60 protein-coding genes, 1 tRNA gene and 1 other annotated feature (2 of these 62 only partly in view) are annotated in these 56,480 nt (G+C 58.8%); of the genes, 11 read left to right on the forward strand and 50 right to left on the reverse strand.

The features are described from left to right. The 9 genes from ETHHA_RS10155 to ETHHA_RS10195 all read right to left on the reverse strand — a co-directional run. Positions 1–21 carry the beginning of a thioredoxin family protein gene (locus ETHHA_RS10155; RefSeq protein WP_013485890.1) on the reverse strand. 327 nt of this gene lie to the left of the window's left edge, so 21 of the gene's 348 nt are visible here — the first part of the coding sequence; it begins with the start codon at positions 19–21; its stop codon lies beyond the left edge, outside the window. Between the two features lie 105 nt (positions 22–126). Beyond that, positions 127–1,140 (reverse strand): permease, encoded by a 1,014-nt coding sequence (locus ETHHA_RS10160; protein ID WP_013485891.1) that lies wholly within the window; start codon positions 1,138–1,140, stop codon positions 127–129. Between the two features lie 79 nt (positions 1,141–1,219). Then, positions 1,220–1,546 (reverse strand): ArsR/SmtB family transcription factor, encoded by a 327-nt coding sequence (locus ETHHA_RS10165; protein WP_013485892.1) that lies wholly within the window; start codon positions 1,544–1,546, stop codon positions 1,220–1,222. 173 nt (positions 1,547–1,719) lie between these two features. Continuing rightward, positions 1,720–1,795: transfer RNA gene (locus ETHHA_RS10170), tRNA-Ala, on the reverse strand. Positions 1,796–1,881: 86 nt separating this feature from the next. Next, on the reverse strand, positions 1,882–2,085 hold the full coding sequence (locus tag ETHHA_RS10175) for a YwbE family protein (protein WP_013485893.1): 204 nt from the start codon (positions 2,083–2,085) through the stop codon (positions 1,882–1,884). A 39-nt stretch (positions 2,086–2,124) separates the two neighbouring features. Next, positions 2,125–2,658 (reverse strand): RNA 2',3'-cyclic phosphodiesterase, encoded by a 534-nt coding sequence (gene thpR / locus ETHHA_RS10180; RefSeq protein ID WP_013485894.1) that lies wholly within the window; start codon positions 2,656–2,658, stop codon positions 2,125–2,127. A gap of 6 nt (positions 2,659–2,664) precedes the next feature. Further along, on the reverse strand, positions 2,665–2,946 hold the full coding sequence (locus tag ETHHA_RS10185) for a DUF503 domain-containing protein (protein WP_013485895.1): 282 nt from the start codon (positions 2,944–2,946) through the stop codon (positions 2,665–2,667). Between the two features lie 170 nt (positions 2,947–3,116). Next, entirely contained in the window at positions 3,117–4,895 is a 1,779-nt protein-coding gene (locus ETHHA_RS10190; protein WP_013485896.1) for a GGDEF domain-containing protein, read from the reverse strand. 172 nt (positions 4,896–5,067) lie between these two features. Then, positions 5,068–6,417, reverse strand: coding sequence for a phospholipid carrier-dependent glycosyltransferase (locus tag ETHHA_RS10195; RefSeq protein WP_159033368.1), 1,350 nt, complete (start codon positions 6,415–6,417; stop codon positions 5,068–5,070). 259 nt (positions 6,418–6,676) lie between these two features. Here ETHHA_RS10195 and ETHHA_RS10200 point away from each other — a divergent pair, with 259 nt between their 5' ends. Continuing rightward, positions 6,677–7,555 (forward strand): polyphosphate kinase 2 family protein, encoded by an 879-nt coding sequence (locus ETHHA_RS10200; RefSeq protein ID WP_013485898.1) that lies wholly within the window; start codon positions 6,677–6,679, stop codon positions 7,553–7,555. A gap of 97 nt (positions 7,556–7,652) precedes the next feature. Then, entirely contained in the window at positions 7,653–8,297 is a 645-nt protein-coding gene (locus tag ETHHA_RS10205) for a class I SAM-dependent methyltransferase (protein WP_013485899.1), read from the forward strand. Positions 8,298–8,472: 175 nt separating this feature from the next. Here the strand turns inward: ETHHA_RS10205 and ETHHA_RS10210 are convergent, their stop codons facing one another. Next, positions 8,473–8,808, reverse strand: coding sequence for a hypothetical protein (locus tag ETHHA_RS10210; RefSeq protein WP_137143886.1), 336 nt, complete (start codon positions 8,806–8,808; stop codon positions 8,473–8,475). A gap of 223 nt (positions 8,809–9,031) precedes the next feature. Beyond that, complete coding sequence (locus ETHHA_RS14670; RefSeq protein WP_013485901.1) at positions 9,032–9,997, reverse strand: phosphotransferase enzyme family protein; 966 nt, start codon at positions 9,995–9,997, stop codon at positions 9,032–9,034. 531 nt (positions 9,998–10,528) lie between these two features. On the opposite strand from ETHHA_RS14670, the gene ETHHA_RS10220 reads away from it, so the two are divergent. After that, the gene (locus ETHHA_RS10220) at positions 10,529–11,020 is read left to right on the forward strand and encodes a QueT transporter family protein (RefSeq protein ID WP_013485902.1); all 492 of its coding nucleotides are present in this window, start codon (positions 10,529–10,531) and stop codon (positions 11,018–11,020) included. 96 nt (positions 11,021–11,116) lie between these two features. Here the strand turns inward: ETHHA_RS10220 and ETHHA_RS10225 are convergent, their stop codons facing one another. From ETHHA_RS10225 to ylxM, 34 genes are all read right to left on the reverse strand, one after another. Then, positions 11,117–11,356: a sulfurtransferase TusA family protein gene (locus tag ETHHA_RS10225; RefSeq protein WP_013485903.1), complete on the reverse strand. Its 240-nt coding sequence runs from the start codon at positions 11,354–11,356 to the stop codon at positions 11,117–11,119. A gap of 17 nt (positions 11,357–11,373) precedes the next feature. Next, entirely contained in the window at positions 11,374–11,808 is a 435-nt protein-coding gene (locus ETHHA_RS10230) for a M67 family metallopeptidase (protein WP_013485904.1), read from the reverse strand. Continuing rightward, positions 11,802–12,638 carry a HesA/MoeB/ThiF family protein gene (locus ETHHA_RS10235; RefSeq protein ID WP_041687512.1) on the reverse strand — a complete coding sequence of 279 codons (837 nt, stop codon included), beginning with the start codon at positions 12,636–12,638 and terminating at the stop codon, positions 11,802–11,804. Before ETHHA_RS10235 ends, ETHHA_RS10230 begins: the two co-directional genes overlap by 7 nt. Before the next feature lie 114 nt (positions 12,639–12,752). Next, a complete protein-coding gene (locus ETHHA_RS10240; protein ID WP_013485906.1) occupies positions 12,753–13,976 on the reverse strand; it encodes an ROK family protein in 1,224 nt (407 codons plus the stop codon). A 287-nt stretch (positions 13,977–14,263) separates the two neighbouring features. After that, positions 14,264–14,506 (reverse strand): hypothetical protein, encoded by a 243-nt coding sequence (locus ETHHA_RS10245; RefSeq protein WP_013485907.1) that lies wholly within the window; start codon positions 14,504–14,506, stop codon positions 14,264–14,266. 376 nt (positions 14,507–14,882) lie between these two features. Continuing rightward, a complete protein-coding gene (locus ETHHA_RS10250; protein ID WP_013485908.1) occupies positions 14,883–15,353 on the reverse strand; it encodes a hypothetical protein in 471 nt (156 codons plus the stop codon). Between the two features lie 268 nt (positions 15,354–15,621). Beyond that, positions 15,622–16,479: a nitroreductase family protein gene (locus ETHHA_RS10255; protein WP_013485909.1), complete on the reverse strand. Its 858-nt coding sequence runs from the start codon at positions 16,477–16,479 to the stop codon at positions 15,622–15,624. Between the two features lie 100 nt (positions 16,480–16,579). Then, positions 16,580–18,565, reverse strand: coding sequence for an HAD family hydrolase (locus ETHHA_RS10260; protein WP_013485910.1), 1,986 nt, complete (start codon positions 18,563–18,565; stop codon positions 16,580–16,582). Further along, positions 18,562–19,338: a 23S rRNA (guanosine(2251)-2'-O)-methyltransferase RlmB gene (gene rlmB / locus ETHHA_RS10265; protein ID WP_013485911.1), complete on the reverse strand. Its 777-nt coding sequence runs from the start codon at positions 19,336–19,338 to the stop codon at positions 18,562–18,564. The genes ETHHA_RS10260 and rlmB overlap by 4 nt, the downstream gene beginning before the upstream one ends. Before the next feature lie 144 nt (positions 19,339–19,482). Further along, the gene (udp, locus tag ETHHA_RS10270) at positions 19,483–20,244 is read right to left on the reverse strand and encodes a uridine phosphorylase (protein WP_041686817.1); all 762 of its coding nucleotides are present in this window, start codon (positions 20,242–20,244) and stop codon (positions 19,483–19,485) included. A gap of 141 nt (positions 20,245–20,385) precedes the next feature. Next, positions 20,386–21,315 (reverse strand): CorA family divalent cation transporter, encoded by a 930-nt coding sequence (locus tag ETHHA_RS10275; RefSeq protein ID WP_013485913.1) that lies wholly within the window; start codon positions 21,313–21,315, stop codon positions 20,386–20,388. Between the two features lie 472 nt (positions 21,316–21,787). After that, on the reverse strand, positions 21,788–22,942 hold the full coding sequence (ftsZ, locus tag ETHHA_RS10280) for a cell division protein FtsZ (protein ID WP_013485914.1): 1,155 nt from the start codon (positions 22,940–22,942) through the stop codon (positions 21,788–21,790). Positions 22,943–23,122: 180 nt separating this feature from the next. Next, positions 23,123–23,830 (reverse strand): cell division protein FtsQ/DivIB, encoded by a 708-nt coding sequence (locus ETHHA_RS10285; RefSeq protein ID WP_159033369.1) that lies wholly within the window; start codon positions 23,828–23,830, stop codon positions 23,123–23,125. A gap of 174 nt (positions 23,831–24,004) precedes the next feature. Beyond that, positions 24,005–25,270 (reverse strand): UDP-N-acetylglucosamine 1-carboxyvinyltransferase, encoded by a 1,266-nt coding sequence (gene murA, locus ETHHA_RS10290; protein WP_013485916.1) that lies wholly within the window; start codon positions 25,268–25,270, stop codon positions 24,005–24,007. Positions 25,271–25,369: 99 nt separating this feature from the next. Next, the gene (ftsW, locus tag ETHHA_RS10295) at positions 25,370–26,533 is read right to left on the reverse strand and encodes a putative lipid II flippase FtsW (protein ID WP_013485917.1); all 1,164 of its coding nucleotides are present in this window, start codon (positions 26,531–26,533) and stop codon (positions 25,370–25,372) included. 32 nt (positions 26,534–26,565) lie between these two features. Continuing rightward, positions 26,566–27,588 (reverse strand): phospho-N-acetylmuramoyl-pentapeptide-transferase, encoded by a 1,023-nt coding sequence (gene mraY, locus ETHHA_RS10300; protein WP_013485918.1) that lies wholly within the window; start codon positions 27,586–27,588, stop codon positions 26,566–26,568. Beyond that, positions 27,585–28,955 (reverse strand): UDP-N-acetylmuramoyl-tripeptide--D-alanyl-D-alanine ligase, encoded by a 1,371-nt coding sequence (locus ETHHA_RS10305; RefSeq protein ID WP_013485919.1) that lies wholly within the window; start codon positions 28,953–28,955, stop codon positions 27,585–27,587. The genes mraY and ETHHA_RS10305 overlap by 4 nt, the downstream gene beginning before the upstream one ends. Positions 28,956–28,964: 9 nt before the next feature. Then, entirely contained in the window at positions 28,965–30,419 is a 1,455-nt protein-coding gene (locus tag ETHHA_RS10310) for a UDP-N-acetylmuramoyl-L-alanyl-D-glutamate--2,6-diaminopimelate ligase (protein ID WP_013485920.1), read from the reverse strand. A 97-nt stretch (positions 30,420–30,516) separates the two neighbouring features. Then, positions 30,517–32,742 (reverse strand): penicillin-binding transpeptidase domain-containing protein, encoded by a 2,226-nt coding sequence (locus ETHHA_RS10315; protein ID WP_041686818.1) that lies wholly within the window; start codon positions 32,740–32,742, stop codon positions 30,517–30,519. Between the two features lie 65 nt (positions 32,743–32,807). Beyond that, positions 32,808–33,299 (reverse strand): hypothetical protein, encoded by a 492-nt coding sequence (locus ETHHA_RS10320; protein ID WP_013485922.1) that lies wholly within the window; start codon positions 33,297–33,299, stop codon positions 32,808–32,810. A 111-nt stretch (positions 33,300–33,410) separates the two neighbouring features. Then, entirely contained in the window at positions 33,411–34,349 is a 939-nt protein-coding gene (gene rsmH / locus ETHHA_RS10325; protein ID WP_013485923.1) for a 16S rRNA (cytosine(1402)-N(4))-methyltransferase RsmH, read from the reverse strand. Between the two features lies 1 nt (position 34,350). Continuing rightward, entirely contained in the window at positions 34,351–34,770 is a 420-nt protein-coding gene (gene mraZ, locus ETHHA_RS10330; protein ID WP_013485924.1) for a division/cell wall cluster transcriptional repressor MraZ, read from the reverse strand. Between the two features lie 366 nt (positions 34,771–35,136). Continuing rightward, the gene (locus tag ETHHA_RS10335) at positions 35,137–35,595 is read right to left on the reverse strand and encodes an ATPase (protein ID WP_013485925.1); all 459 of its coding nucleotides are present in this window, start codon (positions 35,593–35,595) and stop codon (positions 35,137–35,139) included. Continuing rightward, positions 35,582–36,085 carry a pantetheine-phosphate adenylyltransferase gene (gene coaD, locus ETHHA_RS10340; protein WP_013485926.1) on the reverse strand — a complete coding sequence of 168 codons (504 nt, stop codon included), beginning with the start codon at positions 36,083–36,085 and terminating at the stop codon, positions 35,582–35,584. The genes ETHHA_RS10335 and coaD overlap by 14 nt, the downstream gene beginning before the upstream one ends. Next, positions 36,076–36,633 carry a 16S rRNA (guanine(966)-N(2))-methyltransferase RsmD gene (rsmD, locus tag ETHHA_RS10345; RefSeq protein ID WP_013485927.1) on the reverse strand — a complete coding sequence of 186 codons (558 nt, stop codon included), beginning with the start codon at positions 36,631–36,633 and terminating at the stop codon, positions 36,076–36,078. The genes coaD and rsmD overlap by 10 nt, the downstream gene beginning before the upstream one ends. Before the next feature lie 707 nt (positions 36,634–37,340). Further along, positions 37,341–39,197, reverse strand: a complete 1,857-nt coding sequence (gene uvrC, locus ETHHA_RS10350) for an excinuclease ABC subunit UvrC (RefSeq protein ID WP_013485928.1) — start codon at positions 39,195–39,197, stop codon at positions 37,341–37,343. A gap of 81 nt (positions 39,198–39,278) precedes the next feature. Further along, entirely contained in the window at positions 39,279–39,542 is a 264-nt protein-coding gene (locus ETHHA_RS10355; RefSeq protein WP_013485929.1) for an HPr family phosphocarrier protein, read from the reverse strand. A gap of 301 nt (positions 39,543–39,843) precedes the next feature. Beyond that, positions 39,844–40,596: a tRNA (guanosine(37)-N1)-methyltransferase TrmD gene (gene trmD, locus ETHHA_RS10360; protein WP_013485930.1), complete on the reverse strand. Its 753-nt coding sequence runs from the start codon at positions 40,594–40,596 to the stop codon at positions 39,844–39,846. Then, positions 40,586–41,107 (reverse strand): ribosome maturation factor RimM, encoded by a 522-nt coding sequence (gene rimM / locus ETHHA_RS10365; protein ID WP_013485931.1) that lies wholly within the window; start codon positions 41,105–41,107, stop codon positions 40,586–40,588. Before rimM ends, trmD begins: the two co-directional genes overlap by 11 nt. A gap of 24 nt (positions 41,108–41,131) precedes the next feature. Continuing rightward, on the reverse strand, positions 41,132–41,710 hold the full coding sequence (locus ETHHA_RS10370; RefSeq protein ID WP_013485932.1) for a hypothetical protein: 579 nt from the start codon (positions 41,708–41,710) through the stop codon (positions 41,132–41,134). Positions 41,711–41,716: 6 nt separating this feature from the next. Continuing rightward, positions 41,717–41,950, reverse strand: a complete 234-nt coding sequence (locus tag ETHHA_RS10375) for a KH domain-containing protein (RefSeq protein ID WP_013485933.1) — start codon at positions 41,948–41,950, stop codon at positions 41,717–41,719. A 40-nt stretch (positions 41,951–41,990) separates the two neighbouring features. After that, complete coding sequence (rpsP, locus tag ETHHA_RS10380; protein WP_013485934.1) at positions 41,991–42,233, reverse strand: 30S ribosomal protein S16; 243 nt, start codon at positions 42,231–42,233, stop codon at positions 41,991–41,993. Positions 42,234–42,307: 74 nt separating this feature from the next. Then, positions 42,308–43,639, reverse strand: coding sequence for a signal recognition particle protein (gene ffh, locus ETHHA_RS10385; RefSeq protein ID WP_013485935.1), 1,332 nt, complete (start codon positions 43,637–43,639; stop codon positions 42,308–42,310). 33 nt (positions 43,640–43,672) lie between these two features. Beyond that, positions 43,673–44,041, reverse strand: coding sequence for a YlxM family DNA-binding protein (gene ylxM / locus ETHHA_RS10390; protein ID WP_013485936.1), 369 nt, complete (start codon positions 44,039–44,041; stop codon positions 43,673–43,675). A gap of 253 nt (positions 44,042–44,294) precedes the next feature. On the opposite strand from ylxM, the gene rpmG reads away from it, so the two are divergent. The 7 genes from rpmG to rplL all read left to right on the forward strand — a co-directional run bounded on the left by rpmG (position 44,295) and on the right by rplL (position 47,854). Beyond that, positions 44,295–44,444 carry a 50S ribosomal protein L33 gene (gene rpmG / locus ETHHA_RS10395; RefSeq protein WP_013485937.1) on the forward strand — a complete coding sequence of 50 codons (150 nt, stop codon included), beginning with the start codon at positions 44,295–44,297 and terminating at the stop codon, positions 44,442–44,444. A 19-nt stretch (positions 44,445–44,463) separates the two neighbouring features. Beyond that, positions 44,464–44,739 carry a preprotein translocase subunit SecE gene (gene secE, locus ETHHA_RS14675; protein WP_013485938.1) on the forward strand — a complete coding sequence of 92 codons (276 nt, stop codon included), beginning with the start codon at positions 44,464–44,466 and terminating at the stop codon, positions 44,737–44,739. Between the two features lie 29 nt (positions 44,740–44,768). Further along, entirely contained in the window at positions 44,769–45,290 is a 522-nt protein-coding gene (gene nusG / locus ETHHA_RS10405) for a transcription termination/antitermination protein NusG (protein ID WP_013485939.1), read from the forward strand. A gap of 135 nt (positions 45,291–45,425) precedes the next feature. After that, a complete protein-coding gene (gene rplK / locus ETHHA_RS10410) occupies positions 45,426–45,851 on the forward strand; it encodes a 50S ribosomal protein L11 (RefSeq protein ID WP_013485940.1) in 426 nt (141 codons plus the stop codon). A gap of 60 nt (positions 45,852–45,911) precedes the next feature. Beyond that, on the forward strand, positions 45,912–46,622 hold the full coding sequence (gene rplA, locus ETHHA_RS10415; protein WP_013485941.1) for a 50S ribosomal protein L1: 711 nt from the start codon (positions 45,912–45,914) through the stop codon (positions 46,620–46,622). 70 nt (positions 46,623–46,692) lie between these two features. After that, positions 46,693–46,848, forward strand: a sequence feature (ribosomal protein L10 leader region). Positions 46,849–46,874: 26 nt separating this feature from the next. Continuing rightward, positions 46,875–47,405 carry a 50S ribosomal protein L10 gene (gene rplJ, locus ETHHA_RS10420; RefSeq protein WP_013485942.1) on the forward strand — a complete coding sequence of 177 codons (531 nt, stop codon included), beginning with the start codon at positions 46,875–46,877 and terminating at the stop codon, positions 47,403–47,405. A 68-nt stretch (positions 47,406–47,473) separates the two neighbouring features. Beyond that, on the forward strand, positions 47,474–47,854 hold the full coding sequence (rplL, locus tag ETHHA_RS10425; protein ID WP_013485943.1) for a 50S ribosomal protein L7/L12: 381 nt from the start codon (positions 47,474–47,476) through the stop codon (positions 47,852–47,854). 238 nt (positions 47,855–48,092) lie between these two features. Here the strand turns inward: rplL and ETHHA_RS10430 are convergent, their stop codons facing one another. From ETHHA_RS10430 to glmU, 5 genes are all read right to left on the reverse strand, one after another. Further along, positions 48,093–49,199, reverse strand: coding sequence for an O-antigen ligase family protein (locus ETHHA_RS10430; RefSeq protein ID WP_083803702.1), 1,107 nt, complete (start codon positions 49,197–49,199; stop codon positions 48,093–48,095). After that, positions 49,196–52,735 (reverse strand): transcription-repair coupling factor, encoded by a 3,540-nt coding sequence (gene mfd / locus ETHHA_RS10435; protein WP_013485945.1) that lies wholly within the window; start codon positions 52,733–52,735, stop codon positions 49,196–49,198. The genes ETHHA_RS10430 and mfd overlap by 4 nt, the downstream gene beginning before the upstream one ends. A 54-nt stretch (positions 52,736–52,789) precedes the next feature. Beyond that, positions 52,790–53,416: an aminoacyl-tRNA hydrolase gene (pth, locus tag ETHHA_RS10440; RefSeq protein WP_013485946.1), complete on the reverse strand. Its 627-nt coding sequence runs from the start codon at positions 53,414–53,416 to the stop codon at positions 52,790–52,792. 51 nt (positions 53,417–53,467) lie between these two features. Continuing rightward, a complete protein-coding gene (locus ETHHA_RS10445; RefSeq protein ID WP_013485947.1) occupies positions 53,468–54,427 on the reverse strand; it encodes a ribose-phosphate diphosphokinase in 960 nt (319 codons plus the stop codon). 92 nt (positions 54,428–54,519) lie between these two features. Further along, positions 54,520–55,911, reverse strand: a complete 1,392-nt coding sequence (glmU, locus tag ETHHA_RS10450) for a bifunctional UDP-N-acetylglucosamine diphosphorylase/glucosamine-1-phosphate N-acetyltransferase GlmU (protein WP_013485948.1) — start codon at positions 55,909–55,911, stop codon at positions 54,520–54,522. Positions 55,912–56,136: 225 nt separating this feature from the next. Between glmU and ETHHA_RS10455 the strand changes: the two genes are divergently transcribed. Beyond that, a protein-coding gene (locus ETHHA_RS10455; RefSeq protein WP_013485949.1) for a chemotaxis protein CheC crosses the window boundary here: on the forward strand, positions 56,137–56,480 show its 5' portion. It continues 280 nt past the right edge of the window; 344 of the gene's 624 nt are visible here — the first part of the coding sequence; it begins with the start codon at positions 56,137–56,139; the stop codon falls past the right edge of the window.

Consider the following 56,480-nt stretch of genomic DNA (forward strand, 5'->3'; position numbering starts at 1 on the left):
TCCATGGTTAAACAGTGACATATTCATACTCTCCTTTACAGTCAGCCGACGGTCTTTAGCAGCCGACGGAACCGTTGCCTGGCGTTCCAAACGCAGTTTTCAAAGCGGTTTTGACAAGTATTCCACCTATATGATAAACGTTTGAAGCGCATTAAAAACGTAACCTACTATAATAATTCCAACTGTACAGATAACAACAAACAGCGCCAGCAGCTTCGGTTTTACAGCTTTGCGAAGCATGATGATGGATGGCAGAGACAGCGTTGTGACAGCCATCATGAAAGACAGAATGGAGCCAAGCTGCGCCCCCTTATAGAACAGAGCCTCCGCAATAGGAATGGTGCCGAAAATATCGGCATATATCGGAACACCCACCAGCGTTGCCAGCAGGACGCCGAAAGGATTTTTGCTGCCAAGCACCGCTGCCACCCATTCCTCCGGAATCCAGTTGTGAATAACAGCGCCGATTCCCACACCGATCAGGATATAAGGAAACACCTTTTTGAAGGTGGTGAGCATTTGCTCTTTTGCATAAAGAATCCGATCTTTTTTCTTCAGGTCGGGCAGTTCAATATCCACACTTCCAGCCGTCAGGATAAAACTCTCCACGTACTTTTCCATATGCAGCTTCTCAATCAGCGTGCCCCCGATTACCGCAACAATCAGACCGACAACCACATAAAGGATTGCAACCTTCGCACCAAAAATACTCACCAGCAGAAGCAGAGAGCCAAGGTCCACCATCGGGGAGGAAATCAGGAACGAAAACGTCACGCCGACCGGAAGTCCTGCAGACGTGAAACCGATGAATAGTGGAATGGACGAACAGGAACAAAACGGTGTCACCGTACCCAGGAGCGCCGAAATGCAGTTCGCCCAGATACCATGAAAGCGCCCGAGTATTCTTTTGCTTCGTTCCGGCGGAAAGTAGCTTTGCAGATAGCTGATAACAAAGATCAGGAAGCACAGAAGCACGGTGATCTTTATGACATCATACAGAAAAAACTGGAGGCTCCCGATCCACCGGCTGTTCGTATCAAGCCCCAACGCGGAAAGACCTGTTTGGATCAGTCCGTCCAGCCATTTCATGCCCAAAATCTGATACTGGAAAAAATTCCAGATTGCCGTCCATATTTGCATTGCCGAAACATCCTCACTCTCAACAAAGGATCATTCACATCAAATATTTTTGATGTATCTTGCTCTTTAAAAGCCATCGTCACAATGGTTTTTCACTTATGCAGCAGTTGGTTGCTTCTATAACCGTATTCGGTGTTGTCAGCTCTTTCAGCAGAACAGCGGCATGAGCGCTGCCCGTTTTACTTATTTTGTAATGTGTCCATTTGCCCTCCTGCCGACTCTCCACCACACCTGACTCAACCAGGATCTTCATGTGGTAGGAAAGCCCCGACTGCCCCAAGTCCAACTGCTCCAACAAAACGCAGGCGCATTTTTCACCGCAGCGCAGCAATTCAAGTATCCTCAAACGTTTTTCGTCGCAAAATGCCTTGAAGACTTTTGCGTGTTCTTCATACGCCGTTGCCAACCCATCACCTCATATCAAAATTATTTGATCTGTTATCAGTATAGACGTCAAATCAAATTTTGTCAATATGAATTGCAAAATATCTGCACAACCCTCGGGCCATGCAACATCCCAGCGAATTTTTGTACATAAAAATAAAAAAACAGCTCAAAACCTTCGTTTTAAGCCGTTTCTGGTGGAGATAAGCGGGATCGAACCGCTGACCTCCTGCATGCCATGCAGGCGCTCTCCCAGCTGAGCTATACCCCCAAAAGCAGTGCCACTCGCAAGCGGCTTAATTAGTATAGCACTCTCTAAAATGAAAAGCAAGCACTTTTTGCGCTTTTTTCATCTTTTTAGACATCTTCTAAAATTTCCTGCACGCGGCCGACCTGATTGCCTTCTTCCAGCATCACCTTGATGCCATGGGGATGTGTCGGGCTGTTTGTCAGGATACGCCGCACATGCCCGCGGGTGCGTTTCCCTGTGGGCTGGTCTTTTTTCAGCACAATATCCACCAACGCACCAATATGGATATTGCTGCGGATCTTTCCATCCATTCGGGCTTTTCCTCCTTGAACAATACAGAAACAGGCGCGTCAGCCCTGCCCTGTCAGCTTAACGGCCGCCTGCGGCAGATAACGCAGGCGACCCTCCAGCCTTGTGGATTCCATCAGACAAATTGTGTCCACCTGCTGCGAAAGGGCCGGCACTTCCAGCATATCCGGATCGTACGCATGCGGGAGCACCACGCGCCTGCCAAGCGTGATATGCGGCGTATAAGGGCGGTTTTCCAGCATAAAGCCGGCGGCCCGCAGCCGGCCGCAAATCCTTGCCTGCAAGCCTGTCAGCGCCTCGTTTGCCTGCACGCCCATCCAGACCACATCGCCGCCCCGCCCGGGAAAGCGTCCCCATCCGCCAAGTACGAGTGTGAACGATCCGCCCGCTTCCTCACGCATAGCCTGTTCCACCAGGTCCGGGCGGGCGGTCTCGCCCAGGAACGCCAACGTCAGATGCAGGTTTTCCCGAGCCGTAAAATGCCCGCGCAGCGCGGCGGATTCCAGACGCCCCACGGCATCCATGATCTGCTTTGCAACATCCGGCTCAAACAAAACGGCAATGAACGTTCGCATGATCTCTCACCTAATTTCCCTCTGCACACCCACAACAGTTGCTTCGGTATTTTGGTCGACAAAATCCAGCACATGGTCCAGAATGCTGTCGGCCTGCACGGCGGAATCGGTCACGCAGGCAATACCCAGCACGGCCAACTGGTGGATATCCTGCTCCGCCACCTCGGCGACGGACACATTGAACACATGCCGCAGCTTGGCAAGAAGGCTTTTGACAACCATGCGCTTTTCCTTGAGCGAATGTGCCCAAGGGATATGCAGCCGTATTTCCAGCACGCCGATTTGCATCCTCACAACCTCGATTGATCTAATTTGACCCGCCGCGCGACAGCTTGCGCCCGCAGCCCATTTGGGTTGAACCCATTGTACTACATCCGGCGTGCTTCGTCAAAACCGCCCACAACACCCCCGCATACGCCGCCGGACAGCGGGCATACGGGGGTGTTGTGGGCGGTCACTCAATCAATAAAATAGCAGCTTGTCCACTGCTGTTTGCATTTCTTCTTCAAAACCACCGCATACTCGGCTAGCTGGTATACATCCTGGAAACAGCGGGAGCTATTGGTCACCCCTGCGATTGAGATGCTCATGATGGGGTACTGCTCCACCTCATTCCTGCGGTTTTTGGCAATGATAAATCCCTTTTGCAGATCTTCTTGTACGTAGAATTCCCGCACCTTTTTGTCAAACTCCGCAATGATCTTCTGGCAATAGATGTCCACGTCATATGTCCGGAAAATGGCGATGAAGTCATCTCCGCCCACATGCCCGACAAACGTGTCCCGCGGCACACAATGCTCCAGGCTGCGCGCCAACATCCCGATAATGCCGTCGCCCTTTTCAAACCCATAGACATCATTGTAGGCTTTGAAATTGTCGATATCGATGTAGAGGACCGCATATCGCTGCGCATTCTTGATACAGTCGCCAAGGTTTTGCTCGATCAGCATATTGCCCGGCAGGCCCGTCAGCGGATTTTGGTGCCTGGCATTGGATACCTCGATCTCCGTCGTCTTTTCCAGCAGTGTTTTGATGGTAACGATGCCCGCATACCGGCCGCCGTTGGTCACCACGATGCAGTCATACAGCTTACCGGTGGGGCGGGACATCGCCATCTTGGACACCACATCGATCGGCATCTGATGGTCTACGATCAGCGGATGCTTGTCCATAATCAGAGAAATCGGCCGACGGGCATGCAGACTGAAACCGAACGGGCCGCTCATCATGTGGTCGATGTGCGTTTTGGTCACCAAGCCCTCCACCACGCCGTGGTTCACCACCGTGATGCCCAGCAACGCGCTGTCTTTTAAGAAGATCTGGTAAACGTCTTCAGACAGCGTATCCGACGAGACCGTGTGGCTGTTGTAGCAGAGATTCCCAATGTAGATATTGGAGAGGTAATGGTAATACGTGTGGTTCTTGTGCTCGTTGCGGATACGGATTGCTTCGAGCACCTCCGGCACGACCTCGCAGACGCGCGGCTGCGGCCGCTGGATGAAATAGCCCTGCCCGTAATGTACGCCGATATCGATAAGGGTGTCCAGCTCTTCTTCCCGCTCAATTCCTTCGGCAATGAGGGATATCTCCGTCAGGCGGCTGAATTCGTACAGGCTTTTGACCATCGCCCTCTTATATCCATCCTGATCGATATCGCGGATCAGCTGGATGTCCAGTTTGATATAATGAGGGCGAACATCGGTAATGAGGTTCAGGCCCGAATACCCGGCACCCGCGTCGTCGATCGCGATTTTATAATCCTGCCGCTTATAATACTCTATGGTATTTTTGAACCCGTCAAAATCTTTGATGATGCTGCGCTCGGTAATTTCAAAATGCAGATTTCCCGGAGAAAGTCCGAACGGCTTGAGGTAATCCGCCGTAAAGCCTTGTTGGAATTTGGTATCGTGGATGGTGGCCGGATTGACATTCAAAAACAGCTTGATCCCCGCCTGCAGGCACATCACCGTTTCCAGCGCTCTGGTGCGGCATAAATTTTCCAGTTCCCAAAGCCGCCCGTATGTTTCTGCAGCCGCAAAAAGCGCCGTCGGCATACGCAACACCGAGTTTACGGGGCCGCGGGACAAAGCCTCATACCCCAGCACCGACCCGTCCCGCAGGGATATAATGGGCTGAAAATAGGTCTGAATGTCCCGCTCTGCCAGTATCTTGTTCAGCTCATCCTGGACCGAACGTTTCTGTTCCATTTTATCAACGCTGCCATACGTCTGCAACAAGAAACAACATCCTTTTCCGTCCATCTGCATGATACGAGCTTAATCGTATTATACACCCCCCTCCTTACAATAGAAAGCAAATATTTCCAACATAAATGTAATATTTGTGTAAAGCCCGGCAGACGAGGCGGCCGGTTCTGCCGACGGCGCGCCCCCGCGCAGAGCAGCCTGCTCAGGAAATATAAAACGATGCGGAAACGACCGCAAAAGCAAACACCAGCCACCCGGCTGCCGGAACGGCCCACCGCGCGGCCGCCGGACACCGGCGGCGCAGGCGGACAACTGCCAGCCCCAGAAACCCCGCGCCGGAAAACAGCGTCGGTACGATATAACGGAAGTCCATGGTGCAACCGAACGGATATTTGAGATTGAACACCAAAAACGAACCCATCTGCAGAATCCACAGGCCGCCAAGCAGAAAACGGGGCAGACGCGGCATCTCTTCGGCGCGCAGCACCCAGACCGTCGCGATGAGCGACAATACAATCAGCACCAGGTTCAGCATGAGAAGGGGCGCGGCATATACCAGCCCGCTCGTAAAGGTAAATTCCCCGAACATGGAGTTCTTCACCAGATAGAGCCACAGGTTGTAATCTCCGTAAGGATTGCAGAAAAAGCTGGTGAACAACTGCCACACAGGGAACGACAAAAACCGGGAGGCAAAACTGTGCCAGCCGATATAAAGCGGCCCGTTGGTGCTCATCGGTAACACATAACCGAACGGCTGGCCGAAAAGCAGCCAGTTGCGCACCGCATACCAAAGCCCCAGCGGCAGGCAAACCAGCGCAAACAGACCGAACTGCGCGATCCGTTTCCTGCGGTCGGCCGCCGACCGCTGCTGCCACAGCGCCGCCAGAAAAACGCCCGCCGTCAGCGGCGCGACCATCACGCCCGAAACCTTGGTGGTAACCGCCAGTGCGATCACCACCGCCAGCGCCAAAATATTGCGCACTGTTTGGTTTTTGTACCACTTTACGGTGTATAATAGGGATACGGCCATCCAGAAAACCATCAGCATATCATTGTTGATGCTGGCCGAAAGGATAAAAAACGTGGGGTGGAACGCAAGCACCGCCATTGCAATCAGTGTGGCCCTGCGCGGGAAATCCAGCTCCCGGAAAAAGCGCCGGCACACCACCAGCAGCGCGCAGGATGCAAAAGCCGGAACCAGTTTGGCCGCCTCAAACAGCGCCGTGATGCTTTTCCCAGGCGCCAGCAGCGCATACCCTTTCATCACCATCGCGTCCAGAAAAAACGCTACCGGCGGATGATAAAACAGGCCGGCATTGGTCGAAGGCAGACGGCCATAGAGAAAGATCGTGGCGACATAGCCCGCGTTCTGAGAACCGAAAACGGTACCGATATCATGCCCGCGCAGATCATAAGGCGTATACAACATGTATCCGATGCGCAGTACCAGCCCCGCCGCAACGATCGCCGCGAGCAAGCGGGACGTGCTGAGCCGCCTGTGGATGAACCAATAGCCCGTCAGCAGCCCAAGTGCCCCCAAAACAGCCAGCATTCCCGTTTTGATCCACGTTGTGGGCAGACCATTCAAACAAACAAACGAAATCGCCAATCCGCACACGATGCCCACATATGGCCACGGGCCCGCCGCCGGATTCGGGAGCCTGTGTTTCGCTATCCTGCGCTGCATGGTGTCACCCTTTCTCGTTCAACAATGTTCCCCGCCGGCCCAAGCGCCGGTCATCTCGTTCCTCCACACTGCGCGCATGCGTGAGCGCACGGCGCATATCCGTTCCATATAAAGGAGTGGTCACATGAAAACACCGGAAATTTTTCGCTTTGACGGCACACGTCCCTGCCGTCTGGATGAAATCGACCCTGCGGGCACCGGCCCGTTCCAAAACCGGGAGGAGATTCTGAAAACTTTTGAAGAAAACAAAGCCATCCTGGCCAAAGAACAGGAAAAACTCTACGCCCAGAAAGATTATACGCTCCTCGTCATCCTGCAGGGGCTGGACGCCGCCGGCAAGGACGGTGTGATTCGCCATGTGTTCAGCGGGCTCAACCCCGAAGGTGTGAAGGTCTGGAGCTTCAAGCAGCCCAGCGACGAAGAACTCAAACACGATTTCCTTTGGCGCACGCACACCCATCTGCCCGAACGCGGCCAGGTTGGCATCTTCAACCGCTCGTATTATGAAGAAGTGCTGGTGGTGCGGGTGCACGACCTGCTGCCGACCGAACATATTCCCCCGAACCTGATAACCAAGCACATCTGGGAAAAGCGCTACCGGGACATTTCGCAGTTTGAAGCATACCTGCGGGAAAACGGCATCCTGCCGGTGAAGTTTTTCCTTCACATTTCCAAAGACGAGCAGAAAGAACGTCTGCTTGCCCGCCTGGAAGACCCTTCAAAGAACTGGAAATTCAGTACTTCCGACGTCAAAGAACGAGCCTTCTGGAACAAATATCAGGCCTGCTATGAGGAGACCGTGAACCATACCGCATCCGCCGGCGCACCGTGGTACATTATTCCAGCAGACAAAAAATGGTATGCACGCTACCTGATTTCCCACATTCTCGTGGGCATCGTGCGAGACCTGCACCTGCAATACCCCGAAACCTCCCCGGAACAACAGAAAGTGCTGGCGGCCTACCGCGACCTGCTGGAACACGGCACCGGTGAGCATGCCTGACGGAGCCGCGACACGGTTGACAAAGCGGACCGCGGCTGCTACACGGAGTCAACCAATAATCAGCTGCGATATCATTTGCAGCATGGGAGGTATGCTTATGCCGACAGACATCCCCGCGGACGATTTTAAAGACTACGGGCAATTCCGCAAGCCCACCGGCACGACCGGGCTCGACGTTGTGAACGGGATGAACCGCAGCCATTATGACCTGACCACATGGGGCCTGGCGCATGTGCGGGTGCAGCCGCAGGACACTCTGCTGGACATCGGGTGCGGCGGCGGCATCACAGTGGAGCGCCTTGCGGTTCTCGCACCGGAAGGCACCGTCTATGGTGCGGACCATTCGAACGACTGTGTGCAGTGGTCCAAAGAGCGCAACCGCACAGCCATTGCAAACGGCCGGGTGCATATCCGGCAGGCCAGCGTGGAACAACTGCCGTTTGACAACGCCTTTTTTGATAAAGTATTCGCCGTCGAAACCGTTTATTTCTGGCCGAATCTTCCGCAAAATTTCGCGGAAGTAGCCCGCATAACCAAGCCGGGCGGGCAATTCGTCATCATCCACGAGGCCTATGCGTGCGAGCGGTTCCGGGACCGCAACCGGGAAACCGAAGCCAAGTGCCGCATGCACATTCCTTCTCCTGAGGAGGCCGTTTCCGGTCTGGAGCAGGCCGGATTCTCAAAGGTGGACGTGGATACGCTGGAAGACCGGAACTGGATGTGCTGCATGGCAACCAGATAAGGCCGGGTTCGCTGTCTTTGCAAACGACAAGCCGATATTTCACGATGGAAATATCGGCTTGTATCATAACGGTGTCTCCGCCTGCCGGCTCGACGGTTTCTCCGGTATCCATACGATACCACGGCCAAATGAACACCATATGAAATTTTTTAAAACATACCGGTCATGCCCCGCATCACGCGATGCCGCTAAAAACCGCACCGGGAAAACTGCTGTTCAGATCGTTCTGATGCAACTGCACCATACTGCCAGCCACCGCATTCCGATTCACAGAGCCGGCAAACACCGTCAACCCCAACTGCTGCGCCGTATACTGTGACTGCGCATACAACTGGGCTCTGCCGATGCCGCTCAGCGGCGGTTTCGAATCGATGCCGGTCTGGAAAAGCGACCGATAGGCCGGCAACTGGCTTTCAGTGTACAGCCCGGAAACATCGGCGTCCAGATTGGATACCGCGCTCAAATCACCGGTCTGCGCGGGCAGGGACAGCGCGGCCCCCAAGTTCTGCACACCCCATCTGCTTTTGCATCGCGGCGGCATCGTCCGAAAGACCATTGGCACAGGTACTGTTGTTGACAACCTGATAGGTATTCCAGTATAATCCGGCCAATTAGCTGACGGTCATGCTCTCACCTTCTCCCACACATTCATCATACCAATTTCCATATAAAAAAGCAAGGCTGTGTACGGTGCGCCATCCGTGTTCCCGGAGAAAACCCAAACACGCCCGTCATCACCTGTGCGCGTGCAGATATTGGCCCGCCAGCACGGCAGTATCATGCGCAAACGCGCCGGGCACATCGCCCTCCCGCAGTTGCCGGTCCAGCCGAAGCAGGCGGTGCAGCATCAGAAATGTGGGCAACTCGTTGGCCTCCTCGCGGGAAATCTTGCGGTAGGTGCGATAGCCTTCCAGCCATGCGCGCGTCAGCTTGGGCAGCAGCGGATGCAGTTCCATGCCGGAAACAGACGCCGCAAAATCATACAGAAACCAGCCGTATCCGCAGTCGTCAAAATCCAGAACCGCCACACTGTCACGGTCCAGCAGCAGGTTGGCCGGCCGCAGGTCCGCATGGATGAGGCCGAACCGGTCGGGCGTGCGCCCAAAACCGGCCAGCCGCTCCCGGACCACCGAAAGCGCGCCAATCAGCTCGCCGGCATCCGCCAGCGTTTCCAGCCGCGATTCGCTCACCGCTTCGCCGTCCAGCGTCGGGCGGGGCAAACGGCCCGCACAGTTCCAGAGAATGGCGTTCTGATGCAATTGGGCGGCCAGCCCGCCTAATTGCCGGAGCAGGGCAGCGAACGAGCAGGTATCCGCTTCGGGAGACATACCGCGCAGATAGCTGAACATCATGCAATAATAGTTCTGCGGCAGCAACGGATGGGAGATTTCGGTGCAGAACGAGCCGGTGCCGCTCTGGAGAGGCTGCGGCACCAGCAGGTTGGAATCGCGCCGGATCTCGCACATCCAAAGCGCCTCGGCAGCCAACTCCTGCTCGCTGCGACGCAGGCCGGATACGCGCAGCATCACGCGCGTGTCGCTTCTGGGATCTTCCACGATGTAGAAAAGATTATTTTTGCGGCAAAACGGGCGGCAATGCGCAGTTTCCGAAATATGATAGGCAGAGAAAACTCCCTTGAGCGACTCGGCCGGGGGCTCGATCAACAAAGGCATCCTTTCTTTCACCGGCATCTGTATCATGTCCATTCTCCTCCTGTTCTCATCCAGGCCTTGTTTGAAGATAGCAGAGCCTTGTCTGTTTCGGCTAAAAATCCGTCGGTTATTTTAAACAAGGCCCGGTGGAACCACGATGCTGCCCGCCCGCACGCCGACCCGACGGCTTGCGCCCAAAACACAAAGGCGCAGTTGCAAGCAAACACTTGCGACTGCGCCTTTGCAATCACGGCAGGACATCATCCTCACCGATTATACTTCAACACATCATTATACCATTTTGTTGTATTATAAACGAACGTGCGCGGCCTGTCAAGTCCCTTGCGGCTTTTACCGACCTTTTTGCAAAGCCACCCGCGTGTTGACAAGGCGGCCCGGCTCCTGTATACTGAAAAAAATCGTATAGGACAGTTCGGAACCATCCTGTCTCGAAACAAAACTACGGAATACAGCCGCCTGTGACACAGGCGGCTCGGGATGGCGCTGCTTTTCAGGCAGCGCCTGTTTTGTTGTATTGCGCTTCCGGCGGCGGGATGGGTTTCAAAAAGGAGAAAAAACATGAACGCATCCAGCAAAGCCAAAATCCGCGCCGTTACCACCGGCGCCGTGATTGCCGCGCTCTACGCGGCGCTGACACTCCTCTTCCAGCCCATCAGCTATGGCCCCCTTCAGTTCCGCATATCCGAAGTGCTGACGGTACTGCCGTTCTTCACACCCGCAGCCATCCCCGGTCTGTTTGTGGGCTGTATGTTTGCCAACATCGCCAGCTCGCTCGGTCCGGTCGATATTGTCGTGGGCAGCGCCGCCACCCTGCTGGCGGCCTGGCTCACCTATAAAATGCCGACCAAATGGCTGGCCCCGCTGCCCCCGGTGATCTGCAACGGCGTAATCGTGGGATTGGAACTCTATTTTGTCTTCCACGCCCCGCTGCTGCTGACCATTGGCTCGGTCGCATTTGGAGAAGCGGTCGTCTGCTTCGCCGGTGGCATCCCGCTCATGCTGGGCCTTGGGAAAGTGCAGGACCGCCTGTTTTCGCCCGCCAGGCATTGACTACCAGCCGATCGAGCCGGCGGCGATCTTCAGCATATTCCGAAACACGGCGGCCGGTTTTGCACGTTTGCGGCAAACTGCCCCGCTGCTCTCTGTTCAGTCTTCCCCTTTTTTCACCAGAAGATAGAACGTGCCGTCGTCAGCGGCCCGCATGTCCAGCACTGTGTGTCCCTCGTCTTCCAGACTGCGGGGCACATTCTGGATAGGCTCTCCGCCGTTGAGGTGGATCTCCAGCGTCTGGCCGGCCCCCAGTTCCTCCATGGCGATCTTCGTCTTGACGAAGGTAATGGGGCAGACCACGTCGGTGATGTCCACGAATGCATCCGCTTTGCTCATTGGGTTACCTCCTCCAGTCACTCAACCACCCCCATTTTTTCATCCTCCAGCAGCGTGATCGGTTCCTTTTCCATATGCCCCCCGCGGATATGAAAGCATCTCAGCACCGGCTCCTCGTCCATGAGAGAAAGGATGAGGTAGCGCAGCGAAGGATCGAACGCCAGGCGTTTATCTTCTGCCGAGGGCCTGGGGGGCGAAGACGGATGGCTGTGCAGGTTGCCCAGCAGCGCCCAGCCGTGCCGGCGCATATCCTTGATGGCCGCAAATTGCTCTTTGGGGTCCATTGAAAAGTGTTCGGGGCTCTGATCCATGTTGGTCAACAGGTAGATCCACTGTACGGTTGCGTTTGCTCCGTCCAAGGTGCCGCTCAACAACGCGCAGGCCTCGTACGGCAGGCCATTTTTTGCGTGAGCGAGAAAACGCGCCAGCTGCGTTTTCGGAACGTTCAGCATGGCTTTTGCCTCTCCGCGGCGCCTTTCAAATCACAGGGGGCCTGCCCGTAATCGGTCAGTCTGGTGATGGTAGGGTGCTTGCCGCAGACCGCGCAGTTTTCCACCTTGCCCAACTTGATCTTGCGGAACTCCATGCGCAGCGCATCGTAGGTGAGCAGAGCACCGGTGAGCAGTCCGCCCACGCCAAGAATATATTTGAGCGCCTCACTGGCTTGAAGGGTGCCGATGACGCCGCCCATCACACCCAGTACACCCGCCTGCCGGCAGGTGGGCACGGCGTCGGGGGGAGGCGGATTTTGAAACACACAGCGATAGCAGGGGCCCTGACCGGGCACATATGTCATGGTCTGCCCCTGAAAACGGATGATGCCCGCGTGAGAAAACGGTTTTTTCGTTATGACACACGCGTCATTGATGAGAAATTTGGATGGGAAATTATCGGTGCAGTCAAGAATGAAATCATAGTCCCGGTCTTTGATGATATCGAGGATATTGTCGGCGCGAATCCATTCGTTGTAGGTCACCACGTTAACATCGGGATTTATCGCATGGATGGTTTCCTTGCCGGACTGCACCTTGGGCTTGCCCACGTCCTTGGTCTGGTGGATGATCTGGCGCTGAAGGTTGGAGAGATCGACTTGATCGAAATCCACCAGTCCGATGGTGCCCACCCCGGCCGCGCCCAGATACATGGCCGCGGGAGAACCCAGCCCGCCGGTGCCCACCACCAGCACTTTTGCGTTCAGCAGCTTGATCTGCCCCTTCACGCCCACTTCTTTGAGGATGATGTGGCGTGAATAGCGCTCCATCATCTCATTGGTAAAATTCACAGACACTGCGCACCGTCCCCCATAAAATACAAACCCGACGACCTCTCCGTCCTGGACCGGATATATCTCAAACACGGCGCGGGCGGCATATCTGCCCACGGCCGCACCCGGCCGTCAGCCCGAATGCTGCACAGCCTGCACACGGGAGTCCGGCAGGGCCTCGGCCGCCTCCTCCAGCGCGAGCGCGGCGCCGCCTACCGCAATCGCGTCTTCTTCCAGGCTTCCGCCCCGATGGAACTTCACGCCGCTCTGCACCGCCCAGACCTGCTTTTGAGCCACGCCGGCCGCCGTTTCATAAAACAGATCGGACTGCCGGATAAGCGGCCCGCTGAGAATGACCAGACCCGGCCCGAGCAGGTTGATGAGGTTGGAAAGCCCGATGCCCAGATAGGTGGCGGCATGCCGCAGCACGCTCGCCGCCAGCGCATCGCCCTGCCGGGCAGCCGCGCAGATACTCTCCCATGTGACATCCGCAGGCAAATCGGAATGCTCACCCCTCGCGCGGCACTCTGCGAATTCAGACGTAACGGCACGGATAGTGGCATAGCAGTCCAAGCAACCGCGTTTTCCACAGGTACAGAGTCTGCCGTCCGCATTCACCACCATGTGGCCAAATACATCTTCCGCGTTTTGCGAAGTACGGATGAGCACGCCGTCTAAAAACGTGCCGGTGCGAATGCCCACGCCGCAGTTGACGTAAACCACACGCGGCACACCCCGGCCGATGCCGTAAAGCGCTTCAGCCAGCACGGCGGTATTGGCGCCGTTGTCCAGCGAGACCGGGCAGCCCAGGCCTTGGCGGAGCATCGACACCAGCGGCACATCTTTCCATCCAGACGCCTGAAAATACCGCGGAGAAAGAAGCACTCCGTCCGTGCGGGACATCGGCCCCACCGCGCCAACCCCGGCCAGCACGATCCGCCCGCCCGGAGTCGTGGCTTGATCTGCCAGCTCACGGGCGGTCTCCACGATCGTCCGCACCGTCCGCTCCGGTGTGGACTGTCCATCCATATGAAAACGGCGGGAGGCCCTCACGCGCAGTTTCAGGTCGGTAAGCACAATCTGCATGTAGGTGCGTGAGATATCCACGCCCAGCAAATAGTAATCCCGATCGGTCACGTCATACAGCGCCGGCTTGCGCCCGCCGGATGACTCGCCGAACTGCGGCCTCACCACCAACCGCAACTCCTCCAGCGGCCGCAGAAAGCGGCTGAGCGTCGTCAACTTGAGGCCCGTCAGCGCAAGAAGCTGACTTTTGGACACCGGGCCGAATTTTTGCAATGCGCAAAATACACGTTTTTCCTGTGGGCCACAGGTGGAAAACAGGTCGGGCAGCATGGGGATTTCCTCCGGCGCATCCAGCAAACCCGTTTGCCGGTGGCTGAAAACCAACCGGACAACCTGCCGTTTCGGATGCGGTATAAAATAAAACTAAGTTACTTTGTATACATGACTTTTATGCCTCTATTTTAAGAGAACCCTCTCTGTTTGTCAAGAAAAAACAAGTGGTACATAAAGATATAGCAGCGCCCATCCAACAAGGCGGATGTCAGACGGGAACCCATTTCTCAAACAAAAACCGGCCGTTTTCCGGCCGGTTTTTCAAGCAAATAAAGCATCCTCCATTACGATTCGGAAGGATGCGCGATAGATGACAAAACCTCTTCCACCGTTTTTCCGCTGGATTCAATCGCCTGAAGCAGTTCGTCCAACTGCACTCTTTTCTGCGCATCTTTCAGTTCTTTGATCTGGCTGTCCAGTTCCGCGATCTTTGCTTTATAATTGTCAATCTTCACTTGAAATTCCGCTTTTTTGGCTTCGATATCTGCGATCCGTTCCTCGGATGTTTTCGCCACGCCTCTTGCCATTAAAATCACTCCTAATAGATATTATTTGTTTACAGTGTATCGCACTGAAAAGAAAATGTAAAGAGCTTAAAGCAGATTTTTATCTCAAAACAAAAAAATATATTGACCGTTTGCCTTCTTTTTTCAGCCCATAAAAACGCCCCGCTTTTTATCCTATAGGTTTGCCAGCCGCTACGCATATTTTTATATAAGATAAATCGAAAACCTTCCATTTTCATATTTCTGAGCACGGGTCTTCGGATCTTTTATCGTCTGCACGGCTGCGCCCGATCCGCTGTTTTATAAAAGCGCTCAAAAGAAAAAAGGAGGTATAAAAACCTCCCCTTTTATGACGGTTCACCGTTTCGGCGCTCCTGTATGCATCCGCTTTCGCACATCAAGCGTGCACATGCCCAACGGTCACAATCTTGACGCCGTCGATCTTTGCCACGCGCTGAGCCAACTCCTCATACAGCTTTGTACCGTCGGCCTGCGAAAGACTCCCCTGATCTTGCATCGCACGAATCCGCTGCTGCTGTTTTTCCAGATAGCGCTTTTTCAGCGCGTCCAGATTGTTCGTCTGCTTTGCGATCTGCCATGGAGTCTGCTGCGGATACTGCTGCTTCAGATCTTTGACGCTTTTGCCGGAAAGATCGGCCAGCAATACGAGCGCGACACGGTCACCGCCAATATGGCATTTTTGGTGTTTTGCAGTGCCTGATCCGGGCGTCCCGGATGAAGCCGATGAAGACGAAGTTCCCGATGATGTGGGCGCGGCGGCTTTCACCGTGGCGGCTCCCGCCGGGAAAACCAGCGCCGCAGCCAAAGCCAGCGCAGCCGCACCTGTAACAAATCGTTTTTTCAACATATCGATACCTCCGCTGCCTTATAATCTTTTCGAAAAGATTCCCAGCGCACCGTTTAGTGTCCAGATGACGCAGGGCGGTCTATAAAAACAAAACGACCTCATCACATCACCGCCGGATAAAACCAAAAACACGTTTAAACGGCGTATGAAGAAAGTCGCAATGTTCATACCATCAACTTGGATGGCTCTATGATAGTTTGACCGGAAATACACAGCGCAAGCATAAATAATTCTGGAAAAACGGTATAGACTGTCAATTTATGATTTATTATGATTTATTTTGACTCAGTTTCCACGCGGCAATAAATTCATACGATGCGGGAGCCGAAAAACCGGGGTTCTGGAAATCCCAGCTTCCGCTCAAGCCCGCCTGTAACGCGCCCGCCTCAAAATGGCACATTGCGATACCCAAATCGACATATCGGATATCGCTCTCCGCCGCGTTCGCCTGCTCTTTGCCCCTGTCCAGATAAAAAGCCACGGACGTTTGGGAAAGAAGCAAGCGCCAAGGCTGTTTGTTCACCGCTGACGGCGCGAGCCGGACACACGAAAGCGGCACGGAAAACGCGCCCGCCGCCTGCTCGGAAAGAGGCGTTCCGTTTTCCGCATTGAAAAACAGTTTTTCAAATGGCTTCCGGTTTGCGCTGCCCGCCGCGCCGCGCACGATATGTTCCAGCAGGCGCATTTTCCCGCCGGGGTAACCGATCGGCAGCACGATGACCAACTGTTCCCCATCACCGGTGCCTGAAGCCTGCCAGAACGCCGTTTTGTCAAATGTTCCGCCCAACCAGCAGGCGCCGAGACCGCAATCGGTCGCGAGCAGGACCGCCTGCTCCATCTGATACCCGATCTGAAGGAACCCCGCCCGCAGGTCCTTTTTGGAAGTCACGGCGGTCAAAAACGTTTTGGCGCCGTGAACCATTCCATAGGTACCCAGTTTAATCGGTGTCTGCTTCACATGGACGGCCGTATAACGCGTCTCCGCTCCGAAAAGAGCCGTTTCACTTGTGAGCGGCACCATACAGGCATCCAGCGCCTGCGCATCCACATCCCGCGGCTGGAAGGTACGCACCGACCGCCGCATCACCGCCAGTTCTGAAACATCGTGTTGAAAATCGAGCTGCATGCCTCTTCCTCCTGTTTCATGTTCTTTCCCGGCCCGTATACATCGCTCTCTGCCACCTTTACAGGAACATACGCAAACACATCATGGGGACCAAAACCGTTCAGACATGGCGGCGGAACGTGGCCAGCAGAAATGGCGGCAGCGCCCAGATCAGCTGCAGCAACAGCGCTTCCAGCGGTTCCAGCATGCGGCCCTGCGCCAACAGCACAGCACCTGCCAGGACAAGATTGGCCAGCGCGCCGATCACCTGCATGGCCGCAACGGCGCGGGCGGTGCTGTCCAACCGCACGCATGCGACCACGGCGCGGACAAGCGCGACCGCGTGATCCCGTATATATAATGCAGCCCCGTCGTTCTCATCAGCCGACGGCAGCGAGAGCTCTTCTACCTGCCGGTGCGGCAACACCCGCACCATGCGTTTTTTCAGCCGGAACTGCTCCGCGAGCATTTCCCGGTTGATGTTCGCATCGGCTGCGCCCGCCAGCAGCCGCACGCCCGTGCGTGTCAGTCTGCGCAGAACGGTCCGCAGCTTTTTATCCGGTGTATATTGCAAAACAAAGAGCGCCGCCGGCACATCATCCACCACCAGATAGACGAAATCATTGCCTTTGACGGCATATTTGGCTTCCACTTCCAACAGCATCCGCCCGGTGAGGTCCACACGCTTCTGACGCAGGAGGCTCCGGCTGCCGAGCAGAATATGGCTACCGTCCACCCATGCTTCGACGCCCATCTCATCAATCACCTGCAGCCGTTCCACCGGCCGCAGGATCGTTTCCCCGCCGTCAAAAAGGCCCCGGATAGCGGAGGCTATGGACATCTGCGCGGCCGCCGCCACGCTGGCTGCCGCCAGCACGGCGTTTTCCACGCCGTGTTCGGACATGGGCCGGAGCGCGCAGATTTTCACCTGCCCGTCCGGATAGAGCAGCCGCTCGGGAAGAAACAGCGCATCCGCGGTACCAAACGTGCGCACCGCACCATAACCGGAAAGTGCCGCGCCGCGCTTTTGCAGGGCTTTTGCAGCAGCCAGAAGCGACAGGTTCACAGAAAAGCCCATCATCAGCGGCGCGCCCACAGAAGCAAACTCGGCAAAAACCAGCGCGCCCTGTTCCGCCGGGCGATGAAAGAGAAACACGACCGCACAGGCAGCCGCAGCCGCAATGACCAGCACCGCAAGCGCAAGCACCGACGCCACCCGTCCGGTCGGGATCTCACCGGTATCCTGCACATCCTGCGCCGGCGCCTGCCTGCCGGGCACCACAACATCCTGCACCCCTTCGGACGGACCGACCTCCACGCTTCGGATAAACGCACGGCGCGGCATTTCCATCTTCCGCAGCGCGACGTTGCCCGCCCGCGCCGCGCGGGCAGCCAACAGCCTCGATCCGGTTTCAAAAGTCAGACAGGCGCACGCGCTCAAAGCAAACGGCACCGCATCGGCCGCACCTGCGCCATGCAGTACGGCGGGTAAAAAGCCCGCCGCACCACCCAAAAAAGCAAGCGCCGCTGCGCCGGCCGTTTCCCGCCGCAGCGTAAACAGGGCGGTGAAGCCTTCCGCCAGTATCCGGGCGGCAAAAACACCGGCAAGAAGAAGCAGCGCGGCACCGGCCGCGGCATAAGGAACCGGCTGCTCCAGATACGCCAGCACGGACGGCAGCGGGTAATGGAACGTGACCGCGCAGACCAGCAGCAAAAAGGCTGCCAGAATGACCAACTCCGCCGCCAGACGCGCCGCAAGCCCGGCCGCGCCGCGCCGCGCGGGGGAAGGGAGTTCGTCCGCCTCCGCTTCCGAAACCGTCTGCGGCTTATCCGGAATACGCTCGATCTGCTCCGGCACGATTTCCGATTCTGCGGGCCGGTCCCCGGTATGTAACGACGCGTCCGCAGGCGGTTCGTTTGGCTCCGGTTCCAACGGCGGGGCGTCCTGTTCCCCGGGCACCGTCCGTTCCGTCTCCCGCTCGACCTCCACGGCCTGCGCGGCAGCCTCGCGTGCGGCGCGCTGCTTCAGCCGTTCTTCCGCCTCACGCTCCCACTGTTCCAGAGGGGCCTGCATCCGCCCTCTGTCGATCGGGTCCTCTTTTTTCATGCTTTACCACCTCCCGTACGGATACGGGTCTTGGCCGCTTCATACAGGACGATGCCGGCCGCCACCGAAGCGTTCAGCGACGTGATGCGCCCGCGCATGGGGATGGATACGACCACGTCGCACTTTTCCCGGAGCAGGCGCGAAATGCCTTTGCCCTCCGAGCCGATGATTACCGCCGCACCGCCGGAAAAATCCGTTTCATAAAACGGCTGCCCGTCCATATCCGTGCCGTAGACCCAGACGCCCTCTTTTTTGAGTTCTTCCACCGTGGCGGCAAGATTGGACACGCGGGCGACCGGCATGTATTCCAGCGCGCCGCTGGCCGCTTTGTCTACCGCCGCCGTCAGGCCCACCGCACCACGCTTGGGGATGATGACGCCGTGCGCACCGCAGCATTCCGCCGTGCGGATGATCGCACCGAGGTTGTGGGGGTCGTTGATCTCGTCGCAGATAACCAGAAACGGCGGCTCTCCACGCTCTTTCGCCGCGTGGAGCATATCGGACACCCCTACATACTCATGCGCCGCGGCCATGGCCGCCACTCCCTGGTGGCTCATGCCGCCGCAAATGGCATCCAGCTTGACGCTGCTTACATCTTTAATGACCACCCCGCGCTCCCGGCACAGCTCTACAATGCGGCGCACCGGCCCGCCGCTGTTGCCTTTGGCGATGAGTACGCTGTCCACCGGGCGGCCCGCACGCAACGCTTCAAACACTGCGTTTCGCCCCACCAGCACATCTTCCTTGCGTTTTTCCCGTTTATCTGTATACATCGGCAGACTCCCGTCCCGTTTTTGATCGATCAGGCGCGCGGCGCGCCCCTGTCCGGCCGCCGCGCATCGGATTCCATATCTAGTATACCATATTTAAGCGAAAGGACGACGGCTCTGCGGAAAATCTTCCAAATTGTTTGACGGTCACCTGCCGCCATCCGTCAGCCTGCGAACGGCTTCCACTGCCACGCGGATAGCAGCGCCCGAATCGTGCGTTTCGGGGTTGGAAAGCCCGGCCGCCTGCCGTTCCTGGTTCCAGACACAGGTGAGCACCGCCCCCGCACGCACGCCCAGGCAAGCGGCCACGGTAAAGAGCGCCGCGCACTCCATCTCGCTGGCCAGCGCGCCGCCTTTGATCCACGCCTGCCAGTCGGCCTGCAGGCGCTGCCCCACCGGCATCCGTTCCGGCTCGTGCTGCCCATAGAATGAATCCTTGCTCTGCACTACCCCCAGATGGCCGCGCAGGCCGGACTGCTCCGCAGCGTCCGCCAGCGCGCGCGTAAGGGAAAAATCCGCGACGGCGGGGAACTCCACCGGCAGATACTCGCGGGAGGTGCCGTCCATGCGGATGGCGGCGGTGGGCACAACAATGTCCCCGCCCTGCACCGCAAGCTGCATGCCGCCGCACGTACCCACCCGGATAAAGGTATCCACCCCGATGGACGCCAGTTCTTCCATAGCGATGGCGGCCGACGGTCCCCCGATGCCGGTGGACGTGACCAGCACGCGCTCGCCCGCCACCATGCCGGCCCAAGTGCAGAATTCCCGGTTGACGGCCACCTGCCGTGCGCCGTCCAGGCAGGCGGCGATCTGTTCCACCCGGCCTGGGTCGCCCGGCAGCAGCGCAAACCGCGCCCCATCCTCCGGCTTCAAATTTAAATGGTACATCCGCTCTTTCATGTGCATCCTCCGTTCGCATCGCGTGACAGGTTCCAAGCTCCACAAAACACATCGGGGGTGAACCCGCCGCCATACGGCCGTTCACCCCCGATAAACAGGCCCGCCTGCGCGGGCAAAATCACAGACTCCACATATAAGCTGCACCGCTCACGGCGTCTGCCGGCCGGCTCGACCCCGGTGCAGCACCAGCGCCCCGCAACTCATGCAAAAAGCCGACAGGGCGAGCACCAGAAACACGCCCACCCTGGGAAAGCCGGGCGTTTGCAGCCCATATACAAAAAAACCGGCCAACAAAATCGCCAGCAGAATGATGACGATGGAAAACACGCGAAGCATCCGGTTGAGGTTGTTCGATGCAATGGTCGCCAGCGTCCCGATCGTTCCGTCCAACAGCCTGCTGTAGGCAGCCGCCAGTTCGCCCGTGCGTTTCATCTCCGCCCGCACATGCTCAAGCAGCAAGCGTTCTTCCTCCGTCAGGGTCAACAGCCGGCCCCGCAGCAGGCTCTCCAGAACCGTTTCATTCTCTCGAAGCGCCATGGAAAAGCGGACTAGGGCCGTTTCTAGATCCAGCAGTTCCCGCAGCTTGTGGTTGCGTTTTGCACTGCCCGGCTGCTTTTCGAGATACGTCGTGATCTTTTCGATCTGACGCAGATGCCGCGCAAAACGCGCCGCCAAAACCTGCATAAATTGCAGCACTACACGGCCGTTCTGATTGGCTGCGGCGCCGAGACCCTGCACCAGTTCATTGACCGCCGGATTCTCCCGGCCGCATACGGCTGCGGCAGTCCGCCCGCTCAGAACCAGAGAAAGCGGAACTACCTCGAACCGCATGGCCTCCCCTCGCCTGTATGCGACCGGGGAAGCGCAAACAAACAGCACGGCCCCTTCAAACACTTCCATACGGGGCGTGGCATCCGCCTCCAGCGCGGCACGAAAAACGTCGCGGCCGGTGCCCAAATGTGCCGACAAACGGGATACCTCCGCATCCGTCGGCGTGACGGCGCTGATGAAGCGCACATCTTTTCCTTCGCCTGTTTCGGCCAAACGGTCGTCAGGCGCACGATAAAAACGCAGCATAACGCGCACTCCTTTCCGGAGGAGCGGCGTGTGTCAGACACGGCGGGCTCCCCCGCTCAATATTGGTTTGTAAACCCGAGGTCTTCGGCTTACAGGGTCGCCCACAGTTCAATCACCTCTGCTTTTTTATCGGATCGTGCGGTCCCCCCGGCGCCTGAGGCGCGAAAGATCCGGCACATTCGATCCATGATGAATAAGCCTACATTGTATTATAGCACACACATGCCTTTTTGGGAACCTGTTCCGCCGATATTTTATCAAAAAAAGCAGTATGCGGCAATATGAACCGAAAATTCCGGGAAAACCCCGAAATTCCCGGTCACATCCCCTGTTTTAGCGCGTTTTGATGTGATATTGCACGCAATCAGGTCACTGTTCCCGTCTGTGCCGCCGTCAGAGCATCCCTAAAAAAGGGTATGGAAAAGGCGCCGCAGCAAAGGCGGCGCACAGAAAATGCCAAATAGATCGGGGATTATTTGCGACGGTTGAAGATGCTCATGATATCGAAATACTCGTCATCCGCCGTATTGGGGCGGGAAGAAGGCATGCCGGGCTTCGCAGCGGACTGGCCGGGCGCGGCCTGCGATGACGCCTTGCCGGTTTCCGGACCGCGGGCGGCAGCGGCGGAAGCGGAAGCGGAAGCAGAAACATTCCGCACCGATCCGGTATCTTCCGAATCGAACCCCGTGGCGATTACGGTGATGTTGATCTCGTCATCGAGCGTGTCGGAAAGCGCCGCGCCCCAGATGATGTTCGCACCCGGATCGGCGGCTTCAGTCACCATGGAGGACGCGATCTCGACTTCTTCGAGCCCGATGTCGGCAGAAGCCATCACGTTGATGATTACACCGCGCGCACCGGCGATGGAGGTCTCCAGCAGCGGGCTGGAGATCGCCATCCGGGCCGCCTGCTCCGCCTTGTCCTTGCCCGAGGCGCGACCCACGCCCATGTGCGCGTAGCCGGCGTCCCGCATTACGGCGGTCACGTCGGCAAAGTCGAGGTTGACCAGCCCCGGCACCTTGATAAGATCGGAGATGCTCTGCACACCCTGCCTGAGCACATCGTCGGCCACCTCAAAGGCGTTGGCCAACGTGATCTTCTGCTCGGACACCAGCTTGAGCCGCTCGTTGGGAATGATGACCAGCGAATCGACATGTTCGCGCAGCGCCATGATGCCGGATTCGGCCTGTTCCATCCGCCGCCGGCCCTCGAACGCAAACGGTTTGGTCACGATGCCGACCGTGAGGATGCCCAGTTCCTTGGCCACCGCCGCGATTACAGGCGCGGCGCCCGTACCCGTGCCGCCGCCCATGCCCGCGGTGATGAAGACCATATGCGTGCCTTTGAGCGCATCGGCAATCTCGTCGCGGCTCTCCTCGGCGGCCCGCTGGCCTTTTTCAGGGTTAGCGCCCGCGCCCTGCCCGTGAGTAAGCTTGTCCCCAATCTGGAGTTTATGCGTCGCCTGCGACAGGATCAGCGCCTGCCGATCTGTATTAATGGAAATAAATTCTACGCCCTGTACATCGGAATTGATCATGCGGTTGACAGCGTTATTCCCGCCGCCGCCCACGCCGACCACTTTTATCTGAACAATATTGTCAATATCACGATCAAGCTCAAAAGCCATCTTTCTTCCTCCAAATCATAGGACAGGCCCATTATTAGTCTTATTCTACAGGTTTTTTACGGTCATTTCAATAGGGAATAACACAAAACGCCGGGAAACTATGTAAAAGCATGCACTTCCTGCCAACAGGCTTCTGCTCACCGCTTTTATGCGCCAGGCAACGCGGTTTTTCGTCCATTTTCATCCGCCCGCGGGGCTGAACACCGCCTGATTGCTCTGCGCAGCCTTGGAAACATCCAGCGTACCGGTATCGGATGACAGGAGCTGCTTGGTAAGCATATAGGCAGCGAACCGCAGCTTTTCATCAAGATCGGCCGACGTGCCGATCAGCACCGTGATACGGTTCTGATGGCCAAACGTGATCTGGAACGGATCGTGCACATCCACGGACGTGGCCTGCGGGATGCCTGCCGCCTTGACGGCGCGCAGCAGCATGACGGCGGAAGCCAGTTTGGCCTGTGCGGGTTTGCCCAGCGCCTGCCCCGGTGTCAGAGAGCCGACGTCCGGTCCGGTCACAGAGGGAACGCCGGGAAACGCCTTCAAATCCGCCGGGGTTTCCAGCACCTTGCCCTCCGCATCCAGCACGGTGTAGCCACCCGTCCGGGGCACGGCCGCGACCGGCACGGCCTTTGTCAAATGGAGCACCAGCGTATCCGGCAGGCGCCACGAAACGGACGCGGATGCGATATACGGCAGATTGGCCTCCAGCAGGCGCGCGGTCTTCTTTTTGTCCACCCCGAAAAGGCGGTCACCGACGGTCACGCCGCTCACCTGCAGGATTTTTTCACGCGGATAAGACGTCTGCCCCGTCACCGTGACCGCACCCACCGGTAAAATGAGCCACACAGCCGCGCCGGCGGCCACCGCCAGGGCCAGCAATACGCACACAAGCACCACCAGCCGACCGGCCCGTGAGAGTTTGCGCCGCTTTCGCCGGACCTGCGGTTTTGCTGCCGCGGCGCGGCGGCTTCTGCTCCGTGCGCTTTGCGGTGCGGGCCGGCGCCCCGACCGCCTTTCCTGTTCCCGTATCATCGACATCCTCCGTTGTGAAATACAGCCGGGCTATCCGTTGGCAACCGCCCGGTGGATCTGCGCGCCCAGCCGTGTCAGATCCTGTTCGATCGATGTGTACCCACGGTCGATATGGTGCAGGCCGGTCACCTCGGTGACTCCTTCGGCGGCCAGCCCCGCCACCACCAGCGCCGCGCCGCCGCGCAGGTCGGCCGCCACGACCGGCGCGCCGAACAGCGTGCCCACTCCCTCGACCACCGCCACCTTGCCCTCCAGTTTGATGGAAGCGCCCATCCGCACAAGCTCCGGCACATGCTTGTAGCGGTTTTCAAAGATATTCTCCACAAACAAGCTGTTGCCCGCCGCCAGCGTGGACATGGCCATCACCGGAGCCTGCGCGTCGGTGGGGAAACCCGGATACGGCATGGTGCGGACACAGCGCAGAGGCGACAGAGGATGCGCGCCCCGCAGAAACAGCCGGTTTCCCGCGATGCGGATAGCACATCCCGCTTCCAGGAAAACGGGAACCACCGGGCTGAGGTGCGCCTGCCGCACGCCGCGCAGTTCCACCTCGCCGCCGGTCGCGGCTGCGGCGGCCATGTAGGTGGCCGCCACAATGCGGTCCGGAATCACCGCATGTTCGCATCCGTGCAGGGCATCCACACCCTCGATCTCCACCACGCTTTCCCCCGCGCCGCGCACTTTGGCGCCGCAGCGGTTGAGGAAAGACGCCAGATCGGCAATCTCCGGCTCGCGCGCGGCATTGATGATCGTGGTCATTCCCTTTGCGGTCGCTGCCGCGAGCAGAATATTTTCGGTCGCGCCCACACTGGGGAACGAGAGCGCGATGGTCTCGCCGTGCAGCCTGCCCGTACAGTGGCAGTCCAGATACCCATGTTCCTCATGGATGACCAACCCCAGCCTGCGCAGCGCGGCCAGGTGCAGGTCGATGGGACGCGGCCCCAACTCGCAGCCGCCCGGAAATGAGATGTGCGCCCGGCCGAGCCTTGCCGCGATGGCGCCGAGAAATACGATGGAAGACCGCATTTCCCGCATCAGTGCATCGGGGATGCCGGGCTCCGTCACACCCGTGGGATCGACCGTCACCGTTCCCCGCTCTTTCCGGACCCGGCAGCCCAGATGCTCCAGAATCTTACAGGAAGCATCCACGTCCAGCAGGCCCGGGCAGTTATGTATCACGCAGGGGGACCCGCAAAGCACACAGGCAGCCAGCACCGGCAGCGCGGCATTCTTTGCGCCCTGAATGTCAACCGTCCCCCGTAGCTGCCTGCCGCCTTCGATCATCAACTTGCACATCGTCACGCACCCTTTCAGCAAATTGGGGCAATGCCCCCCGGCAATGCCATCATATGCCGAAACGCGGCGCGTGGTGCGGACGGGGATACCCGCAGGTTTCTACGTCTGCTCGATGCTGGAATAACGGGAAATAGACAGGATGACCCCCATCTGGAACAGCAGCATCAACAGAGAGGAACCGCCGTAGCTGAAAAACGGCAGGCTGATGCCCGTGTTCGGGATGGTGTTGGTGGTGACGGCAATATTGAGAATGGCCTGCAGGCCCACCTGCGTGGTAAGCCCGACCGCCATCAGGGCGCCGAAACGATCGGGGGCGCGCATGGCAATAACGTACCCCCGCCATACCAGCAGGGCGAACAGCACGATGACAAGGACCGCGCCGACCAGCCCCAGTTCCTCGCAGAGGATGGGAAATACGAAGTCGTTCTGCGGTTCGGAAACATACAGGTATTTCTGTCTGGAATTACCCAGACCCAGCCCCATGATGCCGCCCGAACCGATGGCATAGAGCGACTGGATGGTCTGCCAGCCGTGGTGCTGCGGATCTTTGAACGGGTCCAGCCAGTAGACCAGACGGTTTTTGGCATAGACGATGACCTTTGTAAACAGCACCATCCCCAGCAGCGCGGCGCCCGCCAGACTGAGCCCGACGACGAACCAACGGATGCGCGTACCGCCCACAAACATCATCACACACCCGATACCGAGGATCAGGATGGTGCCGGACAAATGCGGCTCCTTGATCATCAGCGCCGCCACGCTGGCCAACACGAGCACAAACGGCGCCACGCCGTATTTGAACGTCTGCATCTTGTTCCGACGCTTATTGGAAAATTTGGCGATGAGGTGCGCAAACAGCAGCACCACGGCAAATTTGGCGATCTCCGACGGCTGGATGTTGATGGGACCGACATCAATCCAGCGCCGCACCCCGTTGATGGGGTGGGTAAACAGCACCACGCCCAGCAGGAGATAGGTGACGGCCATCACCGGCAGGACGAATTTGCGCAGCCTGTGGTAATCCACACGCGCCATGATATACATCACCACCAGCCCGAGGGCGGCCCACAGCCCCTGCCGCTTGATGTAGTAAAAGCCGTCGCCGTGATGATTATAATAGCCGTCCGCATAGCTGGCGGAAAACATCATGACCAGCCCCAGCATCAGGATGATCATTACCAGCACGAACAGCGGCAGGTCAAACCCGCCGCGCAGCAGTTGCTTTTTTTTCTGCAGCCGTTGCCGTGATCCGGCAGCCGTCATGGCATCCACCTCCCGTCACCCACCGGTGCGATTCAGAACAGGCCCATATAGACGGCCAGCCATGCCACCGCCGCGGCGGAGCAAAGAATCGTCACCAGCGAGAAAATCAGTACGATCTTGTTTTCCTTCCAGCCCGAAAGTTCAAAGTGGTGGTGGATCGGGCTCATTTTAAAGACCCGCTTGCCGGTCGTCTTGAACGAAATTACCTGGATGATGACCGAAAGCGTCTCCACAATGTATATAATGCCCAGCGGAACCAAAATTAACGGCTGGCCGATGCCAAAAGCCAGCGCGCAGAGCAGGCCGCCCAGAAACAGGGAACCCGTATCACCCATGAACACGCGCGCCGGGTGGAAATTCCACACCAAAAAGCCCAGGCAGCCGCCCGCAAGGGCGGCGGAAAGCGCCGCAAAGCCCGCATAGGACACGATCTTGGAACAAAGCAGAAACGCGATGGCGACGATCATCGTCACCGACCCGCACAGACCGTCGATGCCGTCGGTGAGGTTGACGGCGTTGACCGTGCCCACGATGATGAGCGCCGCAAACGGCCAGTACAGCACACCCAGGCGCAGCTGCACGTTTAAAAACGGGATGAGCATGGTGGACGGGCGGTCGCCCGCGAGATACATGACGATCAGGAACACCACGGCGGCGCATAGCTGCAACACCGATTTCTGCCTGGCCGTCAGCCCCAGGTTGCGCTTTTTGACCACCTTTACATAGTCGTCCATAAAGCCAATGAACCCGAACAACAGCGCCATGATGATCCCACCCACCAGCTTGATCTTCTGGGATGAGCTGAGCGCCGCGCCCACATGCAGCAGGCGCGAGCAGATGAGGTAGGCGAGCGCCATGCCCAGCACCGTGCCGCAGATGAACAGAAAACCGCCCATGGTGGGCGTGCCCTGCTTCTTTTTATGCCAGGTGGGACCTACATCGCGGATGCTCTGCCCCGCCTTGATTTTTTTTAGATATGGAATAAAAAAGATACCGGAAAGCCCGGAAATGGCAAACGCCAGTACCCCTGCCAACAATACGACCGTATCGGTCATCGTGACGTCCACCTTTCCCCAGCGGTTTGTATGATTTCTTCCAGGCGCATGCCGCGGCTGCCTTTGAACAGCACCGCGTCGCCCTCCCGCAGCATTTGGCAGAGTGCGTCGGTCAGCGCGGCTTTGTCGGTAAAATGCGCGCCCTGCGTGCCGCCGGCCTGCGTATAGCCTTCTTGATAGTATCGGGCGTTTTCGCCGTAACTGAATAGGACATCCACGCCGTTTTCCGCCGCCTCTCGCCCGACCGCGCGGTGCGCGTCCGGCGCCGTGTCGCCCAACTCCAGCATATCCGCCAGCACGGCCAGCCTGCGCCCGGTTTTCTGCACCGTGCGCAGCACATCAAACGCCGAGCGCATCGAGTCGGGGCTGGCGTTGTAACAGTCCTCCACAAAGGTCACGCCGCCGACCCGCTCGATCTTCTGCCGGTAGCCGGTGGGCGCGTATTGCAGAAAGCCCGCGGCGATGGTATCCGGCTCCATGCCCAGAACCCGCCCCACGGCGAAAGCCGCCAGCGCATTGTAGACATTGTGTTTGCCGGCCACCTGCAGGCGCGCCGCGATGCTGCCGCCCGGATAGCGCAGACAAAACGCGGTGCCTTCCGCGCCGCTTTCAACCTCTTCAGCCGTATAGGCGCAGCCGGTGTTTTCAATGCCATAGGTTATAACTTCCGCCTTGTCGGTCTGCACGCCTGCAAGGAGCGGGTCGTCGCCGTTGAGAATGAGCTTGCCGCCCGGCCGCATCCCGTCCAGGATCTCCAGCTTGGCTTTGAGGATGTTTTCCTGCGAACCGAGCATCTCGATGTGCGAGACGCCGATATTGGTGATGACCCCGATGTCCGGCGCGGCCACCTGCGAGAGCGCGGAAATCTCACCGAACGCGCTCATGCCCATCTCGAACACGGCGGCTTCGTGTTGCCGTTCCAGGCCGAACACCGACATGGGCATGCCGATGAGATTGTTGAGGTTGCCCTCGTTTTTCAGTGTGCGGAACGCCTGCGAAAGCACGGAAAAAATCATTTCCTTCGTGGAGGTCTTGCCCACGCTGCCCGTCACGCCCACCACCGGCAGCGAAAAGCGCCGACGGTAAGCCGCCGCCAGCGCGCGCAGCGCCACATACGCGTCGTCCACCAGCACCACCGGCCAGCCCGGGCATGGCCGCTCGGCCAGTGCGATCGACGCGCCTTTTTCAAATGCCGTTTTCAGATAGGCGTTGCCGTCGAAACGCGCCCCGCGCAGCGCGATGAACAGGCTGCCCGGCCGGATGGTGCGGGTATCGGTGGATACGTCGGTGCATCTGCAGTTGAAGCACGCGCGTGTCAACCTTCCCCCGGTTGCGTTCAGGATAAAATCCAGCGTGATCTGTTCCATTTGTTTCCTTTATTCCTCCCCGTGGACCGGCAGGCAGCGCAGGATCTCCGCCACGACCTCGCGCTCATCGAAATGGTGTTTTTCGCGCCCGATGATCTGGTAATCCTCATGTCCCTTGCCAGCCAGCAGGACGATGTCGTCTTTTTGCGCGTTTTTCAACGCGTAGGCAATGGCTTCGCGGCGGTTGGGCACTACCACATAGGGCGCCGGACCGTCCATGCCGGGCAGGATGTCGTCGATGATGGCCTGCGGGTCCTCGGTGCGCGGGTTGTCGGAGGTGACGATGCAGAAATCGGCGCCCCGTCCCGCCACCATGCCCATGATGGGGCGCTTGGTTTTATCGCGGTCTCCCCCACAGCCGAACAACGCCACCACCCTGCCTTTTGCAAAGCCCCGGATGCTCTTGAGGATCTTTTCCAGCGCGTCCGGCGTGTGTGCATAGTCGATGATGACGGTGAAGTTGCGCCCGGTCGGCACGACCTCGATGCGGCCCTTCACACCCTTGACCTGGTGCAGCGCTTCCAGCACCTGCTTGAACGGAATGCCCAGTGACACCGCGGCCGCCGCGGCCGCCAGCGTATTGTATACCGAAAATGCCCCCGGAATGGGCACCGACACCCGTCCGATGAGCGCGTTTCCAACCATTTCGTACTCCACGCCGTCGTTTTTGAGTTTGATATTTCTTGCCGTATAATCCGCGTTCATATACCGGGCGGAATAGGTCACCGTTTTGCATTTGGCGGTGCGGATGATCTCGGGCGCATAGTCGTCGTCCACATTGACAATGCCCAGATCGCACATGGAAAACAGTTTTTCTTTGGCTTCGAGATAGTTTTCCATGGTCTTGTGGAAGTCCAGATGATCCTGTGTCAGATTGGTGAAGACCGCCGCCTCAAAATGGCAGCCCGCGACCCGTTCCTGCGCCAGCGCATGGGAGGAAACCTCCATCACCGCAAACTCGCATCCCTCGTCCGCAATGGTCTTCAGCAACTGCTGAAACTCATACGGTTCGGGCGTGGTGAGGTGAGAGGGCAGCGTCTTGCCGCCCGCCATGTTCACGATGGTGCCGATCAGCCCGGATTTGTGCCCGTTGTACTCCAAAATCTCCTTGAGCAGTGTGGTTGTGGTGGTTTTGCCGTTGGTACCGGTCACGCCCACCATGCGCAGGCGCTCCGCCGGGCGGCCGAAAAAATTGGCGCAGCACAGGGCGTAGGCCAGGCGCGTGTCCTTTACAAGTATATGCGGGACAGGTGCGCCCGTATCCCGCAGCGCAAGCACGGCGGGGCTGCCCGCAGCCGCCGCGGACGCGGCGAAATCATGCCCGTCCGCCCGTTCGCCCGGGATGCACACAAACACCACGCCCGGCCCCGCCTTGCGGGAATCCGCCGTGATGCCGGTAATCTCGAATTCCGGCAACGCGCCGCCGGTATAGGAAACATCTCTCAACAGATTTTGAAGTTTCATACTGTGCCTCCACTTTTGCCGACCATGACCGGAACCAAACCGGTGCCCCGCACGGCCGCATCCGGTCTTTCTACATCTATGGATGATTATGGACGAGTTACTGCGAGGGTATGACATCGTCCTTCACGGTGCTGTCGCGAAACCGGACCTCAACCACCGTGCCGGGCGGCACCTGCGCCCCCACGGGCTGGCTCTGCGCATAAGCCGTTTCCCCTGTCGCATCCTGTGCCAACCCCGTAAAGTTGACATTGAGATGGGCGGCGGCCATGGCGGCGTTTACCTGTTCGGGCGTCTGCCCGATGAGATTGGGCACCACGGCGGTGCTGGCAGGCTGCGCACCGCCGGTGTAGAGCACCACCGAGCCGCCTTTGGGTACCATCTCGCCGGCTGCGGGCATCTGGGCGGTCACGGTGTCCCCGCCGCCCACCATCTGTACGTTCAGGCCCGCGGCGGTAAACTGCTGCGCGGCGTCTGCCGCCTTGCGCCCCACGGCATTCGGCGCCTGCACCTCCACCTTGGCCAGTTCCTCCGGCGTGTATTGGGGCTGCACGCCGAGGTAAGGCAGGATCTGCGAAAAGATGGTGCCCACCACCGGAGCCGCGATTACACCGCCGTAATTGCTGGTGGTGTTGTGCGGCTCATCCATCAGCAGCAGCACGGCCACCTGCGGGTCGTCACACGGGGCAACGCCGCAGAACGACGCAATGCGTGCGGTGGAATCGGCAACGTCCAGCTTCTGGGCGGTGCCGGTCTTGCCGCCGATGCGGTAGCCCGCCACATAGGCGTTTTTGCCGCTGCCCTCGGTGACCTCCAGTTGGAGAATACGATCCATTTCTTTGGACGCTTCTGGTGTCATCACCTGCTTCTTGACTGTCGTGCCGAACGTTTTGATCACCTTGCCGCTCGGGTCTGTGATTTCCTTAACGATGTGCGGCTGCACCAGCTTGCCGCCGTTGGACACGGCGGCAATGGCGGTGATCATTTCCACCGGGGTGAACTTGTTGCTCTGCCCAAACGACGCCGAAGCCAGTTCCACCGGCCCGTAACGCTTTTCGGGAATGGTGATGCTGAGCGCCTCGCCCGGCAGGTCGATGCCGGTCTTGGTTGTCAGCCCGAAATTGGAAAGATATTTATAAAAATTGGCAACGCCGAGACGCTGCCCGACCTGAATGAACACGACGTTGATGGATTGCTCGAAGCCCTGCAGGAAGGTCACCGTGCCGCTGCCGCCCGCCTTCCAGTCGTGGAAGGTGGTGCCCGCCACCTTGATGGAACCCGGATCACTGAACAGGTCGGTGGCCTTGACCACGCCCGCGTCGATGGCGGAGGCTGCTGTGATGGTCTTGAAGACCGACCCCGGCTCATACGGCTCGGTGATGGCCTTGTTGCGCCACTGGGCCTGCCGGGCATTGGCGGTGGCCTGCCCCAGCGCATCCCCGCTCAGGCCGGCAAGCGTTTTCTGCGCGGCCGGGTCCGCGATGGTGTAGGGGTCATTGGGGTCGAAACCCGGCTCGGTGGCCATGCCGAGGATTTCCCCGGTGTTGACGTTCATGGCGATGGCGGCCACGCGGTTGGTTACGTTGTTGTCCGCCACGGCCTGCTGCAAGTTGTTTTCCAGCGCATGCTGCACCACCTCGTCGATGGTGAGAACGACGTTGTCGCCGTCTGTCGGAGGCTCATATGCGGAGTAGTTGTACGGCATGTCGGTGCCGTGGGCGTTCTTGGCTGTGACCAGCTTACCGGACGTGCCCTTGAGCACGCTGTTGTACTGCGCTTCCACCCCCGCGAGGCCCTGGTCGTCGGTGCCGGTAAACCCGAGCACCTGTCCGGCAAAATTCCCGTAGGGATAATAGCGCTTGCTGTCTTCCACCAGCCCGATGTAGCCGATGTTGTTTTCCCGGATATAATCGGCCACCAGCTCCTGCGTGGGCTTTTCGATGCGCTTGGCAACCACCACATAGCTGATGCGCTGGTTGATTTTATTGTACAGGGTCTGGCGGTCGATCGCAAGGATGCGGGAAAGCGCGTCGGCGGTCTTGTTGCGTTCCGCGTCCGTTTTGATATAGGACGGGGAAACGGTCACATCCCACACGGTGGCGCTCTGCGCAAGCGGCTTGCCGTTGCGGTCGAGGATGCTGCCGCGATTGGCCGAGATGCGCACGGTGGCAAGCTGCTGCCTGGCCGCGCGCTGCGCGTAAAACGGCCCGTCGAGCACCTGCAGGATGAACAGGCGGACAATGAGGACGGCAAACCCGAGGGCAAAAAAGCCAAAGAGGATGACAAGCATTTTCTTCTTCATCGAAAAACCCGGTCCTCTTGCCATGATCTGCCGCCCCCCGTGGCTGCGTGTGTTCGTTTCGCCTCTTTTCTTAATTTATTGGGGGAAGATCACAAGTATTCCAAAATCCAGTTATACAGGCGTGACAGGATACCTTCCTGCGACTTTTGTACGACGACCTTATCCTTGCTGTTGATGTGGATATATTCAATCTGGTAAGGGGTGGTTTTCTGCATGCCCAGATTGTTGACCGCATAGCTTTCGACATTTCCCAGGGACGCCCGGCTCTGCTGCTGCATGTTCAACCGGACCTCGTCGGCCTGTGCCGCCGCGAGTTTTTTCTGCATCGCCGCAACCTGGTCGTTGAGTTTGGTGCTCTGTACATTACAGACCATGATGGAGCCAAGCGCCGCCAGGCACACCGCGGCTACGGCCGCCCACCGCACGGCCTGCATGGGCCGGATGGTGATGCGCGCACGCACCGCGGCAGCGGTGTTCTTTTTCCTGGACCTGCCTTTCCGGTGCGCGTCCCCGTGTGTCTGGCCCGGTGGCTTTGGCTCAAACAAAGACAGGTCGTATGCCGCGCTTGCTTGGTTCGGCATTCGCAAAACTCCCTTTCTGCATTTTTGTCTGTGGGGGCTGCCGTTCCCTTGGGTATAAGGCGGCCCCATTGTATATGAATCTAGAATCGGCTTTGTCTGATCGGCGGCGGCTCAGTCCTGCTCCAGTTTTTCCGCCACGCGCAGGCGCGCGCTGCGGCTACGCTGGTTTGCTTCGATCTCCTCCGCCGACGGCAGGACGCCCCGTTTGTACACCACCCTGACCTGCGGCTTGCGCCCGCAGACGCACACCGGAAAATCCGGCGGGCAGATGCAACCCTGCGCCCAACTTAAAAAGCGCTGCTTAACCATCCGGTCCTCCAGCGAGTGAAAGGTGATGATGCAGAGCCTGCCGCCCGGGCGAAGCAATGCCAGCGCGTCGTCCAGCAGTACGCTGAGCGACTCCAGCTCTCCGTTTACCGCCATGCGCAGCGCCTGGAACGTTTTGCGCGCCGGGTGCCCGCTGCGCCTTGCAGGCGCGGGGTAGGCTTCGCGGACCAGTTCGGAAAGCTCAAACGTCGTTTCCAACGGCTTGGTCTCCCGCCGCTTACAGATGGCGGCGGCGATGCGCGGCGCGAACCGTTCCTCGCCGTATTCGCGCAGGATGCGCACCAGCTCGGCGTAGGAGGCGGTGGCCAGCAGTTCCCTGGCGCCCAAGCCGGACTGGGACATCCGCATATCCAGCGGCGCATCCGCCCGGTAGGAGAAGCCGCGCGCGGGCGTGTCAAACTGGTGCGAAGAGACGCCGAGATCGAGCAGGATGCCGTCCACTTCGGCGATGCCCAGATCCGCGAGCACGCGTTTCATGTCGCGGAAATTGGATTGCACCACGCACGCTTTGGAACCAAACGGCGCCAGCCGCTCCCCCGCGGCGCGCACGGCATCCGGGTCGGCATCCAGTGCGATCAGGCGGCCGCTCTCCAGCCCGGCGGCGATGGCGGCGGAATGCCCGCCCCCGCCCGCCGTGCCGTCCACATACACGCCGTCCGGCCGGATGGCAAGCGCTTCAATGCTTTCATGGAGCAATACGCTCTGGTGATAAAACTTCTGCATATCAGAACCCGAGCTCCTCCATGGCCTGCTCCACCGTTTCCGGCGTGATGGCTTCGCAAGCGGTTTCCCAACGTTTGCTGTCCCAAATTTCCGCGCGGGTGGAAGCGCCGATGATGACCGCCTCGTGTTCCAGCCCCGCATAGGCACGCAGATCGGCCGGCAGCACGATACGGCCCTGCTTGTCCGCCTCCACGTCGCACGCGCCCGCAAAGAAAAACCGCTGGAGCTGCCGCCCTTTGGAAAACGGCAGCGCGCGGATACGGGCCTCCAGCACACCCCATTCGGTTTCGGAATAGACATAGAGACAGTTTTCCAGCCCTTTGGTCAGGATGAAATGCTCCCCCAGGTCTTCCCGCAGGCGAGCGGGAATGAACACGCGGCCCTTGGCATCGATATTATGTTGATATTTCCCAATCAGCATACGCGCCCTCCGCGTGCCCAGAATGGAGAAATCGGGGACCAACGCTCCACGATCCACCACTTTTACCCACCATACTTAAATTATACTGGGTGCCGGTTGGAATTTCAAGCATAAGTTTATTTCCATCTTTGACAAAGAGCAGGAAAAACATGCCGTTTTCCCGTGGAAAAACCGGAAAACTTGTCACGAACGGGAAGCGGCCGGCGCCAAAAAAAAGATGAGCCGCCCGCCGTACGTATAAAAAACGCGCCGCTATGGGCGCCGGCATTTCTTTAAACGCCAAAAAGGGGCGGACCAGCAGGTCCGCCCCTCTAAGCCTATTCCGATTTTATCTTAAAGCATCATGACGATCCGGCACCATGTGTTTTAGGGCTTGCGGCCGGTTTTGCGAAGTGCCTGCCTGGCCTGGCGCAATTCGCCGAGAGAACCCGCCATTGCTTCTTCACAGTTGTGCATCAGCTTGTCCACAAAATCCGCGGCGGCAATCTTCACTTCTTTGGACTGCTGGTTGGCCTGCGTCATAATATCATTGGCTTTTTCCCGGGCATTTCTGGTAATCTCATCCTCGCGGATCATCGCGTTTGCCTTTTCCTGCGCTGCGCGCACGATGGCGGCCGCCTCCTCACGCGCATTCCGGACGATTTCGCTACGGTCGGCCACGATCGCTCTGGCCTGGCGAATCTCCGCAGGCAGGTTGAGCCGGATATCGTCTATGATCTCGCGCACCCGTTCGGCGTCGAGCATGCAACGCCCGCCCAGCAGCGGCAGCCCCCAGGAACGGTCGATCATTTCATCCAGAGAATCCAAAAGTTCATCCACGCTCATGTTGCTTCTCCTTTCCGCAGAGCCGCGCCTGAATATCCAAGGCAATCTCGGGCGGCACAAAGGGCGATATATCACGGCCAAAGCGGGCGATTTCACGCACCACGCTTGAACTCAGGAACATATATTCCCGGTTGGCCGGCAAAAAGATGGTCTCGGTCTGTGGATGCAGGGAATTGTTGGTGAGCGCCATCTGGAATTCATATTCAAAATCCGACATCACACGCAGGCCGCGCACCACGGCGTCAGCGCCCCGCAGTGCACAATAATCGGCCAGCAACCCTTCGTATGTATCGACCTCCACGTTCGGGATGCCCGCCACGGATTTGCGAATGAACGCATACCGTTCTTCCACGGTGAAGGCCGGACTCTTGCCGGAATTGAACATCACCACCACCACCACGGAATCAAACATGCGCGCGGCGCGGGAGATGATATCCAGATGGCCGAGCGTCAGCGGGTCAAAACTGCCCGGACAGATTGCTAATGACATGAAACGTCCACATCCTTGCCGCGATAAAAACCGATCGCTGTTTTCCCATAGGATTTTTTCTGCACCAGACGGAGGTCGCCCACCGCTTCGGGCATGGAGTCGTCTTTGGCTCCCTCCGCCACCAGCACGCCATGCGCAGAAAGATGCGCGGCCGCGTGCGGCAGCAGCTTTTCCAGAAAACCGTGGTGATAGGGCGGATCCAAAAAAATCACATCATACGTTTCCGGCGCGCGGGCAAGAAACAACTCTGCCTCCGTTTCCAGCACCCGAGCCTTTTCAAACAGGCGGGTGTGCGTGAGATTGGCTTTGATGATTTTTACGGCATCGGCGCTCTGGTCGACAAAAACCGCCAAAGCAGCGCCCCGGCTGAGCGACTCGATGCCGAGCTGACCGCTGCCGGCAAACAGATCGAGCACGCGCCGGCCCTCCAGTTCGAATTGGATACTGCTGAACAGGGCCTCTTTTACCCGTTCCGCCGTGGGGCGCGTTTCCAGACCGCTCAGCGTTTCAAGACGCGCGCCCCGCGCGCTGCCGGTGATCACTCTCATAGACCTGTTCCATCCCATCTTCCAGCGTCAGCCGGCAGAATCAAAACGCGCTCGGACATGCGGCGTTTTTCGACTAGTATATGCTGCGACGTTTCTATTATCCATCCAAACACGCAGAATGTCAACCCAGCAGGCTGAGCCTGCACGCATGTTCAAATCAAGCAAAGCTGCAACGCGGGCGCGCAACCTGAAGCGGACACAGTCCGCGTTCTTGTTCAGGCCGGTCTGCGGATGAACCCGGCACACAGCCTGAAGCGGACACAGTCCGCGTTCTTGTTCAGGCCGATCTGCGGATGAACCCGGCGCACAGCCTGAAGCGGACACAGTCCGCGTTCTTGTTCAGGCCGGTCTGCGGATGAACCCGGCGCGCAGCCTGAAGCGGACACAGTCCGCGTCTTTGTTCAGGCCGGTCTGCGGATGAACCCGGCGCACAGCCTGAAGCGGACACAGTCCGCGTCTTTGTTCAGGCCGGTCTGCGGATGAACCCGGTGCACAGCCTGAAGCGGACACAGTCCGCGTCTTTGTTCAGGCCGGTCTGCGGATGAACCCGGCGCACAGCCTGAAGCGGACACAGTCCGCGTCTTTGTTCAGGCCGGTCTGCGGATGAACCCGGCGCACAGCCTGAAGCGGACACAGTCCGCGTCTTTGTTCAGGCCGGTCTGCGGATGAACCCGGCGCACAGCCTGAAGCCGGGCGCGACTTTCCTGCTAAATCAGATCTCCCTGCACGATGAGCTCCTTGAGCGTGCGCGCCACTGCCCTGCTCATGCCGGGCACGGCGGCCAGCTCTTCCTCACTGGCAGCGCGCAGTTTTTCCATGGTGCCAAAATGCTTCATCAGCGCCCGCGCCCGCGCCGGCCCCACGCCGGGCGCGAGGGTCAGACGAGAGGAAAAACCGCGTTTTTGCTGTGTTTTGTGATGGTAGGCAATGGCATAGCGGTGCACTTCCTCCTGGATATTCGAGACCAGCGTGAATACGCCGCGGCTGGCATTGATGGCGATTTCCCCGCCGTCGCGGGCAATGGCTCGGGTACGGTGCTTGTCGTCCTTGACCATGCCGAACAGCGGGATGTCGAAGCCGGACGCTTCCAGCACCGGCCGCACGGCCGCCACATGCCCGCGCCCGCCGTCCAGCAGGATGAGATCGGGCACGCGGCCGAAACCCTCCCCGGCCTCCTGTCCCTTTTCTTTGGCCTCTTTCAGACGGGCAAGGCGGCGGGAAAGTACCTCGCGCATGCAGGCGTAGTCGTCCTGCCCTTCCACCGTCTTGATGGCGAACCGCTTATAAGCGCTCTTGAGCGGCTTTCCGTCGGCAAACACCACCATGCCGGCCACCACGCCGGTACCGGCTGTGTTTGAGATGTCGTAGGACTCAATGTAGGCCGGGCGGCCGGGCAGACCAAGCAGTTTGCCCAGTTCGTCCAGCACCTTTTCCCCGTGCGCCGGGCGCTGGCTGAGGTGGTTGAGTTTTTCCTGCGCGTTGGCGCGCACCATGGCGGTCAGCGCGGCCTGCTCGCCCTTCTGCGGCACGGTAATGCTCACCTTGCGCCCCGCCAGCCCGGAGAGATACTGCTCGATGAGCTCCTTATCCTCGGTCGGGCCGTCCAGCGTTACACGCGGCGGCGCCTGTTTGATCTGCGAATAGTAGCTGCGCAAAAATTCCGCACGCGCGGCCGGTTCGTCCTGCATGAACTCGAATAAAAAACTGGAGCGGTCGCAGAGCCGCCCGCCGCGGATGATGAAGACCTCCACAGCGGTGCTGCAACCGTCCCCCGCCATGGCGATCACGTCCTGCTCCTCCACGCGAGAGGATACCACCTTCTGCCGTTCGCGGATCTTCTGAATGGCGGCGATGCGGTCGCGGATACGCGCCGCTTTTTCAAACTCCAGCGCGTCGGAAAAGACCGTCATCTGCTCCTGCAGTTGGTTCAGAATCAGGCCGTAGCCGCCTTTCAGGAAGGTAACGGCATTGTCCACCAGCTCGCGGTATTCGGCGTTGGGCATCTTGCCCCGACACGGGGCGCAGCACTGGCGGATGTAATAATTCAGGCAGGGCCTGCCCTTGCCGATATCCTGCGGGAAATGTCTGGAACAGACCGGCAGACGAAATGCCTTGACCGCTTCGTCCACCGTTTCCTTCACGGCAAACGAACTGATATACGGGCCCAGATAGAGCGCACCGTCGTCCGCCACCTGTTTGGCGCTCTCGACACGCGGCCACTCCTCTTGCAGCGACACACGGATATAGCTGTAGCCTTTGTCGTCTTTGAGCAGGATGTTGTATTTCGGCTTGTGCTGTTTGATGAGGCTGCATTCGAGCACCAGCGCCTCGAACTCGCTGTCGGTGAGGATATAATCGAAATGATCGACGTTCTCCACCATTTTACGCACTTTGCCCTCATGGCTGGCAAAACGCCAGAAATACTGGCTGACACGGTTTTTCAGCGCTTTTGCCTTGCCGATATAGATGATGTTCCCGCTCTTGTTTTTCATGATATAGACGCCCGGCGAAAGCGGCAGCGTGTTTGATTCCGCTTTCAGCCGTTCCAGCATTTGCTCGTCCATGGGATATTCCTTTCACGGGAGGCATACGGGTCAAAAAAAGCACCGCGCCGAGCGCGGTGCTGTCTGCGATTTTTCCGCCGCTCACACAGCAAACCCGGACTGCACCAGCTTCACCAGGCTGTCCAACGCTTCCTGTTCATCCGGCCCGTCGGCGATGATGCGGATCTTGGTGTTACCCAAAATACCAAGGGAGAGCACGCCGAGCAGGCTTTTCGCGTTCACCCTGCGCTCGTCCCGTTCCACCCAGATGGAAGACTTGAACTCGTTCGCTTTCTGAATGAAAAACGTGGCGGGACGCGCGTGCAGGCCAACCTGGTTTTGCACAACGACTTCTTTGACTAACATGGCAATCGCTCCCAATGCTGAAAAATCCGGCAGAACCGGTCGTGATACGGTACCAAAATCACATAAGTTTTGCCAAAAAGACGCAAAACCGCCGTGATTTGTGAAAAAGGTTCATCAAGAATAGCATACTAAATCCACTTGGTGAAGTCAACATCCGGCCCGGAAAATAGCCTCTGTGCGCGCAGTTTCGTCCCTTTCACAAAGACAGACGCATTTAAGGGCCGAATTATTGGGCACTTTTTCGTGCAATATTTCCACATTAAGCAGCACTTATTTGTGCAAAACAGATGAAACCGTTCATCTATTCCGCGCCGTTTTCTGCCTGTGCGGCATGCAGCGCCTGCAAAAAAGCGCCGTCCGCCTCCGTCAGCGCGGCGGTCTCCAGCAGATCCGGGCGCCGCGCCCGTGTGCGGGCAAGTGCGGCTTTGCGGCGAAAATCCTCGATCTGCGCGTGGTGCCCGCCCAACAGCACCTCCGGCACAGTCCGTCCGTGGTAGACGGGCGGACGCGTATACTGCGGATATTCCAGCAGGCCGGACGCGATGCTCTCCTCCTGCCAGCTTTCCTCCCCGGCCAGCACGCCGGGCAGCAGACGCGCCACCGCGTCGGCCACGCAGAGGGCGGGCAGCTCCCCGCCGGTGAGCACGAAATCGCCGAGTGAGATTTCCTCGTCCACGATCTCCTCCAGCACGCGCTCGTCCACCCCCTCGTAATGCCCGCAGAGCAAACAGAGGTTGTCCAGTTTGGAAAACCGCAGGGCGGTGTCCTGATCGAACCGCCGACCTTGCGGCGTAAGGTAGACCAGGCGCGGCCGCGTGTGCAGCCGCCCGCAGAGATCGGCGAAACAATCGAAGATGGGATCGGGCTGCATCACCATGCCCGCTCCGCCGCCATACGGGTAATCATCCACATGGCGGTGCTTGTTTTGGGAAAAAGCGCGAATGTCGTGGCAGGCGATGGTGACGAACCCGGCTTTGCGCGCACGGCCGATGATGCTTTCGCTCAGCACCGCCTCGCACATGGCCGGGAATAGTGTAAGCAGGTCAATCCGCATCGTCGAACAGCCCTTTCAGCGGCGTGATGTGCATGACGCCCGCATCCGTGTCCACCTCGCGCACCACGTCAGGAATGGCGGGAATGAGCACCTCTTTGCCCGCCGCATCAGTCACGGTGTAAACATCATTCGCGCCCGTGCGGAGCACCTCGGTGAGCTTGCCGTAGGCGTGCCCGTCGCCCGCGTCCACCACGTCCATGCCAATGAGGTCCTGCTCAAAATGGCTGCCCTCCGGCAGGTCCACCGTTTTGCGGTCGATATACAGCACCCGGCGCAGCAGGGCCATCGCGTCCTCCACCGTTTCCGCGCCCTCGAACTTGAGCACGGCCATATGCTTGTGCACGCGGGCATCCGTCACCTTTCGGTAGTTTTTCCCCTCGCCGTCTAAGAAAAACCCGCCAAATTGCAGCAGAAAATCCGGGCTGTCACACCACGGCTGCACCCGCACCTCACCGCGCAGTCCCTGCGTGGCCACGATCTTTCCTGTTTCCAAAAAACGCTTCCGCGCCATTTTTCTCTCCTTGCACAGCTGATCTTACGTTGCCGATTTTCCATTCCGGAATTTTTTGATGCCCAGTACCTGTGCCAGCTCCGTGGCATCTTTCAATGAAAACAACCTGACAGGAATCCTTAAAGCAGGCTCGTCGCCCATTGCGTAGATATAGAAAACCGGTGTATACCCTCTGCCTTTGCGCTCATACGCATAGTCTGCACGGCGTATTTTCGAGCGAGGGACCGTCTTGGTTTTTAGTATTGTCCGATAGGTGATTTCCTTCGCATCCACCAAAATGTTCACCTTTGATATGGCAAAGGTAACGACAAACGGGACCAACAGCAGAATCAGTGAAACAGCATCCTGCCGGTTCCTAAAAAATGCGTAAATTCCGCAGACCGGCAGAACAGACAGACATGCATTCAAAATAATGTATGTGGAGAGACACGGAGAATACCGTTTCAGTTTCATCACCCCATCGGCTGTCGAAAAGCGCATCCAGCTTAAAGAACCTATCCGGTTAAACAAAAAGGACACCCCGCCGTATGGGCGGAATGTCCCCTTTTGCAAGCATCCGCCATGGCCGGCAGAAAAGCATCGCGGCGCGCGGCGCGCGCCCATACCGGATCAGTCGATCTCCACCACGGCTTTCTGTTCCCGGTGGTTGCCCACAGCGCGCATCACGGTGCGGATCGCTTTTGCGATGCGCCCCTGTTTGCCGATGACCCGCCCCATATCATCCGCAGCGACATGGAGATGATAGACGACGGTGCCGTCTTCTTTGGGATCATCGACCGTCACGGTGACGGCATCGGGCTGTTCCACCAGGCCCTGCGCGATAAAGACCAGCAAATCCTGCATGATACCTTTCCCTTTCCGCCGGCTTGCAACCGGTACTTGTTTACAGGACGCCGCCCTGTTTCAGCACGAATTTCACGGTATCGGTCGGCTGAGCGCCGTTTTCGATCCATTTTTTGGCTTTTTCCGCATCCACCTTGATTTCAGCCGGATTGACGAGCGGGTTGTAATAACCAATCTCCTCGATGAAGCGGCCGTCTGCCGGGAAACGGGAATCCGCCACCACGATGCGGTAGAACGGGGCCTTTTTCTTGCCCACGCGGCGCAGTCTGATCTTCACTGCCATGTTGATTCACCTCCCTGTCGGAATGTTTCATAAATATATAGCAAATGCCGTGCAAAACGGCAATGCAATCGGGTTCAGAACGGGAGCATCGGCATCCGCCCGCGGCGTTTGCCTTTGCCGCCCATTTGTTTCATCATCTTGCGGGTCTGCTCGAAGTTACGCAGCAGCCGGTTAACGTCTTCCACTTTGGTGCCGCTGCCGGAAGCGATGCGCCGCTTGCGCGACGGGTTAATGCTCTCCGGCCGCTCCCGCTCATACGCGGTCATTGAGGTGATGATGGCCTCGGTGCGCTTCATCTCGATCTCGCCCTTGTCCATCTGTTCCTCGCTCACCTTGCCGCGCACGCCGGGCAGCATGTTCATCACGGAGGAGAGCGAACCCATTTTTTTCATCTGCCGGATGGATTCGAGGAAGTCGTTGAAGTCGATGGCATTGTGCTTGAGCTTTTTTGCCATCTCGGCGGCTTTTTTCTGATCCACTTCCTGCTCAGCCTTCTCGATCAGGGTGAGCATGTCGCCCATGCCGAGGATGCGCGAAGCCATGCGTTCGGGATGAAACGGCTCCAGATCATCCAGCTTTTCGCCGGTGCCCGCAAACTTGATGGGCTTGCCCGTGACCGCCCGCACCGAGAGTGCCGCACCGCCGCGGGTGTCGCCGTCGAGTTTGGTGAGGATGACACCGTCAATTCCCAGCACCTCGTTGAACGAGGACGCCACGTTCACCGCGTCCTGGCCGGTCATGGCGTCCACCACCAACAGGATCTCGTCCGGCTCCACGGCGGCTTTGATGCGCTTAAGCTCATCCATCAGCGCCTCGTCCACATGCAAACGGCCGGCGGTGTCGAGAATGAGCACGTCGCTGCCATGGTCTTTGGCGTGGTGCAGAGCGGCTTTGGCGATCTTCACCGGGTCGCCCTGCCCCTGCTCGAAGACCGGCACGCCCGCTTTTTCACCCACCACCTGCAACTGCTTGATGGCCGCCGGGCGGTAAACGTCGCAGGCTGCGAGCAGCGGGCGCTTGCCCTGTTTTTTCATGGAAAGCGCCAGCTTGGCGGCGTGAGTCGTTTTACCGGAGCCCTGCAGGCCGCAGAGCAAAATCACCGTGGGCGGCTTGGACGCATAGCGGATGCGGCTCTGCTCGCCGCCCATCAGCGCGGTGAGTTCCTCGTTGACGATCTTGATGACCTGCTGGGCGGGCGTCAGGCTTTCGAGCACGGCGCTGCCTATGGCGCGCTCGGTCACATCATTGACGAACTGCTTGGCAATTTTGTAGTTGACGTCGGCTTCAAGCAGCGCCAGGCGCACCTCGCGCATGGCCTGCCGCACATCCGCCTCGGTCAGCTTGCCCTTGGACCGCAAACGCTTGAATGCCGCCGACAGTTTTTCGGAAAGCCCTTCGAATGCCATGCCTCTCCGCTCCTCCCTGCCCCGCCGGGGCATTTATGCGTCGCGCAGATCATCCACCGTTTTTTGAATCCTGCGCGCCAGGTCGCCGATCTCGTGCGACACACAGTAACGCTCACTGCGCGAGGCGATCTCGGCCGCGTCGCGGTCAATGCTGGACAGCGTGCCCTGCATGGCGTCGAACTTTGCGGCGAGGCCGAGCTTCTCTTCCATAAAAAGCAGCGTGCTCTCGCCGCGCTTGATCGCGTCCCGCACACCCTGACGGGTGATACCCGCGTGCTCGGCGATTTCCGCAAGCGAAAGATCGTCGTTGTAATAGAGTTCGATGACCTCCCGCTGTTTCTCGGTGAGGATCTCTCCATAAAAATCCAGCAGGAATGAGATCTCCAGATTTTTCTCTTTCATACGGCTTTGCCTCCGCATGTAAAGCTACATCCTTTACAACTACCCCAGTATACCCAAACCAAGCGGAAAAGTCAAGGGATTTTGGGGCGCATTTTGCGCGGCGCCCAATCTTTTTAAAAAAACAGCGGGATAGCCCTTGACCGCGCCGCGCGCATATGGTAAAATGAGTACACCTCAAAAGGGTCTTTTTTTATGCTTTTTTTGACTCCTTCAGAGGGAGGCCAAAAAACCGTCACTATCGGGAGGTGCCGTTATGAGAGTAAAAGTCACACTGGCCTGCACGGAGTGCAAGCAACGCAACTACGACACGATGAAAAACAAGAAGAACGACCCGGATCGGCTTGAAATGAGCAAATACTGCCGGTTCTGCCACAAGCACACCGTTCATCGGGAAACCAAGTAAGACGCTGGGAGGGCTTGTCATGCCGAATTCCAAGCAGAGCAAGGAACCGATCCCGCTCCGGCCCAAAACCGGCCGGGCCGCGCAGGCCGGCGCCAAAAACCAAGGCGGCCGCTTCGGCGGTTTCAAACGTTTTTTGAGTGAAACGCGCGCGGAATTCAAAAAGATCATCTGGCCGACCAGGCGTCAGGTGACCAGCAACACCATCGTGGTACTGGTGACCATTGCGGTGATCGGGGCGGTCGTCATGGCGCTCGACGCGCTGTGCATCACGGGTTTCAACGCACTGGTCAAATAATCGAAAGCCCGGGAGGCGAAGGTTTTTCCATGTCTGAGAATGCGAAATGGTATGTGGTGCATACCTATTCGGGCTACGAAAACAAAGTAGCCTCCAATCTGCAAACCATTGTGGAAAACCGCAGTTTGCAGGATGTGATCCAGGAGATCAAGATCCCCACCGAAATGGTGACGGAGATCAAGGACAATGTCAAGCGCGAAGTGGAGCGTAAAACTTTTCCCGGCTATGTGCTGGTGAAAATGGAGCTCAACGACGACACCTGGCATATCGTGCGCAACACGCGCGGCGTGACCGGGTTCGTCGGCTCCGGCTCCCACCCCGAGCCGCTTACGGAAAAAGAAGTGGAAGCCCTCGGCATGGACAAACGCACCGTTGAGGTCAACTACGCGGTAGGCGACAGCGTCCGCATCGTGGACGGCCCGCTCGATGGCTTCATCGGCACGGTGGACACGCTGGATACCGATAAAAACCAGGTAACGGTCACGGTCTCCATGTTTGGCCGCGAAACGCCGGTGGAACTGGAGCTCGGGCAGGTCGAAGTCATTCAGTAACACACATCACAGCGATCCAGCAGTTTTGGATAACACGCGGGAGATTCCCGCTTTGTTATACGCGCGTTTTGCGCGGCTGTGGGAGGAAGCGCAACCCGGCGCTTCCGCCAATTACCACATCCAGGAGGTGCAACAATGGCACAAAAAGTAGTGGGTTTCATCAAATTGCAGATCCCCGCGGGCAAAGCCACTCCGGCGCCGCCCGTGGGTCCGGCACTGGGCCAGCACGGCGTCAACATCATGGCGTTCACGAAGGAATTCAATGAGCGCACCAAAGGCGACGCGGGTTTGGTCATTCCGGTGGTCATCACCGTGTATGCCGACCGTTCGTTCTCGTTCGTCACCAAAACGCCGCCGGCGGCCGTCCTGATCAAAAAGGCCCTTGGGCTTGAGACCGCGTCGGGCGTGCCCAACAAACAGAAAGTCGGCAAGATCACCAAAGAACAGCTCCAGAAGATCGCTGAGCAGAAAATGCCCGACCTAAACGCCGCCAGTCTGGACGCCGCCATCAGCATGATTGCGGGCACGGCGCGCAGCATGGGCGTGGAAGTCGCGGACTGATGCTCCCCCGGTGGGAGGAAGTTTCCGCTATAAACCACTTATGAGGGAGGTAGCAAACCAATGAAACACGGAAAAAAATATGTCGAGAGCGTCAAACTGGTAGACTCGACGAAACTGTATGACGCTGCGGAAGCTCTGGCGCTCTGCTGCCAGACGGCCAAGGCGAAATTCGACGAGACCGTGGAAGTCCACATCCGCCTGGGCGTGGATTCCCGCCACGCGGATCAGCAGGTGCGCGGCGCCGTCGTGCTGCCGCACGGCACCGGCCGCGTGGTGCGCACGCTGGTCTTCGCCAAAGGCGACAACGCCAAAGCCGCCGAAGCCGCAGGTGCCGATTATGTCGGCGCCGAAGAATATATGGAAAAAATCCAGAAGGAAAACTGGATGGAGTTCGACGTGGTTATCGCCACGCCGGACATGATGGGCGTCGTGGGCCGTCTCGGTAAGATCCTCGGCCCGCGCGGCCTCATGCCGAACCCCAAGGCCGGTACCGTCACCCCGGATGTCGCCCGTGCCGTCACGGACGCCAAAGCCGGTAAAATTGAGTACCGCCTGGACAAAACCAACATCATCCACTGCGTCATCGGCAAAGCGTCGTTCGGGGCGGAAAAACTCGGCGAGAACTTCGACACGCTGCTTACCGCCGTCGTCAAAGCGAAACCGGCCGCGGCCAAAGGCCAGTATATCCGCTCCTGCTCGATCGCCAGCACCATGGGCCCGGGCGTGCACATCAACCCATCCAAATTTGTTGGCGTGCAGACTGCCGGTTGACAAGCCTCCAGCAGTGTGCTATACTGAACAGGTTCCGACTTGTTCGGCCATCTGAACGTTTTCAAACGTTCACCATACAATGCGTTTCTCAAAGACAGCAGGCGCCGCAAGGCTCAAATCATCGGCCTGCCGAGGGTAACGGTTTTGTATGCATTCGCGCATCCGCGCGTTTTGCATCGGACTTTTTGCCCCCGGCATGCTGTGCCGGGGGTTTTCCATTGCCACCTGCGCCACTACAGGAGGTGAATCTCATTGCCAAGTGAAAAGATCCTTGCCCAGAAGCAACAGTTGGTCACCGGCCTCGCCGAGCAGCTCAAAGCGTCGATCAGCGGCGTGCTCGTAGACTACACGGGCATCTCGGTGGAAGACGACACCAAACTGCGCGCCGAACTGCGCGCGGCCAACGTCGATTATTCCGTCAAGAAGAACTCCATCATCGGCCGCGCTGCCGAAGCGGCGGGTCTGACCGGTCTGGACGATGTGCTCAAAGGCGCTACGGCGCTCGCCACGTCGACGGAAGACCTGGTCGCACCGGCGAAGATTCTCGCAAAATTTGCCGAAACCCACCCCAACTTCAAAATCAAGGCTGGCTTCATCGAAGGCAAAGCCGCCACCGGCGTGGAAGTCGAAGCGCTGGCCAAGCTGCCGCCGAAAGAAGTGCTGGTCGCCAAAGCCCTTGGCGGCTTGAACGCGCCGATCTCCGGTTTCGTTATGGTGCTCAACGCCAACCTGCGCGGCCTGGTCGTGGCACTCAACGCCATTGCCGAGAAACAAAGCGCCTGATTTTCCGTATCGTTTCTGTGTGAATAAAAACACGGCTATGCCGTGCTGTGAATGTGGAGGTTACTAAAATGGCATCTGAAAAAGTTACAAAATTGATCGAGGACGTCAAAGCCCTGACTGTGCTGGAGCTCTCTGAACTCGTGAAAGCTCTGGAAGAAGAATTCGGCGTGTCCGCTGCCGCTCCGGTGGCCGTGGCGGCCGCTCCGGCTGCTGGCGCTGCTCCGGCTGCTGAAGAGAAAACCGAATTTGATGTCGTGCTCACCGACATTGGCGGCAGCAAGATCGGCGTCATCAAAGTGGTCCGCGAGATCACCGGTCTTGGCCTGAAAGACGCGAAAGAACTCGTTGAGAGCGCGCCGAAAGCCATTAAAGAAAAAGTCGGCAAAGACGAAGCCGAAGAACTGAAGAAAAAGATCGAAGATGCCGGCGCGAAAGTCGAACTGAAATAAGTTTACTTTCCGGTTTCGGGATATGCAAAGCCGCCCTTGCCAATGGCAAGGGCGGCTTTGTGTTGTGCAGTGTGCAGTGTTACGCTGCCGTTCTCCCATTAAAGAAAAGGAACATTCTGCGAGGAAATTTTTTGACTGGAAAGATCGAGGACGAGCGGGCTGCCGTCCGCCTAGGACCAGATCGGCCGGGTGGAAAATCAACCGCAAAGCCTCCTGTTATGTAGCGGGAGGGCAGGCTTTACAGGCACACCAGCAGCATCAGCAGCGGGCCGCTCTGGCTGCCCAACAGCGGCACATCGGTCACGCCGTGAATCACCGTGGCCAGCAGCACCGCAAAAAACAACGCCACGGCGGGGTCTCGTCGAAATGCTTTCGCCCTCCGCACGGCCGCGGGGATGCAATAGGCACAAAGCAGCGCCATGCCCACGATGCCAAAATTGACCAGCATGTCCAGCGGCAGGTTGTGCGCATGCACCCGGAAGGCTTCCCCGGCATCTATGGAAAAAAACTGATACCCCAGGAATCCGCCGCCTATAACGGGGTGCTGCGTAAAAATCTTCCAGGCTTCCGCCCAGATAAGTTCCCGCAGATAACGGGAACGGTCAAAACTGGACGCGCGGGGCATCAATTTGGGAAAAAACAGCACGGCCGCGCCCGCTGCCGCGCCGATGGACGCGCCGACGGCAAAGACACGTCTCCGCCCGGTGAGCAGCAGCAACAGCAGTACCCCCGCGCCGACCGGCAGCCAGGCTGACCGGCAACCCGAAAGCCAGATGCCAAGCAAATTGACCGGGATGGCCGCCCAAAACAGCCAACGCGGGCGCAGCCCCCGCAACAGCGCCCAGACACACGCCAATACGATCAGCTCACACATATAGCCATAAAAATTGGGGTTGGTGACTGTGGAGGCCGCGCGGTCGGAAAAATCGGAAAAATCGAAAATAACCTGTATGGCCGCCACCGCGCAGGCGACGAAACTCGCCACCGCTAAAAGCACCAGCGACGCGCACGCCAGCCTGTCCGAACGGCAGCCGCGTACCAGCACGCCGAACGCGATGACAAGCAGAAAATAAGCAAATACCCAGAACCCGTACCAGTTATAATAATAGGCATCCACCAGCAGCGTGACGGCACCCCAGATTTGCACCAGCCAAAATCCTTTACGCGCGAACAACGCCCTGCGCCAGGCCATCAGGCCCAGCGAAAAAATGCCCGCGAGCCCCGCGCCGATGCCTCCGTATGGGTAAGGCACAAATAAGAACAGCAGCGCGAACAGCACGACCTTCTGCTCCAACGAGAAGAGCCGCAGTGTATTTCGTGCACGGGCAGCAAATGCCTGCATCATATCCCTCCAGTCGTTTTAACGGTGGCTCTGCGCCTGTGCGCCGCGCCGTCGGCCGGTTTTTTCTCCGCCAACTCATCCGGCAGGGACAAAAGCGCGCGCAGCGCCTCGCGGATACCGTCCACCGGGGACTGCCCCGCTTTCAGTTTTACGGAAATATAAGGCTTCTGTCCGGCATTGACCATCACGCGGCCGCGCAATGCACCAACCAGACGGGAAACCGCCTGCATATCGAACTGCGCGGCATAGAGCATCAGCACGTTTTCCCGCTGCGCGATCTCCCGGATACCCAGCGAAGCGGCCGTGTTGCGCAGCAGCGCCACGTCCACCAGGCTGCGCACAGCGGCAGGCGGTTCGCCGTAGCGGTCGATCAATTCGTCCAGCACGTCGCTCTCGTCCTCCGCGCTGCGGATGTCTGCGATGCGGCGGTAGGTCTCCAGCCGCTGCCCCGCGCTGGTGATATAGCTTTCGGGGATGTGGGCAGACACTTGGATATCCACCATGCATTCCTCCTCGCGCACGGGCTTCTCGCCCTTCTCTTCCAGCACCGCGTCGCTGAGCAGCTTGAGGTACATGTCATACCCCACCGATTCCATGTGCCCATGCTGTTGGGAGCCGAGGATATTGCCCGCGCCACGGATTTCCAGGTCACGCAGGGCGATCTGGAAGCCCGCGCCGAACTCGGTGTATTCGCGGATGGCTTCCAGCCGTTTGGTGGCGATATCCGAAAGCGCCTTGCCGCGCCGGAAAGTGAAATAGGCGAATGCACGGCGGCTGGAGCGGCCCACCCGTCCGCGGATCTGGTGCAGCTGCGACAAGCCCATGTGATCGGCATCCTCGATGATCAGGGTGTTGCAGTTGGGCACGTCCACGCCGGTCTCAATGATGGTGGTGCACACCAGAACATCCAGCTCGTTGCCAAGCAATTTTTCCCACACGCGGGAGAGCGTTTCCTCATCCATTTTGCCGTGCGCGATACCCACGCGCGCGTCGGGCACCAGCGCGTGCAGCTTGGCCGCCGTCCCCTCGATGCTCTCCACGCGGTTGTGCAGGTAGTAGACCTGCCCGCCCCGCCGCAGTTCACGGCGCACTGCGTCCGCCAGCACGCCCCAGTCGTGCTCGAGCACATAGGTCTGCACAGGATGGCGGTCCTGCGGCGCTTCCTCAATGACCGACATATCACGGATGCCGGACATGGCCATATTCAGCGTGCGCGGGATGGGCGTGGCGGAGAGTGTGAGCACGTCTACGTTTTTGAACAGTTCTTTCAGCTTCTCTTTCTGCGCCACGCCGAAACGCTGTTCTTCATCCACGATGAGCAGACCCAGGCTCTTGAACCGCACGTCTTTCTGCACCAGGCGGTGGGTACCCACCACAATATCCACCGAGCCGCGCGCCAGATCACGCAGGGTCTGCTGCTGCTCGTGCGGCGTGCGGAAGCGTGAGAGCAGACCAATCTTCACCGGAAAACCCTCCATGCGGCGGGTGATCGTTTGAAAGTGCTGCCATGCAAGGATGGTGGTGGGTACCAGAATAGCGCACTGTTTGCCGTTTTCCATACATTTGAACGCGGCCCGCAGTGCCACCTCGGTCTTGCCGAAACCGACGTCGCCGCAGAGCAGCCGATCCATCGGAAACGCGCGCTGCATATCGCCCTTGATCTCCTCCACACAGCGCAGTTGATCGTCCGTCTCCTCAAACTCAAACCGGTCCTCAAATTCGCGCTGCATCGCGTCGTCCGGCTGGAACGTGATGCCCTTGACCTGCTGCCTTGCCGCATACAGGGCGATAAGCTCTTTCGCCATGTCCTTCACGGCGGCGCGCACACGGTTTTTGGCTTTCTGCCATTCGGTGCCGCCCATCTTGTTCAAACGGAGATGGCCGTCCTCATGCGTGCCGATATATTTGGAAACCAGATCGAGCTGCGTCACCGGTACATAGAGCGTGTCCCGGCCCGCGTAGCGAATCTTGATGTAATCCTTGACCACGCCCTGCACCGTCAGCTTGTGGATGCCCTCGTAGACGCCGATACCATGGGCGGCATGCACCACATAATCGCCCGGTGTCAGTTCGGCCAGACTGCGGATGCGCTCGCCCGCGCGCTTATTTTTGCGTTTGCGGTGCAGACGCTGCCCGGTCGTCTGTGTCTGCCCACCGTAGCTGAACAGTGAAAACCCGATATCCGGGTAAGAAAATCCGGCAGAAAGCCTGCCCGGCAGCGTCAGCACGCCGCCCCGCGCGGGCAGAGCGGCGTCCTTCCCCTGGGCGGAGACGGCGGAAATACCCTCTTTGGCCAGTTCTCTGGCAAGGTTTTCACTGTTTTTGCCCGTTCCTGCCAGCACCACGGCTCGCCCGCCCACGTCCAGCGCGGGAACCAAGTCTTCCTTGAGCGCGGCCAGGCCGCCGCTCCAGAGTGAGAATTGCTTGGAAACGATGGCCAGCCGCCCACGCGCCGCCACTTCATAGGTTGCGCGCGCGAAGGTATCCAGCAGCACCGTGTCATGCCGGTCCATCTGCTGCAGCACCTGCGGCCAGTCCAGATAATAGGTGTCCAGCCCCGGCGCGAGGATACCGTCCGCCAGCAAAGCCGACACATCCTCGCCCGCCTGCCAGAGCGTGTTTTTGGCGCGCTCGCGCACGCGCGCCGTCTCGCTCACAAACAGCAGCGCATCGTCGGCGTAATCGAACAGCGAAACCGGGCGGTCATAGCACAACGACAGATAGCGGTCGGTCGCTGCCACGGCGACTCCGCTTTCCAGCCGTTCCAAGTCCTTTTCAAAACTGCCGCGCGCCTTTCCGGCCGTGCCGTCGAGCAATTTGCGGATGGCGCTTTGCAGATCCTGCGGTGCGAATCCGACCTCTACGGCCGGGGTGATGCACACCCCTTCCGCAGGCTCGGTGCGGCGCTGGGTCTCGGGGTCGAAATGAGAGACGGTATCCGGCTCATCCCCCCAGAATTCCACCCGCACGGGCGTTTCCTCCTGCGGTGGAAAGAAATCTACAATACCGCCGCGCCGGGCAAACTGTCCCATGCCCTCGACCTGCTCGGTACGCACATAGCCCGCCGCGAGCAGGGCATCCACCGCCCGCTCGGGCGAGAGCATTTTGCCGCTCTCCACCGGCAAGCTGCGTGCACGGTAAACCTCTTTGGGCATGGTGAGCTGCATGGCGGCATCCGCGCAGGCGACAACGACACGATAATCGCCCAATGCCATCCGCCCCATCACCCGCAGGCGCTCATGCTCAAATTCCCTGGAAACGCTCTCCACCGGCCGCAGCGTGAGGTCCCGCGCGGGGCAGACCAGCACGCCGCCGCCGAAAAACTGTTCCAGATCGTCGCGCATGCGCGCGGCCTCCTGCTCATCGGCAGCCAGCAGCAGCGCACGCCGCCCGGTATGACTGCAAAGCGCATAAATGAGGTGCGCTTTATGCACGCCGGAAAGGCCCGTCACCACAGCCGGAAGCACACCGGCTTTCACCGACGCTTCCAGGTCGCGGTAGGCAGGCAGTTCCCGGAAAATATCCGCTAAAAACTGCAAACGATCACCCTTGTTTCTCCGCCTTAATCTAAAATTGTATGCTTTTCAAAATATTTACGAATTGTATAGATTCATGGCGCTGCCCACGCCGTTTTGAATCAATTCTTCTACTGCTTCGGCCGCACGATCCAGCGACTGCGCGAAGACCGGGCGCTCGGCCTCTGAAAACTTGCCCAGCACCCAGCTTGCCAGGTCGTAATCCGGGCGCGGCTTATCCCCCACGCCGATCTTGACGCGTGGAAACCCGTCGCTGCCGCATTCCCCGATGATGCTCTTGATGCCGTTGTGCCCACCAGCCGAACCTTTGCGGCGCACCCGCAGCTTGCCCACCGGCAGGGAGATATCGTCAAACAGCACCAGCACACGCTCCACCGGCAGTTTGTAAAAATGCGCGGCGGCGGCCACAGCTTCCCCGCTGAGGTTCATAAACGTCTGCGGCTTGAGCAGCAGCACCCGTTTGCCGGCAACCTGCCCGATACCGCAGAGCGCCTTGAACTTCGCGCGGTCGATGCGCACGCCGTTCTTGGCGGCCAGCATATCCAGCGCCGCAAAGCCAGCGTTGTGCCGGGTTCCTTCATATTGTATGCCCGGATTGCCAAGGCCGGCCACGATCCATTCCGGCGCGCCGCCGGATGGCTCGGTGTGCAGGCTGGCAAACAGCAGGCCCAGTCGATCAATCAATCCCAGTCCCCCCACCCGTTGGAACGTACATCTGCCCGCAGGAAGCCGCCGTTACACGAACAGCGTTGAAACGGATTTATCCGAATAGATACGCTCGATGGCTTTGGCAAACACCGGCGCGCACGAGAGCTTGACGATACGCGCGCCCATTTTTTCGGACGAGATGGGCACGGTGTCCAACAGTACAAGCTGCTTGATATAACTGTTTTCCAGCCGTTCGATGGCCGGACCGGAAAGTACGCCGTGCGTCGCGCAGGCATACACTTCCTTCGCGCCGCCTATCTCCACTGCAGCTTTCGCGGCATTCACCAGCGTGCCCGCGGTGTCCACCATGTCATCCACGATGATGACGCGTTTGCCCTCTACGTCGCCGATGATATGCATCACCTGGCTCTCATTGGCTTTGGGACGGCGTTTGTCCACGATAGCCAGCGGCGCGTCGATCCGGGCGGCGAAATTGCGCGCACGGGTAACCGAGCCCAGGTCGGGCGACATCACACAGACTTCTCCCTGGCAATGCGAGAATTTTTCCACAAAATGCGTGGCCAGCACCGGCACGCCCAGCAGATGGTCCACCGGGATATTGAAAAAGCCCTGGATCTGCGGCGCGTGCAGGTCCATAGTGAGCAGGCGGTCCGCGCCCGCAGCAGTGAGCAGGTCGGCCACCAGCTTGGCGGAGATGGGATCACGCGCTTTGGCTTTGCGGTCCTGCCTGGCATAGCCGTAATAGGGAATGACAGCGGTGATACGGCCCGCCGAGGCACGTTTGAGCGCGTCGAGCATAATGAGCAGTTCCATCAGGTGATCGTTGACGGGCGCGCAGGTGGACTGCACCACAAACACATCGGAGCCACGCACCGATTCATAAATGGAGACCGAGCTCTCCCCGTCGGAAAACTGCTTGACCTCCGAGTGGCCCAGCGGCAGACCCAATGCTTCCGAAATGCCGTTGGCTACGTCCGGATTGGCATTTCCCGAAAAAATGCGGATATCTTTCCCGTGCAGGTTCATATGCTACCCCTTTTTATTCTTTTCTTTTCTATTTCCCCGCGGCAGCGATTTTTTCAGCCGTTATGGCGCGCTGCCGCCTGTACTTTCCTTGGTCATTTCTGATCGTCATAGCGCTCGGGGTGACGGCGGCGCACCCAGCCCTCAAGCGTGATCTGTTTGGCGCGCTCCACCGCCAGTGCGTCGGCGGGCACATCCTTGGTGATGGTGGAGCCGGCGGCGGTAAACGCATTCTCCCCCACCGCGACGGGGGCGATCAGATTGGTGTGGCAGCCGATGAACGCATGGTCGCCCACCGTGGTGCGGTGTTTGTGCACGCTGTCATAGTTCGCCGTCACGCAGCCGCAGCCAAAGTTGACTCCCTCGCCCACGTCGGCGTCACCGACATAAGACAGATGCGGCACCTTGGTGCCCCGGCCAATGCGTGCGTTCTTGAGCTCCACAAAATCGCCCACATGCACCTTTTCCTCCAACCGGGTGCCCGGCCGCAAATGGCAGAACGGCCCGACCGTTACACCCGACCCGATATAGGTGCGGTAAGCCTGGGAAGCGTTGACGACCGCCCCGTTTTCCACCGTGCAGTCTTCCAGCAGGGTATTCGGCCCCAACACGCAGCCCTCGCCCACCGCGGTGGCCCCGCGCAGGATAGTGCCGGGCAGCAGACGCGTATCCCGCCCGACCATCACGTCCGGTCCCACGGTCACGCCGGCTTCGTCCACGATCTCCACACCCGCGTCATACAGCGCGTCCAGCCTGCTGCGGCGCGCCGCGGCATTCAGCGCCGCGAGCTGTCGGCGGTCATTCGCGCCCGCCATTGCCGAGGCATCCGGCATGACATACGTCCCGCCCCTGCGCCCCAGCCCGGCAAGGATTTCCACCGTGTCCGTCAGATAATATTCACCCTGAGCGTTTTCATTGCCCAGCGCGGCCAGCGCAGCAAGAAGCGCTTCGGTATCGAACCAATAGGCGCCGGAATTCACTTCCTGTATTTTACGCTGTTCCGCGTCCGCGTCTTTCTCTTCCACGATGCGCAACACGTTGCCCGCATCGTCCCGCACGATGCGCCCATAGCCGTGCGGATCATCCGCCCGCGCGGTGAGGACCGTCACGGCGTTGCCGTTCTGCCGGTGCGCTTTATATGCCGCAGACAGAATTCCCGCGTCCAGAAACGGCGCGTCCCCACAGAGCACGACCGTATCCTGCGGCGCGTGTTCTTTCAGAAAATCCGCCGCGGCCAGCACGGCGTCGCCGGTGCCAAGCTGTTTTTCCTGCACCGCGAACGAACAGCGGCCGGAAAGATGCGCCTCCAACTGCTCCCTGGAAAATCCCGTCACCACGCACACGGCAGGCACGCCCGCGCCCGCCGCGGCATCCAGCACCCAGTCGATCATAGGCTTAAACAGCACTTCCTGCAATACTTTCGGGCGGCGCGAATGCATGCGTTTGCCTTCGCCCGCCGCCAGCACGACCGCGGCTGTGTTCTCCATGTATGATACCCTCCAATGGTCCGGCCATCCTGTTTTACGCGCACACCAAAACGCGGCGGTTCCTCACCGCCGGACAGGATTTCCTTCTTATTTTTCTATTATCGCAGTTTCACCGGCAAATTTCAAGCCCCCGCACGTCCGCGCAGCGCTTGCATTACGCGCCGCGATGCCGTAAAATAAAGAGCACAGTTTCCTTTCGATTCCATCCAAAGGAGGTTCCGGCCCATGAAGAATTACGATGACCTGAGCGATCAGGAAAAAGACATCCTCCGCGAGGTCGGCAATATCGGCGGCGGCAATGCGGCCACCGCGCTGGCTTCCATGCTGGCCGGGCGGGTGGATATGTCGGTACCCAACCTGCAGATCATGGACGTGAGCAGCGTGACGGAGACCCTCGGCGGGCCGGAGCAGGAATACGTCGGCATTCTGCTCATGATGGAGGGCCAGGTGAACGGCATCATGATGTTCCTGCTGGACAAGCATTTCACCCGCCTGCTCATCAATGTGCTGCTGGATACACAGTTTGAAAGTTTTGAACATATCGGCGAAATGGAACTCTCGGCCTTAAA

This window comes from Ethanoligenens harbinense YUAN-3, assembly GCF_000178115.2.
In the GTDB taxonomy this organism is placed as follows: Bacteria; Bacillota; Clostridia; order Oscillospirales; family Ethanoligenentaceae; genus Ethanoligenens; species Ethanoligenens harbinense.

Bases quoted from the DNA above. Each gene is read 5' to 3' on its own strand.
- ETHHA_RS10375 (WP_013485933.1), bottom strand. From the start codon at position 41,950: ATGCAGGATTTGCTGGTCTTTATCGCGCAGGGCCTGGTGGAACAGCCC.
- trmD (WP_013485930.1), bottom strand. From the start codon at position 40,596: ATGCGGATTGACCTGCTTACACTATTCCCGGCCATGTGCGAGGCGGTG.
- ETHHA_RS10205 (WP_013485899.1), top strand. From the start codon at position 7,653: ATGCCGACAGACATCCCCGCGGACGATTTTAAAGACTACGGGCAATTC.
- uvrC (WP_013485928.1), bottom strand. From the start codon at position 39,197: ATGGACGAGCAAATGCTGGAACGGCTGAAAGCGGAATCAAACACGCTG.
- ftsZ (WP_013485914.1), bottom strand. From the start codon at position 22,942: ATGGCTTTTGAGCTTGATCGTGATATTGACAATATTGTTCAGATAAAA.
- ETHHA_RS10370 (WP_013485932.1), bottom strand. From the start codon at position 41,710: ATGGGCGCGCGCCGCGCGCCGCGATGCTTTTCTGCCGGCCATGGCGGA.
- rplA (WP_013485941.1), top strand. From the start codon at position 45,912: ATGAAACACGGAAAAAAATATGTCGAGAGCGTCAAACTGGTAGACTCG.
- mraZ (WP_013485924.1), bottom strand. From the start codon at position 34,770: ATGCTGATTGGGAAATATCAACATAATATCGATGCCAAGGGCCGCGTG.
- secE (WP_013485938.1), top strand. From the start codon at position 44,464: ATGCCGAATTCCAAGCAGAGCAAGGAACCGATCCCGCTCCGGCCCAAA.
- ETHHA_RS10255 (WP_013485909.1), bottom strand. From the start codon at position 16,479: ATGCAGCTCGATTTTCAACACGATGTTTCAGAACTGGCGGTGATGCGG.
- ETHHA_RS10320 (WP_013485922.1), bottom strand. From the start codon at position 33,299: ATGCCGAACCAAGCAAGCGCGGCATACGACCTGTCTTTGTTTGAGCCA.
- coaD (WP_013485926.1), bottom strand. From the start codon at position 36,085: ATGTCATTAGCAATCTGTCCGGGCAGTTTTGACCCGCTGACGCTCGGC.
- ETHHA_RS10315 (WP_041686818.1), bottom strand. From the start codon at position 32,742: ATGGCAAGAGGACCGGGTTTTTCGATGAAGAAGAAAATGCTTGTCATC.
- rimM (WP_013485931.1), bottom strand. From the start codon at position 41,107: ATGGCGCGGAAGCGTTTTTTGGAAACAGGAAAGATCGTGGCCACGCAG.
- rpmG (WP_013485937.1), top strand. From the start codon at position 44,295: ATGAGAGTAAAAGTCACACTGGCCTGCACGGAGTGCAAGCAACGCAAC.
- rpsP (WP_013485934.1), bottom strand. From the start codon at position 42,233: ATGGCAGTGAAGATCAGACTGCGCCGCGTGGGCAAGAAAAAGGCCCCG.
- murA (WP_013485916.1), bottom strand. From the start codon at position 25,270: ATGTGCAAGTTGATGATCGAAGGCGGCAGGCAGCTACGGGGGACGGTT.
- ETHHA_RS10240 (WP_013485906.1), bottom strand. From the start codon at position 13,976: ATGCTGCCCGACCTGTTTTCCACCTGTGGCCCACAGGAAAAACGTGTA.
- mraY (WP_013485918.1), bottom strand. From the start codon at position 27,588: ATGACCGATACGGTCGTATTGTTGGCAGGGGTACTGGCGTTTGCCATT.
- ETHHA_RS10160 (WP_013485891.1), bottom strand. From the start codon at position 1,140: ATGCAAATATGGACGGCAATCTGGAATTTTTTCCAGTATCAGATTTTG.
- ETHHA_RS10185 (WP_013485895.1), bottom strand. From the start codon at position 2,946: ATGCAAATCGGCGTGCTGGAAATACGGCTGCATATCCCTTGGGCACAT.
- ETHHA_RS10260 (WP_013485910.1), bottom strand. From the start codon at position 18,565: ATGAAAAAAGAGGACCCGATCGACAGAGGGCGGATGCAGGCCCCTCTG.
- ETHHA_RS10310 (WP_013485920.1), bottom strand. From the start codon at position 30,419: ATGAAACTTCAAAATCTGTTGAGAGATGTTTCCTATACCGGCGGCGCG.
- glmU (WP_013485948.1), bottom strand. From the start codon at position 55,911: ATGGAGAACACAGCCGCGGTCGTGCTGGCGGCGGGCGAAGGCAAACGC.
- rlmB (WP_013485911.1), bottom strand. From the start codon at position 19,338: ATGTATACAGATAAACGGGAAAAACGCAAGGAAGATGTGCTGGTGGGG.
- ETHHA_RS10175 (WP_013485893.1), bottom strand. From the start codon at position 2,085: ATGGATGGAAAGATCCGCAGCAATATCCATATTGGTGCGTTGGTGGAT.
- rplK (WP_013485940.1), top strand. From the start codon at position 45,426: ATGGCACAAAAAGTAGTGGGTTTCATCAAATTGCAGATCCCCGCGGGC.
- ETHHA_RS10335 (WP_013485925.1), bottom strand. From the start codon at position 35,595: ATGAGCGTGGATGAACTTTTGGATTCTCTGGATGAAATGATCGACCGT.
- udp (WP_041686817.1), bottom strand. From the start codon at position 20,244: ATGCACATGAAAGAGCGGATGTACCATTTAAATTTGAAGCCGGAGGAT.
- ETHHA_RS10250 (WP_013485908.1), bottom strand. From the start codon at position 15,353: ATGTTGAAAAAACGATTTGTTACAGGTGCGGCTGCGCTGGCTTTGGCT.
- ETHHA_RS10200 (WP_013485898.1), top strand. From the start codon at position 6,677: ATGAAAACACCGGAAATTTTTCGCTTTGACGGCACACGTCCCTGCCGT.
- ETHHA_RS10275 (WP_013485913.1), bottom strand. From the start codon at position 21,315: ATGCTGCGTTTTTATCGTGCGCCTGACGACCGTTTGGCCGAAACAGGC.
- thpR (WP_013485894.1), bottom strand. From the start codon at position 2,658: ATGCGAACGTTCATTGCCGTTTTGTTTGAGCCGGATGTTGCAAAGCAG.
- ETHHA_RS10305 (WP_013485919.1), bottom strand. From the start codon at position 28,955: ATGGAACAGATCACGCTGGATTTTATCCTGAACGCAACCGGGGGAAGG.
- ETHHA_RS10225 (WP_013485903.1), bottom strand. From the start codon at position 11,356: ATGAGCAAAGCGGATGCATTCGTGGACATCACCGACGTGGTCTGCCCC.
- rplL (WP_013485943.1), top strand. From the start codon at position 47,474: ATGGCATCTGAAAAAGTTACAAAATTGATCGAGGACGTCAAAGCCCTG.
- nusG (WP_013485939.1), top strand. From the start codon at position 44,769: ATGTCTGAGAATGCGAAATGGTATGTGGTGCATACCTATTCGGGCTAC.
- ffh (WP_013485935.1), bottom strand. From the start codon at position 43,639: ATGGCATTCGAAGGGCTTTCCGAAAAACTGTCGGCGGCATTCAAGCGT.
- ETHHA_RS10355 (WP_013485929.1), bottom strand. From the start codon at position 39,542: ATGTTAGTCAAAGAAGTCGTTGTGCAAAACCAGGTTGGCCTGCACGCG.
- ETHHA_RS10245 (WP_013485907.1), bottom strand. From the start codon at position 14,506: ATGGCAAGAGGCGTGGCGAAAACATCCGAGGAACGGATCGCAGATATC.
- ETHHA_RS14670 (WP_013485901.1), bottom strand. From the start codon at position 9,997: ATGATACAGATGCCGGTGAAAGAAAGGATGCCTTTGTTGATCGAGCCC.
- rsmD (WP_013485927.1), bottom strand. From the start codon at position 36,633: ATGAGAGTGATCACCGGCAGCGCGCGGGGCGCGCGTCTTGAAACGCTG.
- ETHHA_RS10430 (WP_083803702.1), bottom strand. From the start codon at position 49,199: ATGATGCAGGCATTTGCTGCCCGTGCACGAAATACACTGCGGCTCTTC.
- ETHHA_RS10195 (WP_159033368.1), bottom strand. From the start codon at position 6,417: ATGCTGGCTGTTTTGGGGGCACTTGGGCTGCTGACGGGCTATTGGTTC.
- ETHHA_RS10220 (WP_013485902.1), top strand. From the start codon at position 10,529: ATGAACGCATCCAGCAAAGCCAAAATCCGCGCCGTTACCACCGGCGCC.
- ETHHA_RS10445 (WP_013485947.1), bottom strand. From the start codon at position 54,427: ATGAACCTGCACGGGAAAGATATCCGCATTTTTTCGGGAAATGCCAAT.
- ylxM (WP_013485936.1), bottom strand. From the start codon at position 44,041: ATGAAAGAGAAAAATCTGGAGATCTCATTCCTGCTGGATTTTTATGGA.
- ftsW (WP_013485917.1), bottom strand. From the start codon at position 26,533: ATGACGGCTGCCGGATCACGGCAACGGCTGCAGAAAAAAAAGCAACTG.
- rsmH (WP_013485923.1), bottom strand. From the start codon at position 34,349: ATGCAGAAGTTTTATCACCAGAGCGTATTGCTCCATGAAAGCATTGAA.
- ETHHA_RS10230 (WP_013485904.1), bottom strand. From the start codon at position 11,808: ATGCTGAACGTTCCGAAAACGCAGCTGGCGCGTTTTCTCGCTCACGCA.